We start from the raw sequence: 57,671 nt of genomic DNA on the forward strand, positions 1-57,671 counted from the left end.
GTAGGGGCAAATCACATTTGCCCCAAATAATCATAGTAACATCAGGGCGAATGTAATTCGCCCATACAATTCCCCATAATAATGTAAAATTTTTGCAATAAATGACCGCTTGTAAAACATAAATAAGGTAAAAATAATGAGCTTAAAAAACGAAAAAATTGCGGTGTTATTTGGTGGCGTTTCAGCAGAACGTGAAGTTTCGCTCAATTCAGGTAAATCGGTCTTTGAAGCCTTACAAAGTTTAGGCTATAACGTTGAAGCGATTGATATAAAAGAATTTCCGATTGAAAAATTAAAAGAAAAAGGTATTCAGCGTGTGTTTAATATTCTTCACGGTGGTATTGGTGAAAATGGCGTGCTTCAAGGGGCGTTAGAGCAACTCGGTATTCCCTATACAGGCTGTGGCGTAATGGCTTCGGCGATTACTTTAGATAAATTCCGCACCAAATTATTGTGGAATGCAGTGGGCTTACCAACGGCGGCAATGGAAGTCGTTCGCCGTGGACAAGCGGTCAATTCTGATGAAATTATTGCAAAATTAGGTTTACCATTATTTGTGAAACCTGCAAGCGAAGGCTCAAGTGTCGGCGTGAGCAAAGTGAAAACTGCAGAACAGTTATTACCTGCAATCGAAGAAGCATTAAAATATGATTCAATTGTGTTGGTGGAAGAAAATTTAGCAGGGGCGGAATACTCTGTACCAGTACTTGATGGTGAAGTGTTACCCGCGGTACAAATTATTCCAGACGGCGAGTTTTATGACTACCACGCAAAATATATTTCGGACAATACCCAGTATGTTGTGCCAGCGTTAAATGCAGATCGCCAAGCAGAAGTCGCTAAATTAGTGAAGCAGGCTTATGATGTAGTGGGCTGTCGTGGTTGGAGCCGAATTGATGTAATGGAAGATGGTGAAGGAAACTTCCGTTTAGTTGAAGTGAATACCTGCCCAGGTATGACAAGCCATAGTATTTTCCCAAAATCAGCGGCGACTGTAGGTTATAGTTTTGAGCGTTTAGTTGAACGTGTATTGGAGTTAAGTGCGTAATGGTTGCGGTCATTCGCAAAAAGAAATCATCGAATTTTGGACCTTTCAAAGCTATTCAAGGTAAAATTTCTTTTTTACCAAAGACATGGTTTGGATACATAAAGCCTCTAATTGTGTTATTATGCTTTTTGGTCGCTTTTTTAGTCTATTCGAATTGGCATCGTTTACTTGAAGGTTTAGATAAAACACCGATTCGATCTTATGCACTTACGCATAAAACACAATTTACGACAAATTCGGATATTCGTGAAACTTTATCTAAAAATCCCACTCTAAAAGGATATTTCTCTCAAGATATTCAAGAAGTTAAAAATAAGCTACTTGAAATGCCTTGGGTGCGAGATGTTGTTGTTCGAAAATTTTATCCCGATCGTTTGGGGATTACAATTTTAGAGCATCGCCCGGTTGCAATTTGGAATAACATTAAATACCTTTCGGAACAAGGTGTGGTTTTTAGTTTACCCACTGATCGATTTGATCGAACAGGACTTCCTTTAATGTATGGACCAGATACAGAAAGTAAAGTTGTGTTAGAAGCCTGGGGCAAAATACAAGCAGAATTAAAAGCACGCCAATTAGAACTTAAATCTGTGGCGATAGATAATCGTGGTTCTTGGTCGATAACATTATCAAATAATGTAGAATTAAAATTGGGGCGAGGAGAATGGACATCTAAGATCGATCGTTTTGTGTTGATTTTCCCAGAAATAGATATTCCGGAAGGACAACGTTTAGCTTATGTTGATTTACGCTATGAGCATGGTGCGGCGGTAGGATTCCTTCCATTACAAAAATAAGAATAGCAAACCAGAAATATGACAAAAGTAGCAGAATCAAGAATTATTGTTGGCTTAGATATTGGTACATCCAAGGTTGTTGCGGTTGTCGGTGAAGTACTCCCCGATGGTGTAATTAATGTGATGGGCGCAGGCGTTTGTCCTGCAAAAGGGGTTGATCGGGGGGGCGTTATTGATTTGGATGCTGCAGTACGCTCAATTCAGAGTGCCATTGAACAAGCTGAATCTATTTCAGAATGTCAAATTATTGGTGTGACTTTGGCTTTATCTGGGCAACATATCACGGCATTAAATGAAATGGGGGCAGTACCTCTTGTCAATACCGTGACAGAACAAGATATTGATTCTGCAATGCATTATGCACGTTCAGTACGATTACCAGATGGATTGGATATTCTTCATGTTATTCCCCAAGAGTATAAGGTTGATCGGTTACCAGCGACTAAAAATCCATTAGGCTTATCAGGCAATCGTTTGGTTGCACAAGCTCATTTGATTGCCGCACATCAAGACTGGTTAAGAAACCTTGTTAATGCAGTAGAACGTGCTAAATTAACAGTCGATCAAATTGTTTTTTCTGGATTAGCATCAAGTTATTCTGTTTTAACTGAAGATGAGAAAGAGCTCGGTGTTTGTTTAATTGATATCGGTGGCGGTACGATGGACGTACTGGTATATACCGATGGCGCGTTACGTTTTAGTAAGGTTATTCCATTTGCTGGAAATAATATTACGGACTATCTTGCTCATGTCTTTGCAACATCTCGTTCAGAAGCGGAAAATATTAAAGTAAATTATGGCAGTGCGATAGAACAGCCAACATATAATGCCGATAAAAAAATTGAGGTTTCTGGGCTTGCGGGCAGTGCACCAAGAATTTATACCAAAACACAAGTTGCGTCAGTCACATCTCAATGTTACGCTGATTTGTTAAAAGTAATCGAGAATGAACTGGTTCAATTACGTCATGATCTTTTCCAAAAAGGTATAAAACAAGAATTAATTGCAGGTTTTGTATTAACGGGTGGTGGTTCACAAATCGAAGATATTGTAGAATGTGCAAAAAATATCTTTGGTTCGCACGTTAGAGTGGGATATCCACTCAATATTACAGGTCTTACTGACTATGTAAATAAACCACAATATGCAACCGTTCTCGGTCTATTGCAATACAGCCATTATAATACCGAAGAGAAAGGTAGAATTATTAATAATCCTAAAGTGGATAACCTGATGGAAGTATTAAAAAAAGGATTCCGTAAAGCTGTAAATTGGACCAAATCAAGTTTTTAAATAAATTTTATGATATTGACGATACGTCAAATCTTTAGGGAGATAAAAAGAATGTTCGAACCTATTTTCGAATCTACGCCGGATGCGGTAATTAAAGTTATCGGTGTTGGTGGCGGTGGCGGTAATGCCTTAAACCACATGGTCAAAAGTAGTCAAGAAGATGATGTAGGCAGTGTAGAGTTTTTTTCGGTCAATACAGATGCACAAGTATTACGCACAAGCTCAGTTCGTCAAACGATTCAAATCGGTGCTAATATAACTAAGGGCTTAGGTGCTGGAGCAGATCCAAATATTGGTTATCAGGCGGCAGAAGAGGATCGAGAAGCGTTGAGTAATATGATTGCAGGTGCAGATATGGTCTTTATTGCTGCCGGTATGGGTGGTGGTACAGGTACAGGTGCTGCTCCGGTTATTGCTGAAATTGCTAAAAGCCAAGGCGCTTTAACAGTAGGTATTGTTACCAAACCTTTTAACTTTGAAGGTAAAAAACGCGCACACTTTGCTGAACAAGGCATCAAAGAACTTTCCAAAAATGTAGATTCTCTCATTATCATTCAAAATGAGAAATTACTGAAAGTTTTACCAAAAAACGTTAAATTTAGTGAAGCTTTTGGTATTGCTGATAGTGTACTTCGTAATGCTGTATTAGGTATCACGGATATGATCACGAAAGAAGGTCTTGTAAACGTGGACTTTGCTGATGTGAAAAAAGTGATGGCAGAAATGGGACGTGCAATGATGGGAACCGGAATTGCAGAAGGCGAAGGTCGTGCAGAACGTGCTGCGGCAGAAGCTGTTGCAAGCCCATTATTAGAAGATGTGGATTTATCGGGTGCTAAAGGTATCCTAGTAAATATTTCTTCAGGCTATGACCTTGAACTTGCAGAAGTAGACGCTATTATGAAATATGTCACAGAAGCTGCAGATTCGGATGCAACCGTTATTTTTGGTTCAGCATTCTACCCAGAAATGGAAGGTCAAATTCGTGTGACTTTAGTTGCAACAGGTTTAGGGCAAGCAGAAGAGCTTTCAATGCCTCGTGCGACAATGTTAAATCATACTCAGCCTAACTTGCAACAACCACAAAATGTAAATCAAGGAACGCAAACAGGTTACCAAACATCACAAAATGTTGGTGGTTACCAAGGTCAGTCTCAAGTGCAGCAGCCTGTACAACAACCTAATGTATTTGGGCAGCCACAGCAATCAGCACCGTCAAGACCGCAAGCGATTGATAGTGCAAATGTATGGTCGCCTAACTCTATTCCAGGCTTTATGCGTAAAGGTTCGTAATGCCTAGCGCTTGAAATAGGAATCAGGAAATGATTAAACAAAGAACCCTCAAACAAGCTACAAAGGTTACAGGTATTGGCTTACATAGTGGCAAAAAAGTAACTTTAACGTTACGTCCGGCCCCTGCGAATACCGGTATTATTTATGCACGTACAGATTTAGAACCAGCAGTTTATTTCCCGGCAAGTGCTGAATCTATCCGTGATACACAACTTTGTACTTGTATGATCAATGATGACGGCGTGCGTATTTCAACCGTAGAACACCTTAATGCGGCAATGGCTGCTTTAGGGTTGGATAATTTGATTGTTGAAGTCGATGCCCCAGAAATCCCAATTATGGATGGCAGTGCAAGTCCATTTATTTATCTGTTATTGGATGCAGGTATTGAAGAACAAAATGCACCGAAGAAATTTATTCGTATTAAAGAAACGGTACGAGTAGAAGAAGGCGATAAATGGGCTGAAATGCGTCCTTATGCTCATGGTTTAAAATTAGATTTTACCATCGATTTTAACCACCCGATGATTAGTAAAGCGGTACGTAATTTTAAAATGGAGCTTTCGGCAGAAAACTTCATTCACCAAATTAGCCGTGCAAGAACCTTTACTTTCATGAAAGATGTAGAATATCTCCAATCTATCGGCCTAGCATTAGGCGGTAGTTTGGATAATGCTATCGTATTAGATGAATATCGTATCCTGAATGAAGATGGATTACGTTATAAAGATGAGCTCGTGAAACACAAAATGTTAGATGCGATTGGCGATCTCTTTATGTGTGGCTACAATATCTTAGGCGATTTTAGTGCTTATAAATCAGGACACGGCGTAAATAACAAATTATTACGTGCGATTTTAGCCAATGAGAATGCGTGGGAATTTGTAACCTTTGAAGATAAAGAAGAAGTCCCACAAGGTTATCGTATCCAAGAACTTGTGCTTATCTAGGCGATATTGCGAAATGAATCTGCATCCCAAAGGTTAAGAATAGGGTTAGCCAAGTAGGATGCAGATTTATTTTATCTTTCACATTGCAAGCGGTTATTTTTTCCGAATCGTTTGCAAATGTTGAATAAACCGCTACAATGCGAAATCTCTTTAAGATTAAGGATCATTAAATGAAAATTACAAAAAATGTTGTACCAAGCATTGCTTACCAAGTTCGTACGCAAGATGGTGTATTAGTTGATGAAGCACCGGTAAATCAACCATTAGAATATTTACACGGCCATAACAACTTAGTTGAAGGTTTAGAAAAAGCCTTAGAAGGTAAAGCGGTTGGCGATACTTTTGAAGTGCGTGTAAGCCCAGAAGAAGGCTACGGCGAATATAACGAAAATATGGTTCAACGTGTACCAAAAGATGTATTTATGGGCGTAGATGAGCTAGAAGTGGGAATGCGTTTTATCGCAGACACAGATTTAGGTCCATTACCGGTTGTGATCACTGAAGTTGATGGCGATGAAGTAGTTGTTGATGGTAACCATATGTTAGCCGGTCAAGAATTATTATTCTCTGTTGAAGTGGTAGCAACTCGTGAAGCAACTTTAGAAGAGATTGCTCACGGTCATATTCATCAAGAAGGTCACGGCTGTGGTTGTGGCGGTCATGAAGAAGAAGGACATGGTTGCTGCGGCGGTGGTCATCACCATCATCACGATCATGAGCACGATCATCACCACGGCCACGGTGGCTGTGGTTGCGGTGGTCACGGTCATCATCACTAATTCAAGCCAAATCTTCCCTGCCTATGTAGGGAAGATTTTGTCATTTAAGGCAAGAGAAAGCGGTTAAATTTGACGATCTTTTTGCTATTCTCTTACATCTCATTTTCTTAACGATAATTTCAATAAATAACTTATTATGACACAGCAACATCTATCCGATACCGATTATCTCCGAACCATTCTCAGTTCTAATATCTACGATCTTGCTCAAGTAACCCCATTGCAAAAAATGGAAAAATTATCCGAGCGTTTAAATAATAAAATTTTTATTAAACGCGAAGATCGCCAACCCGTACATAGTTTCAAACTACGCGGCGCATTTGCGATGATTGCGAATTTATCTAAAGCACAAAAAGAAGCCGGTGTGATTGCTGCTTCAGCAGGGAACCACGCACAAGGCGTAGCGCTTTCGGCAAAACATTTGGGACTAAGAGCGTTGATTGTTATGCCACAAAATACACCAACCATTAAAGTGGATGCCGTAAGAGGTTTTGGCGGAGAAGTGTTGCTTTTCGGGGCAAACTTTGATGAAGCGAAAGCGAAAGCCTTAGAATTATCGCAAGAGTTGAATATGACCTTTATCCATCCTTTTGATGCACCTGCGGTTATCGCCGGTCAAGGTACTATTGGTATGGAGCTGGTTCAACAGCGTTCAGATTTAGATCGTATTTTTGTGCCGGTGGGTGGTGGCGGCCTAATTGCGGGGATCGCCGTGTTGGTTAAACAACTCTTACCAAATATCAAAGTGATTGGCGTAGAATCGAAGGACTCTGCTTGTTTATATCACGCTCTGAAAGCCGGAAAACCGATTGATTTAGATCGTGTTGGTCTATTTGCTGATGGTATTGCCGTTAAGCGTATTGGCGATGAAACCTTCCGTATTTGCCAACAATATGTGGATGAAGTCGTTTTAGTCGATAATGATGAAATCTGTGCAGCGTTAAAAGATATTTTTGAAAATGTGCGAGCAGTGGCAGAGCCTTCAGGTGCAACCTCATTAGCCGGACTCAAAAAATATGTTAAAGCGAATAACATTGAAGATGAAAATTTAGCCTGTATTTTATCGGGGGCAAACCTCAACTTCCATACTTTACGTTTTGTTTCCGAACGTTGTGAAATTGGCGAAAAACACGAAGCATTATTAGCGGTGACTATTCCCGAGCGTAAAGGTAGCTTCTTAACATTCTGCCAAATTTTAGGTAATCGAGCGGTAACCGAATTTAACTATCGTCACGCCGATGATACCAACGCTTGTATTTTTGTTGGTGTGCGTATTTCAGGTAGCGCAGAAAAAGCGGAAATTATTAAAGAATTACAGCAAAACGGTTATAATGTTTCAGATCTTTCGGATGATGATATTGCAAAAACCCACGTGCGTTATATGGTGGGGGGGAGACCAACTTCTCTTAAAAATGAGCAACTTTATAGCTTTGAGTTTCCGGAACAAAAAGGTGCATTGTTAAAATTCTTACAAGCCTTAACAGATTGGGATATTTCATTATTCCATTACCGAGCGCACGGGGCAGATTACGGCGATATTTTAGCTGCATTTGCGATCGAAGCAGGGTCGGAAGTGGAATTAAACAAACATTTAGAGCAGCTTGGCTATCGTTTCCAAAATGTGAATGATAGCCCGGCATATCAATACTTTTTAAAATAATCGAATAAATGAAGGAATAAAAAATGGCACGTAAATACTTTGGTACAGATGGCGTACGTGGCGAAGTCGGTAAATTTCCAATTACTCCGGAATTTGCTTTAAAACTGGGTTGGGCTGCCGGTAAAGTGTTAGCAACACAAGGCACAAAAAAAGTGTTAATCGGTAAAGATACCCGTATTTCCGGTTATATGTTGGAGTCTGCATTAGAAGCTGGTTTAACCGCCGCAGGTTTATCAGCGGTCTTTGTCGGTCCAATGCCAACGCCGGCAATTGCTTACTTAACACGTACTTTCCGTGCAGAGGCTGGCATTGTCATTTCAGCTTCACATAACCCGTATTACGATAATGGTATTAAGTTCTTCTCAGCCGTTGGCGAAAAATTACCGGATGAAGTGGAAGAAGCGATTGAAGCAATGCTAGATGAACCAATGGATTGCGTGGACTCGGCGAATTTAGGTAAAGCCAGCCGTATCAATGATGCAGCGGGTCGTTATATTGAGTTCTGTAAAGCCGGCTTCCCTTCACACCTTAGCTTAGACGGCTATAAAATTGTGGTGGACTGTGCAAATGGCGCAACCTACCACATCGCACCTAATGTTATGCGTGAATTAGGGGCGGAAGTCATTGAAATTGGTACACACCCAAATGGTCTGAATATCAATGAAAAATGTGGTGCAACGGACATTAAAGCCCTGCAAAAAGTGGTTGTAGAAGCAGGTGCTGATATTGGCTTAGCTTACGATGGCGATGGCGACCGTATTATGATGGTAGATCATTTAGGCAATAAAGTAGATGGCGACCAAATTCTCTTTATTCTTGCTCGTGAAGCATTACGTGCCGGCAAATTGCAAGGTGGCGTTGTAGGGACTTTAATGAGCAATATGAGCTTGGAAATCGCATTAAAAGAGTTAGCGATCCCATTCTCTCGTGCTAACGTGGGTGACCGCTATGTGCTCGAACAGTTAAAAGAAAAAGGCTGGAAGCTCGGTGGTGAAAACTCAGGGCATATTATTGTGCTAGATAAAAACACCACAGGCGATGGCATTATTGCTTCATTAGAAGTTTTAGCGGCTATGGTATCGCACAAAATGACCCTAAATGAATTAGCTAAAGCGGTGCCGTTATTCCCTCAAGTGTTGATTAATGTTCGCTTCTCAGGTGGCAATAATCCGTTAGAAAGCGAAGAGGTAAAAGCGGTAGCGAAGTCTGTTGAAGAACGATTAGCAGGTAAAGGGCGAATTTTGTTACGTAAATCAGGCACAGAGCCACTTATTCGAGTGATGGTGGAATGTGAAGATGGCACGTTAGCTCAAAGCTGTGCAGAAGAAATTGCTGAAGCAGTAAAACGTAATTAATGACAAGCGGTCTTGTTTGCAAAATAATTTGCAAATTCGACCGCTTATTTTCATCGTGTATTTACACAAATACGAAAGATATGAAAACGAAAGGATAGAATATGAACCAACAAGAAATGAAAAAAATTGCGGCAAAGGCAGCATTAAAATTCGTCACACCGGATACGATTGTGGGCGTTGGTAGCGGTTCAACGGTAAACTGCTTTATTGATGAATTAGCCTCAATGAAAGATCAAATTAAAGGCGCTGTGGCGGCATCAAAAGCCTCTGAAGAACGTTTAAAAGCGTTAGGTATTGAAGTCTTTAGTGCTAATGAAGTCAGTGAACTTGATGTTTATATTGATGGTGCAGATGAAATTACACCACAAGGTTATATGATCAAGGGCGGCGGTGCGGCTTTAACTCGTGAAAAAATCGTGAGTTCATTAGCGAAGAAATTTGTTTGTATCGTGGATAGCTCAAAGCAAGTGGATGTATTAGGCTCAATCTTCCCATTACCCGTTGAGGTTATTCCAATGGCTCGCTCTTATGTGGCTCGTCAATTAGTCGCTTTAGGTGGTTCACCGGAATATCGTGAAGGCGTGGTAACCGATAATGGCAATGTGATTTTAGATGTACATAATTTCAAAATTTTAGAACCACTAAAAATGGAGCATACCATTAACAACATTGCGGGTGTGGTTACCAATGGGATATTTGCCCAACGTTTTGCCAATGTGACGATTGTCGGCACGCCTGAAGGGGCAAAAATCCTTGAATAATTGACAAACACAATTTGCAAAAAAATAACGAAATCGAACCGCTTATAATGATTTGGTCTAAAAGATTCGTGAAATTTTGAGCAAATTGTGTTTAAATCCTCTCATCAAACACAACAAGGAATCATTATTATGGCTAAAGTTTCTCTCGATAAATCAAAAATTAAGTTCTTGCTCTTAGAAGGCGTGCATCAAAATGCATTAGATGTTCTAAAAGCTGCAGGTTACACCAACATTGAATATCATAAAAAAGCCTTAGATGGCGAGGAATTGATTGAAGCAATCAAAGATGCGCATTTTATCGGGCTTCGTTCTCGTACGCATTTAACCAAAGAAGTGTTAGCGCACGCCAATAAACTGATTGCGATTGGGTGTTTCTGTATCGGTACAAACCAAGTTGATTTGCAAGAAGCAAAACGCCGTGGTATTCCGGTATTTAACGCGCCGTTCTCAAATACACGTTCAGTGGCTGAATTAGTGTTGGCGGAGATTATTCTGTTAATGCGCCAAGTACCTAAAGCGAATGCGGAAGTACACCGTGGCGTGTGGAATAAATCGGCTGCAGGCTCAAATGAAGTTCGTGGTAAAAAATTAGGCATTATCGGTTATGGCCATATCGGTTCACAATTAAGCGTGATTGCGGAAGCGGTAGGTATGCAAGTGTATTTCTACGATATTGAAAATAAACTCCCGTTAGGTAATGCGCAACAAATTGCTACGCTAGATGAGTTATTGAGTACTTGCGATGCGATTTCATTACACGTGCCTGAAAATGCTTCAACCAAAAACCTAATGAGTGCAGCACGCATTGCCCAATTAAAAGAAGACTCGGTATTAATTAACGCAGCTCGTGGTACGGTGGTGGATATTGACGCTTTAGCCGCACGTTTAGAAGCCGGTACATTACGTGGTGCAGCAATTGACGTATTCCCTGAAGAGCCGGCATCGATCAACGATCCGTTTGAATCGCCATTACGTCAATTTGATAACGTGATTTTAACGCCGCATATCGGTGGCTCAACTTCCGAAGCGCAAGCGAATATCGGTACTGAAGTAGCTAATAAATTTGTGAAGTATTCAGATAATGGTTCAACATTATCTGCGGTAAACTTCCCTGAAGTATCGTTACCAACCCACGATAATACAAAACGTTTACTCCATATTCATGCAAACAAACCGGGTATTTTAAATAAAATTAACCAAGTCTTTGTCGATGCGAATGTGAATATTGCCGGTCAGTATCTGCAAACCGACCCGGAAATTGGCTATGTTGTGATTGATGTACAATCCGAAGATACTTCAGAAGCATTACAACGTTTAAAAGAGATCGAAGGTACGATCAAAACACGTGTGCTTTACTAACCATTGATTTAAGTAGAAAAGGGCGAATCTTATGATTTGCCCTTACTTTTTAGAAGATTTCGTTATAAAATAAAGTTTTATTACAACGGAAGGATTTAAAAATGACATTCCCAGCTTGCCCTCAATGTAAAGGCGAAAATACTTACCACGATTCTATTCAATTTGTATGCCCTGATTGCGCTTATGAATGGACCGGTGAAGAAACCGTTGAAGCCGATGACGATCAACTTATTGTTAAAGATAGCAACGGTAACTTATTAGCAGATGGCGATGATGTACTACTGATTAAAGATCTGAAACTAAAAGGTTCATCAGAAGTTTTAAAGAAAGGCACAAAATTTAAAGGCATCCGCCTTGTAAATGGCGACCACAATGTTGACTGTGGCAAAATTATGCTGAAGTCAGAATTTTTGAAAAAAGCGTAATAGCAAATCTCTAATAAAAAACGACCGCTTTCGGTCGTTTTTACTATTTATGCAAAATACTTTGCATATTTGCCAAAAGATTATCTAACATCGCATAACGTTTTCGATACATCGATCTTTTCTTACTCGGGATCTCTTCTAACGGTTTTGTTTCAAACGTGAGAGGGAGTGTCCAGTATTTCCCTTCTTTACCTGAGCTTTCTTGGAAGATCGCATCATAATCAACAACATAACGTTTACTTTGTACCCATCGGGATTTATTTTGGTATTTTTGTGGAATACCTAATAACGTTTTATAACCTAACGTTAGAGTAAGCGCTTTCATTGCTTCAACCATCAAATAGGCCGGGCGTAATCCGTGGCATTGCTTCGTTAATGTTTTGACGATCTCTTTTGAACCCTCAAAATTCGGCCCTTGAATCACCGCAATTAACAGCGCCTCTTCTAATTTCCCAAAAGTGAGGAGATAAACCAATTGATTGGTTGGTTTATAGCGTAATTCTAATGCCCAGTAACCTTCCATGGCTTGATGTTCATTAATGTTGAGATAAAGCTCAAAATCTTCAATCACTTCGCCAAAGCAGATCGGTTTTTCCCAAAGGGGAGGTAGCCCTTTTTCCGCCATAAAGTGAGGTAAAAAGGTTAGATTTTCATAAATCATTGCCAAGCGCTTTTGGCTATTAAAACGTTTATCGAGAAAACGATGAACAAGTGGGTAGCTATAACTCGCTCTTTGTAATAAGAGTTCTTTTAATAAGGGCGTTTGATTCACTTTTTGCTCGAAGGCTTTAATCAGCGAGCGATGTAATAAAGCGCGTAGATGATAACGAAAGCGTTTTAGACGGTAAGATTTTTTACCTTGATCCGGATAAAGTAACCAAGGTGAAGGCCAACGATAGGTATTTTTGTCCATAGTCTCCTAATTCCAATATAACATTTTAGTTATTTATCTAATAAATTTTCAATTTCTTGAGGGATTTGTTTCGGTTCTGGGATGAAAATTTGTTTATGGCGTTGTAGCTCGCCTTTTTCTAGTGCAATACTGCTTTTAGGCACTTTAAAGAGTTTGCTTAAAAACTTCAGTAAATGTGCATTTGCTGCGCCATCGACAGGGGGCGCGGTAATGGCTATTTTGAGTTCTTCATCGTGCAAGCCGACTATTTGATCTCGGCTTGCTTTGGGTTGAAGAAAGATACGCAAACGAATACCGTTTGGTGCTTGGGTAATTTCGACCGCTTTTGTCATCTTATGCTATCGCCCAAAGTACACCAAAAATGTTATAGAACAGGCTGTTTAACAAAATCAGTGCGAAGCCTAAAACCATCACTGAAAAATCTAACATGCCAGTGCGAGGTAATAGGCGGCGGATTATGCCAAGTACCGGCTCGGTAATTTGTGCAACGGTATAGTCTAACGGGTGGTTACCTTGTGTTACCCAACTCATTAACGCACGAATGAGGGTGGTAAAGAATAAAATTTGCCCGAAAGTTTTAATTACGCCTAAGATGCCTGAGAGCACGGCAAGCGGGATAGCCGCTTGATAAACAATCCATTTTTCTAAGGTAAAGAGTAATACGGACACTAAAATGGCCGCAAAATTAATCCCTTTTACTGTTGGAATGAATTTACTCACAGGGTTCAAAATTGGCGATGTCATTCGCAATAAGGATTGTGAAATGGGTAATCGAATATCAACACGGCAAAACTCAAACCAAGTGCGGAGGATTAAGATAAAGGTTAAAAAACCAATAATGATTGACAGAACAGAAGCAAAAAATTCCATCTTGTTTCCTTTTTCATTGATAAGATAAGCGGTCAATTTCTGTGGATTTTTTGCAAAAATTGACCGCTTGAAAAGTGTTTAATTAGCCTTGAACAGGATAATCCCACCAAATATCAAATAACTCACTCACTTCAACATTTTGTAAGTTATTGTTTTCTAACCAACCTTTTACTAATTGGCGGTGTGATTCATCACATTTACCTAATTTTTCTAAGCATACTAAGCCTTCCCAAGCAAGGTAGCCACTACCTTCATAAGCTAAGCCGTTTGGACGGATAACTTCTTCAATAAAGCGATCAACCAAAACATCAATTTGATCGATACCGGTACCATCAGCAAATTGGAATTTAACTAAAAAGCCTAATTCTTGGAATTCTGCTAAGTGCATTTTTTTACGCTGACGCGCATTACGTTTAATCGCCATTTTATTCTCCTTATTGAATAAAATTAGTTAAAAGATTTTTTTGTAAAATAGAGATCCCAAACACCGTGTCCAAGTTTATGTCCACGCTCTTCAAATTTAGTTAAAGGGCGGAAACTTGGACGAGGGATAAAATCATTGGTTTCGGAAGTATTGTGTAGCTCTCGTTCAAACCGGCGTAATACCTCTAGCATATGCTCTGCGTAGTTTTCCCAATCGGTCGCAAAATGGATAAAACCATTCGGCGACAGTTTGGTTAATACACGAGTAATAAATTCAGGCTGAACAATACGGCGTTTATGGTGTTTCGCTTTTTGCCACGGATCGGGGAAATAAAGCTGTAATCCTCCCAATGAACCATCAGCAATACTATCTCGCAAAATCTCTGTCGCATCGTGACAGATCACTCGCAAATTTTTCACGCCTTTTTCCAAGGCATAAGCGATACAAGCTCCCACACCGGGGGTATGAACTTCAATCCCAATATAGTTACGATCAGGATTTTGCTCAGCCATTTCTACTAAAGAACGCCCCATACCAAAGCCAATTTCCAGCACCACAGGATTGTTGTTGCCAAAAATCGCTTCAAAATCAAAAGGCGTATTTTGATAATCTAAACCGAGATTTTCCCAGTTATTATTCATCATATCACGCTGATAATCGCTTAAACGCCCCGTGCGGAGAACGAAACTACGCACTTTACGAAGATAACGACCATCAGGTGTAAATTCTGCTTGTTCAACAGTTTTACGTTTTTTATCGGCAAAAGTAATTTTTTCAGACATGGATATTCACCGATTAAAATCTAACAAGGGCAGAACCCCAAGTCCAACCACCACCAAAGGCTTCAAGAAGCAAGAGTTGCCCACGTTTGATACGTCCATCACGCACTGCTTCATCTAATGCAACAGGAATGGTGGCAGCACTGGTATTACCATAACGATCTACGGTAACGACCACTTGATCCATCGACATATCTAATTTTTCAGCGGTTGCGCTGATAATACGTAAGTTCGCCTGATGTGGTACAAGCCAATCTAATTCGGATTTATCTAATTGATTTGCAGATAATGTTTCTTCAACTACATCAGAAAGTTGTTTTACCGCTAATTTAAAGGTTGCATTACCTTGCATGGAGATAAAGCCTGAGCGATCATTTCCTCGTTCAACATTAGGTAAAACCAGAGATTCTTTTGTATCTGCGGATGCGTGTAAATGGGTTGAAATAATGCCTTGTTCTTCGCTGGCTTCTAAAATTACCGCTCCGGCGCCATCGCCAAAAAGAACAACTGTACCACGATCGGTTTCATCTAATTTACGAGAATTGAGATCAGAACCCACCACTAATGCTTTTTTAACTTTTCCAGTACGCACAAATTGATCGGCAACACTTAAAGCGTAAACGAAGCCGGTACAAGCAGCTGCCACATCAAAAGAGATCGCATCGTCAATACCTAACATGCCTTGAATTTGGCAGGCTGCACTTGGGTAGGCGTGAGAGTTGCTGGTTGTGCCAACCACAATTAAATCAATCTCTTGCGGATCGAGATTAGCTTGTTCTAAACATTTTTTCGCTGCTTCAAAACCCATTGTGGCAACCGTTTCGTCCGCTGCTGCAATACGGCGTTCTTTCATTCCTGAGCGGGTAACAATCCACTCATCAGAAGTCTCTACCATTTTTTCTAAATCAGCATTTGTACGAACTTGAGCAGGCATATAGCTGCCGGTTGCTAAAATCTTGCTATACATATTCTTATCTCAATTTTCTAAAATTAGATCATATTATACCGATAAACCCTTATTCCACCAAATATTCCCGATAAAAAGACAAGCGGTCATTTGTTAAAAATTATTTGTAAATGACCGCTTGCTCACATTCGTTTATAAATATGAGGGCTGTGCTAGATATTTAAAAATCCTCTTCATCCTGAAAATTATCCCAAAGTGGATATGAGGTTTCGTAAGCACTTGATAGTTGAATAAAATGATCAGCTACGGGCATCACCCACTCTGGGATCTGTGCTTTATCACGTTCAAGTTTTTTCTCAAAACGGGATTTCGCAAAGAAAATACCCGTTGGTGAGCGGAGATCCTTGAAGAACTGTTGGAATGTCTCGTTATCCGGTTCTAATAAACAAGCTTTTTCTGACCAAAAGAGCGACACATAGCGGTTTTTTTCTACCCCAAAACCTTCTTTGAAGGCAACAGCATACAGATTGGCAAGCCACGCAAAATCTTCTTGGCTAAATTCACAATCAACCATCAACTCTGGTGCGAGTTCTCTGAAAATATAATCCTCTTTGCCTGCATCTGTTTCTAAATAGAGTAAATGGATATAAGGTATATAAGCTTCAGTTTGTTTAAGCTCCACAGCTTGTTTTAGAGCAGATAATGCCCGTTCAGCTTCTGCTTTCGGACGTTTTTCCATTGGCCATAAACGTTCATATTCACGAACGCCAAAGGTGACTAAAGCTCGAGTTAAACCTTGTTCCACTGCTTTGGCTAAAAAGGCTTCACCTTCTTCTTCGGTAAGGAGGTTGCTATAAGGCTCGAAAAACTCCGGAAGATATAGGTTTTGTTGAATTTGATATAATCTGTATTGGCTAAACGCGTGTCCAAGTTCTGCTAATTTTTTATATAATGCGATTGAGTATTGTGCATAGCCGTCCATCGCAAAATAGCGAAGAGCATTATCAATATCAAAATTTTCATTACGATCTTCAGCAATCAGTGCTTGCCAATCCACGTCAATCTGACCTTTCTCAAAGCCCCAAATGCCGAGTTCTGTTGCACCCACTTCAAGAGTTTTCACAAACGGTGAACGAGAAGCAAAGAGTTGAATAACTCGTTTGCGTAGTTGTGTATGATCTTCGCCCAACACATTACGAACGCCGGTAAACCACCAACAAATATTGCCCACAAAATGCGTTGTATCATCCCAATATAAATCTTTTTCGTACTGGGCAAGCAGTTCTTCGGCTGTCATCACCAACGTTTGAGCATATTCTTGAGTACGAGCATGGCGTTCTATATCCGTATTTAGCACATATTCGTTACAGAAACGTATATAATGCAAGAAAAGGCTCACTTTTACCCGGCTAATATAAGGTAAAGGCAGTAATTGTTTGAAAAGGTCTTCTTGCTGTTGCTGTGTTTCACTACCGAATTCTGCGAAATATTCAATTGAATCCCAAGCTTTCGTGAACAGCAGTGCATTATATTTTTCTTTCGGTAAAGCTTGGCAGACAGGGCTTGCGAGAAAAGCATCAATGTCATGATATTCATCCCCATACCAACGTGGGTAAAGATAATAGAGATACACCTCATAAGGACGAAAATAAGAGGGACTGATTGCTGTGATTCGGTTAAACCAGTAATTTAGCGGAAAGCCAAGCTCTTCTTCCGTTGGAGCTGGTAAGCTTGTTGGAAATTGACGCATAGGCACGATTTCGTTCTCGCCATAGCTTTCAAAAAAAGCACGAGCTTCGTCTATCGGGTAAATATAATCCGCAAACATCTCATCATCTGCCCAGTAGGCTGAGAGCCAATCCGGTAAACCTAGATAACCGGTTACGTTCAGTAAATTGAAATAGCTCCACACTTTTTGTGGATCTTGCTCAATCGCCGTTAATTCCCAATAAAATGCCATATCTCTTGCCCAATGAGCACGTTGCCACGCTTTATGACTGACGTGATTTGCAGTACTTGCACCACGTTCAGCTTCAACAATCTTTACCCATAATTCACCGAGTAAAAAGGCACTGAAAAAAGAAGGTGCTATCTGGTGCCATGCTTTTAATTTGGCATGGAGAGCTTGTTTACTAGCAAATTTCGACAATAAAAAATCCATATCGCACAGTGAGGAAATATTGACTTGTGGATAAAGTAGTAGCTCTTGTTCGCTTTCTTTCGATTTTAGCCAAACAGGATAATGTTGCTCGCAAAATTGATTGAGTGTTTCAAATTGGTTGTCATTTAACCATTCAATAAATTGTGTTTCTTGGGCTTTAACTTGGCGTAATTCTTCTAAACGTTCGTGAAGCATTGCTTTCCTTACAAATAGTTTATTTGATTGTTTTGAGTTGTAATTTTTGTGAAATCAGATGACCAATGTTGTGTTCAATCTGTTGAATAGCGTAGTCTATTGCATAGAAAAACGCTCGCTCACTCGCTCCACCGTGGCTTTTTACCACCACAGACGATAAACCGAGCAATGTCGCACCATTATGACGATCGGGGTTAATCTGTTGTAGCTTTTTATAGTAACGATAAAAGATTAAACGTAGTAAATAACGTTTTGTATTACGACAAAGATGTGAATCTTCCGTTGGCTTTTTAAAGAGAGAAAGAATATTTTTTGCTGCGCCTTCAAGTGTTTTAAGTGCAACATTACCGCTAAAACCATCGCAGACAATCACATCAGCAAGGTGATTCATTAGCTTATCCCCTTCTAAAAAACCAATGTAATTCAGATGATTACGTTGTTTTAATTGCTGGTGTACATCTCGAATTTGTTGCGTTCCTTTATGGTCTTCTGTACCAATATTGAGCAACGCTAAACGTGGATAAACCAAATCCAACATCACTTCTGCAAACACATTACCCATTTCTGCGAACTGAAGCAATAACTCACTATCTGCTTCAACGTTTGCACCAAGATCTAACATCACACTTGAGTTGCCGTCAATTGTCGGAATCAAGGATGTTAATGCAGGACGATCAATGTTTGGCAAAGGTTCAATCAGCTGTTTTGCCAGCCCCATCAGTACACCTGTATTTCCTCCACTCACACAGCCTTGAGCCTTACCACTCGCCACTGCTTCAATTGCTAAACGCATTGAACTGCCTTTACTTTGGCGAATCGCTTGCATAAAAGGCAAGTCTGCTTCGATCGCTTTTGCTGTATGAACTAATTCGATACGTTGTTGAATATCGGGGGAAAGTTTATTGAGATAGGAGGAAATTTCAGCTTGGTCGCCGAACAGGATACAGTTGAGCATTGGGTGTTGAGCCAACGCAAGTGATAATGCGGGGATAGTAACACGGGGACCAAAGTCCCCGCCCATTACATCTAACGCAAGAGTCAGATGACTCAAGTGATACTCCAATAAGGAATTACTTGTTGATTACTTTACGACCACGGTAGTAACCGTCAGCAGTTACGTGGTGACGTAAGTGAGTTTCACCGGTAGTTTTATCTACTGATACTGCAGCAGTTGTTAAAGCATCGTGTGAACGACGCATATCACGACGTGAACGAGATTTTTTGTTTTGTTGAACAGCCATTGGCTATACTCCTAAGTTAGTTCTTTTTTAAATTAGCTAATACAGCGAACGGGTTCGGTTTTTTCGCCAGTTCTTCGGGCAATTCGCCAAAAACCTGTTCCTGCGTGGACACTTCACAGTGTTCAGCGTTATGCATCGGGACTAGAGGCAATTCAATGATAAATTCATCTTCAATCATATCTAGTAAATTTACTTCGCCAAATTCGTTAGTTTCGATTGGCTCATAAATTTCGGGCAAATCGTCCGCCTGATTCATATTTGACACTGGACTGAAACAAAATGTGCAGTCGAGCGTTTGCGTAAATGGGTTACCGCATCGTTGGCATTCAAGCTCCACATCAACAGTTGCTGTGCCTTTAATCACAGTCAGTTTTTGTGGGTCGATGTATAACGAGAGAGTAACTTGTGCATCGCTTAGCACGTTACTAACAGATTCACCCAAACGACTAAGGAGACTAGCAGAAATGTAGCCTTCGTAATCCATTCGACGCTGCGCGTCTTTATATGGGTCAATAGTTAGGGGTAGTTTTACCTTTTGCATAGGGTCGATATATTACAGATAGAATGTCAAATAGTCAAAAGGAAAATCGGCTTTTTTGCAAAAATCCATGCGGAAATGACCGCTTACTTCTGTGCCTTTTTGATATAAACTAAATTATTCAAAAAATTTTTCTTTAAAGATAGCTAAAAAATCGTAAAATGGTTAAATTCTACCATTAGCTGAAAATTATTCTTAATTAGACAAAATTTATCGAGCGTGAAATGTTATTTGCTATTCTAACAATAATTGCCTATTCCGGTGCTTTATTATGGGTTGTGCCTACGTTGGTCAATCTCGAAAATCAAGTAAACAGCGATAAAAAACCGAATATAAAAGCGGTATTTAGTATCGGGCTCTTGGCGGTTGTTTTACATCTGTTAAGTGTATCAAGCGAGATGCTATTAGCTGATGGGCAAAACTTTACCCTTGCTAATGTTAATGCTTTGATGAGCTTGCTGTTAAGTGCAGTTGCAACATTAGCCCTTCCAAAATGGCGAACATTATGGTTCCCGTTAATGGTGGTTTATACTTATGGTATTTGTAGTGTTGCAGTTACCCTGATTTCAACGGGGCATTTCACGAAAAATTTGTCTGAAAATGCCGGGCTGATTTTTCATTTAGGTATCGCGCTTTTTTCTTATGCGCTTTTCTTCCTAGCCTTGATTTATGCGTTTCAGTTGAAATGGTTAGATCATAAATTGAAGAGTAAGAAAATGCTCTTTTGTGCAATGTTGCCACCTTTGATGACGGTAGAACGCCACTTTTTCACATTAACACTTGCAGCTCAAGCACTTTTAACCGTGACCTTAGTCAGCGGAATGATTTATCTCCATAACTTTTTTGCGCCAGAGCAAGTGCATAAGGCGATGTTCTCTTTTGCCGCTTGGATAGTGTATAACATTCAATTGCTTGGGCAATGGAAGTTGCGTTGGCGAGGAAATCGAGTGCTGATTTATTCAATCTTAGGCATGCTTTTATTAAGTGTTGGTTATTTTGGTAGCCATCTTATTTAGGAAAAGTACTTGTAGTACTTAGATTACTAACAAACCTTTTTATTTAAAAAATTTGAAATATTTTGGTTATCAAAATATTTTAATTGTTTAGGGCGAAAAATATTTCGCCCCTACAACAATGTTATTTATTTGGGTTTGTCTGCAATCTGAGTACTTTCGGTACTTTATAATACGTTATTTTTGATTAAGGATTTTAATTTTGGACAGTATCCCCCTGAGTAGTTTATTTATTACTTTAGCAATTCTTCTACTTTTATCTGCATTCTTCTCTGGTTCTGAAACAGGACTGATGTCTTTAAACCGCTATAAAATGAAGCACCTTGCCGAACAAGGACACAAAGGCGCTCAACTTGCGGAAAAACTGCTTGAAAAAACCGATGTATTACTAAGCTTTATTCTCATTTGTAATAACTTAGTAAATATTGCTGCTTCAGCGATTGCCACTATGATTGGTATGCGTATTGCCGGCGATGCGGGTGTGGCTGCAGCAACGGGTATCTTAACTTTTGTGATGTTAGTTTTCTCTGAAATTCTGCCAAAAACCATAGCGGCAATTTACCCGGAACGTATCGGTTTTTTTGTCAGTTATATTCTCACACCGCTAAAAAAATTATTCTTACCGCTCGTCTTTTTGATGAATTTAATCATCAATGCGTTAATGAAATTACTGCATATTCGTAAAGATGAAAACACCGGATTAAGCGCAGAAGAATTAAGAGGTGTGGTATTAGAGGCGGGGAAATTTATCCCAACCGAGCACCAAGATATGCTGATTTCTATCCTTGATATGGAAAAAGTTACTGTGGACGACATTATGGTGCCTCGTAATGATATTGGCGGAATTGATATTGATGACGACTGGAAAGCCATTATGCGCCAACTTACTAGCGCACCTCATGCCCGTGTTGTGATTTATAAAGGCAATATGGATAAAAACATTCTCGGTATGCTACGCGTTCGTGAGGCTTTCCGTTTAATGTTAGAGAAAAATGAGTTCACAAAAGAGATGCTTGTTCGTGCGGTGGATAACGTTTATTTCATTCCTGAAGGCACACCACTTACCACTCAGTTGATGAACTTTAAAACGAATAAAGAACGTATCGGCTTAGTGGTAGATGAATACGGCGATATTAAGGGCTTGGTCACACTCGAAGATATTTTAGAAGAAATTGTCGGCGAATTTACCACTTCAACTGCACCAACCTTAGAGGAAGAAGTGAAGCCTCAATCAGATGGTTCAGTCATTATCGAAGGCTCAGCAAATCTACGTGATTTAAATAAACTCTTCGGCTGGCAGTTACCGTTAGAAGATGCTCGTACCTTCAATGGTTTAATTCTAGAACACCTTGAAAAAATTCCCGATGAGGACACGCAATTCGAACTGTATAACCTAAAAGTTACCATTCTTGAAGTGGCAGATAATATGGTTAAACAGGCAAAAGTTGAGCCGATTATTTTAGAGCAATAGCATACTTAACTTACAAGCGGTGGAATTTGCAATGTGATTTACAAATTCCACCGCTTGTTTTTTGCTCAATTAAAAAAGAAATAATCCTACTATTTTTCTAAAATGAAACTGAGTAATAAATCTAAAAAATTGAATTTATTAGTTTTAAAATCTAACGCAAACGTTATCGTGCGAAATTTTTAACTATAAAAAACCCAAAATGCACGTTATTTCTTATATTTTCTTCCTTTACTTTTTTTCCGCTTAGGCATATTCTTCAATAGTTTGCGATTTTTCGCACTTTTTTGACTTAAAGCAAATAGATTTATTTTTTAGAGGAACTTTCTCGTGTCTAATCAAACAACTCAACCAAAACGTGAGACCTTTGCTGGTCGTAAAGCGTTTATTATGGCGGCTATCGGTTCGGCTGTCGGATTAGGAAACATTTGGCGTTTCCCTTATACCACTTATGAAAATGGTGGTGGTGCATTTATGATCCCTTATATCGTGGCGCTTTTAACCGCAGGGATCCCACTTCTCTTTTTAGACTTTGCGATTGGTCATCGTCATCGTGGTGGTGCGCCGCTTTCTTATCGCCGTTTTAACAAACATTTTGAAACCTTTGGTTGGTGGCAAGTGTTAGTAAACGTCATTATCGGGCTTTACTATGCCGTAGTACTTGGCTGGGCAGCAGTTTATACCTATTTCTCATTCACAAAAGCATGGGGCGAGAAGCCTGTTGATTTCTTTGTAGGCGAATTCTTAAAAATGGGCGATATTGCAAATGGCGTGAGCTTTGAATTTGTCGGCATGGTGGTTGGCCCATTACTTGCAATGTGGATTATTGCACTTGCGGTATTGGCATTTGGTGTTCAAAAAGGGATTGCAAAAACCTCAGGCATTTTAATGCCGGTGCTTATTGTGATGTTTGTAGCATTAGTGGGTTACGCTTTAACTCTACCGGGTGCGGCAAAAGGTTTAGATGCGCTCTTCACGCCAAACTGGGAAAAACTTTCTGATCCAAGTGTGTGGATTGCTGCATACGGTCAAATCTTCTTCTCCCTTTCAATCTGTTTCGGGATTATGATTACTTATGCTTCATATTTGAAGAAAGATTCGGACTTAACAGGTACGGGGTTAGTTGTTGGTTTTGCGAACTCAAGTTTTGAAGTATTAGCAGGTATCGGTGTATTTGCAGCACTAGGCTTTATGGCAACTGCGGCAGGGCAAGAGGTTCACGAAGTCGCTAAAGGTGGTATCGGCTTAGCATTCTTCGCTTTCCCAACCATTATCAATGAAGCACCTTTAGGCTCCGTATTAGGTGTATTATTCTTTGGTTCATTAACTTTTGCAGCATTAACATCGTTTATTTCAGTGATCGAAGTAATCATTTCAGCAGTACAAGATAAATTACGAGCTGGACGTGTACAAACAACTTTAATCGTAGGTGTGCCAATGATGATCGTTTCAACCGTTTTATTTGGAACGACAACCGGTTTACAAATGCTAGATGTGATGGATAAATTTGTAAACTACTTTGGTATTGTTGCGGTGGCATTTGTTTCATTAATTGCGATTGTGGCAAATGAGAAACTCGGTTTATTAGGTGGACATATCAATGCGACCTCATCATTTAAAGTGGGTTTTGTATGGCGTTTATGCATCGTGATTACCACCGGTATTCTTGCATTTATGTTGTTCAGTGAAGGGGCAAAAGTGTTTACTGAAGGTTATGAAGGCTATCCTCGTTGGTTTGTAAATACCTTTGGTTGGGGCATGGCAATCAGCTTATTGGTAGCAGCATTCTTGCTTTCTCGCCTAAAATGGAAAGATTTAAATCTTGCCGAACATAAAGTTGATAAAAATTTTGAGTAGGAGGAATTATGAGTACTTCAGCAATTATTATGATGCTCGTGGCGTTAGTGATTATTTGGGGTGGCTTAATCGCAGCGATTAAACACTTACCAAAAGAATAAACGAGTTTGTAAATTGTAAAATTATCTTAAAAGATGACCGCTTGTAGGTATAATACAAGCGGTCATTTTTATAGGAATTTTTACGAATGTTGCTTTTAACGCTCTATATTATTGGGATTACTGCAGAAGCGATTACAGGGGCATTGGCTGCCGGTCGGGAAAAAATGGATATGTTCGGTGTGATTATTATTGCCTCAGTAACGGCTATTGGTGGTGGTTCGGTACGAGATATGTTATTAGGACACTACCCGTTAGGCTGGGTAGCACATCCGGAGTACTTGCTCATCGTGGCAGGCGCAGCCGTTTTCACGATGTTTATCGCGCCTTTTTTAGGTTATTTCCGCACGATTTTTTTAGTATTAGATGCCCTTGGGCTGATTGTGTTTTCGATTATTGGCGCACAAGTTGCCTTGGATATGGGGTATGGTTTAGTGATCGCTTGTGTAGCGGCGGTAGTAACGGGCGCTTTTGGGGGCGTGTTACGAGATTTGTTGTGTAATCGTATTCCGCTGATTTTCCGAAAAGAGCTCTATGCCAGTATTGCGTTTCTCTCTACTTGTATCTATATCGGCTTGCAAGAAATAGGGTTGAACCAAAATGTCGTGGTTATCGCCACATTAATTTTAGGCTTTGGGCTTCGGTTATTAGCGATGCGCTTTAAGCTAGGCTTGCCTGTTTTTGAATTTGATGAAGCACAGTATTTAGGCAAGGGCGATTTGGTGGATAGATTATCAAAACGGAAGAAGTGAAAAAGAGCGGGCACATCGACCCGCTTAATACTAAACTTAATGCGTAAACCCAGCATTCACATCTGCATCAGGATTGCGTTTATCAAAGCGTTCCTCTTTGATTTTACCTTGGTAAATTTCCGGATTGCCTTCTCCTTCAACAATTAATTGACCTTTAGCGCCTTTTTCTGCGCGAAATAGACTGTGATCTAAAAATGTATATTTCCCCGGTACTTGCATTTCCATTTCAACGATTGTAGTACCGCCAGCAGGAATAAGTGTAGTCTGTACATTATGATTTTGTAGTGTACCACCTTCAACATAAACGGTATCAAAAGTGCGACCGATAAGATGGAACGAAGATATTTTATTGGGGCCGGCATTCCCGACAAAGAAGCGGACATTTTCCCCCACTCTGGCTTTTAGCGCATTTTGTTCGGTTAAAGCGCCGACTTTGCCGTTAAACACCACATAATCAGGCAGTTCATAATCGGCTTTCATCATATCAAAGACTTTAAGGTTAGGATTAGCACCATCTTTTACATAAAATTCATTCTGCATAATGTAGAATTCTTTATCGACTTTCGGTAAACCTTCTTTGGGCTCGACTAACATTAAACCAAACATGCCTTTACCGAGATGTACGCCAACCGGAGCGGCACCGCAGTGATAGACATACAGTCCGGGTGTCATCACTCGGAAAGCAAATGTGGTGCTTTTCCCAGGTGCGGTCAAACTGGCTTCGGCTCCCCCATCCGGTGCGGCAGCAGAGTGGAAATCAATAGCGTGTTCCATCTTGCCATTGATAGGGTTTGAGAGTTGTACTTCCACCATATCGCCCTCACGTACCCGAATAAAAGGTGCAGGCGTTGAGCCATTAAACGTCCAATATTTAAATTGAACGCCTTTATCAATAGGCATGATTTTCTCAAGGCTTTCAAGTTTGACAACGACTTTTGCCGGTGTGGTGCGCTCAAGTGGTTTTGGCACATTGGGAGCCGTCGTTAATTCTGCTTCAATAGTAGGCAGCTGAGCGGCAGGGACTAATTCTGCAACGGGGATCGCAAAAGCAGATGATGAGAGAAACCCTAGGAGGAAAAACGTTTTTTTCATAGTAAAGACCTTTGTATAATCGATAAACGTTTTAGATTATAATGCTTTAAATGAACAAGCGGTATTTTTTCAAAAAAAGTTTGCAAATTTTAAGTTGAATTTGCAAACCTAAACCGTTTTAGCTAAGATCCGTTTCAGTATTTTTTTGTTATTAAAGAGAATGATTTTATGAGTAAAATTTGGGTAACAGGCGATGCCGTTGTTGATTTAATTCCAGATGGAGAAAATCACTATTTAAAATGCGCAGGTGGTGCACCGGCAAACGTGGCGGTGGGGGTTTCTCGCTTAGGTTGTGAGGCAGGATTTATTGGTCGAGTGGGTAATGATCCGCTGGGTAAATTTATGCAACAAACGCTTCAAGCGGAAAAGGTTTCCACCGATAATATGATTTTAGATCCACAACAACGTACCTCAACGGTGATTGTCGGCTTAGATGATGGCGAACGTAGCTTTACGTTTATGGTTAATCCAAGTGCCGATCAGTTCTTAGAAGTTGGCGATTTACCGACTTTCCATCAAGGCGATTTTTTACATTGTTGTTCTATTGCGTTAATCAACAACCCTTCTCGCTCAACGACTATTGAGGCAATTCGCCGGATTAAAGAAGTTGGCGGTTTCTTTTCTTTCGATCCTAATTTACGTGAGTCACTTTGGGCAAGCTTAGATGAGATGAAAGAAGTTGTAAACAGCGTAATCGCAATGGCAGATATTCTGAAATTCTCTGAAGAAGAATTAACGCTTTTAACGAATACGACCAATTTAGAAGAAGCAACGAAGGTAATTACTGCACAATATCCGGAAAAATTGATCATCATTACCTTAGGGAAAGATGGGGCAATTTATCACTTAAACGGTAAGAGCCAAGTGGTAAAAGGCAAAGCGTTAAAACCGGTAGATACCACAGGTGCAGGCGATGCTTTTGTAAGTGGATTATTAGCCGGTTTATCGCAAGTGTCAGACTGGAAAGAAGAAGCCACATTAGTTGAAGTGATCCGCAAAGCAAACGCTTCAGGTGCTTTAGCTACAACGGCAAAAGGTGCAATGGCTGCGCTTCCAAACAAGGCGCAATTAGAAGCATTTTTAGCGAATTAAGGATATATGTACCTTAATATCCCAGCACGGCAGAGCCGTACTGGGTTACGTATAAAATTCTCTAATTTTGTAGGGGCGAAATATTTTTCGCCCCGAACAATCAAGGGGATTTAGAATATTGTAGGGTGGGTTTTAACCCACCAATAAAATCAATATGTTACGGCTATATGGTGGGTCAAGACCCACCCTACAACAATGTTATTTAGGGTTTGTCATCCGTCTAAGGTGCGTTAATACGTACCTTATTTATAAACGAAGTTTTTTGAGAATTTATTATGCACATTTTTAACAACGGCAAATACAAAAGCCTTCACGCACAATCCCCTGATGAATTAAACCAAATTCGTCAAACGGTACTTTCTGATCACGATTTCTATCCCACTTACCACTTAGCGCCAAAAACAGGGTTGTTTAACGATCCAAACGGTTTGATTTTTGATGGCGAGAAATATCACGTTTTTGCTCAATGGTTTCCTTATGATGCGATGCACGGTATGAAGCATTGGGAGCATTTTATTACCACTGATTTTCAAACTTTCACAAAAGGCGATTTGCTTATTCCTGATGAAATGTTTGAGTCGCACGGTTGCTACTCCGGCGGTGCGATTTTATGGGAAGACAAAATTGTTGCATTTTATACCGGCAATACACGCCGCCCGTCAGATAATGAACGTGTGCCACATCAAAACATTGCGATTTTTGATAAATCGGGCAAATTGTTAGAAAAACGCTGTATTATCGATCAAGCACCGAAAGGTTACACCGAACACGTGCGTGACCCAAAACCTTACATTACTACAGAGGGTAAAATCCGTTTTGTATTAGGGGCGCAACGTGAAAATTTAACGGGCACCTGTTTAATTTATGAAATGGATAATTTAAATGACACGCCTCGTTTAGTGTCAGAATTGGCGGTTAAAGATTTTGATAACAGTCATGTGTTTATGTGGGAATGCCCTGATCTTTTCCAATTAGGTGGTAAAGATGTTTTTGTGTGGTCGCCACAAGGGAAATTACGTGAGCAGTACCAATTCCAAAATAACTATCACGCGACTTATGCATTGGGTAAACTTGAAGGTAATCAACTCAATGCGGAGCATATTGAAGAGTTAGATTACGGCTTTGATTTTTATGCACCGCAAACGGTACAAAACAGCGATCGTATTTTATTTGGTTGGATTGGTTTGCCGGATTTAACTTATCCAACAGACAAATACAAATGGCATTCTACGCTAACAATGCCACGTCAATTAGTGTTAGAAAACGGTAAAATTACGCAACGCCCTATCGTGAAATTAGGCGAGAAACAAGCGGTAAAATTGTCGGGCGAAATTGCAAATTTAGATACAAGTTATTTGCAAATCAATGTTGAAAATCAACCGCTTGAATTAACATTCTTCCGCAATAAAGAAGGGCAGCATCTTGCTTTACGCTATGAAAATGGTGTGTTAAGCCTAGATCGTTCTCAAACTACGCAAACGGATCTAATGGAAAAATTTGATGCGGTGCGTCACGTGAAAGTGGATCGCCTTGATGACATTGAGATATACTTTGACCGCTCAATTGTGGAAATTTTTATTAACGGTGGCGAGAAAGTGATGACCTCACGTTTCTTTATTGCACAACGTGAAAATCAAGTAACCAGTTCTCGAGCAGTGGACGCTCAAATCGCACAGGTTCAAGCCATTCAATTTTAAGGAAAAATAAAGGGTAAGGTTGTGAAATTAACGCAACAAAAAAGATTGACGCTAAATGATATTGCCAAATTGGCAGGGGTTTCGAAAACCACTGCCAGCATTATCTTAAACAATAAGGAAGAGGATTTTCGTATCAAAGCGGAAACGAGCCGTAAAGTCCGTGAGGTTGCTGAGCAATATGGCTATCGAGCTAATGTGTATGCTAAAGCCTTACAAGCACAGCGAACGAATGTGATTGGCTTAGTTATTCCGGATTTGACTAACTACGGTTTTGCCCAAACAGCTAAAACCTTAGAAAAACTCTGCCGAGAAAATGGGCTACATTTGTTAATCGCGTGTTCAGATGACAATCCTACCCAAGAAAAAAATGCGATTGAGAGCTTGTTAAATCGCCAAGTCGATTTATTGATTACGGCGCCAACGCATCAAGATCCAGATTATTATCAGGCGATCTTAAAACATACGCCGGTCTTGCAATTAGACCGATACATTCCCGATTTAGCTATTCCGTCCATTACCAGTCGGGATACTGAGAGCATTGCGGAATTGGTTGAAAACATTGTACGAGCTTATGAATTAAAATCTTTTTACTACCTCGGTGGGCAATTGTCGCTATCGCCTAGCCAAAATCGTTTGAAGGGATTTCAAATCGGGCTAGAACAAGCGCATTTAAAAGCAGAAAGCGGTTGGATTTTGCATAAAGATTACCAACCTGAATCCGGTTATCAAATGTTGGCAGACGTAGTTGAAAAATTAGGGTATTTGCCTGATGCGATTTTTACCGCCTCTTACACCCTTTTAGAAGGCGTTTTGCGTTATTTGACCGAACATAAATTGATGGGTAAGCTGGTGACGAAAGAGTTACATTTGGCCACCTTTGACGATCATCATTTGTTAGATGCGTTGCCTTTCCACATTCATTCTATTAAGCAGGATCACGATATGATTGCTCAACAAACATTCAGGCTTATCAATGAGATCTTGCAATATCAAACAGCGCAAAGCGTGAAAATTGAGTGTGAAATTATTTGGCGTAGATAGGTTGAAATGAAAAGAGGAGTTGTTACTCCTCTTTTTTGTTTATCAATACTCGCTAATCAATCGCATATTCAATGGTAACAACTAAGCGAGCTTTTTTACAAGCAGAAGAAATGTAATAAAGAGTATATGTTTTTAAGAGCTATTTTTTAAACCCTTTCCCATTATTCCAAGAGAGCATATATTCCAGCGGTAAACGCACACTTGGGACGGGATCGGTAGCTGATTTGCCCACGGCAAGTAACATTACCGGTGCATAGCGTTCAGCATCGACTTCTAATAATTCAAGGACAGCTTGGCGATTGAAAATACCAATAGCGTGGCTATCGTAGCCTTTATCTTTGATGGCAAGCATTAATTGCATAGCAGCTAAACTGGTATCAATCAGCACTTGGTCACGAATTTCTGCCGGCAAAGCTGCTTGATGTACGCTAAGTAAAAAATTAAAGGCATTTTGGCGGAACCCGGCGCCCAAACAGCCTTTTTCCACGGAAAAATCTAGAATATCGCCGAGTAGTTTTTCGTAAGCTAAATCCGCTAATACTAAAACTAAAACCGGTGCCGTTTCACAAGGCGGAACATTGTGAGCCACAGAGCCAAGCAGTCTGCTTTTTTGTGCTTCATCATCGACTACCACAAATCGCCACGGCTGAAGGTTAGCTTTTGAAGGCGCTTTTAGTGCAAGGGTAAAAATCTCTTCCAGTTCTTTACGGGGAATTTTGACGGTAGGGTCAAAACGTTTAATCGTTTTACGTTGTTCGATAACATCTTTGAGTTGCATAATGTTTTCCTATCTTTGATGGATGATAAGCGGTCGAATTTTGTTTTTTATTTGCAAATGAGAAAGACAATTTAACCGCTTGTCAGTTTAAAAAAGCATACGTAATAATCCAGTTGCGGCAATTGAAATAACTACCGTGGGAAAAAGTGAGAATTTCATCATAGCGAAAAAGGTAATAATCACAGCGAGTGTATCCGCAAGGTTGCCGGATAAAATGACCGGTGCGATGACAGAAATCAGCACACAGCCTGGGACGGCTTCCATTACTTTTTCTGTGGTTGGGCTTAGTTTACGGTTTCTTAAGATAAGAAAGCCGACAATACGGGTTAAGTAGGTACTAAATGCCATGAGAATAATGGCAAAAAAGACATTCCATTCCATTATCTTCTACTCCAAAAATAAGCTGATAATACGCCCGAAATAGCACCGGCTGCGACATACCAAGCGCCATCAACAGTATGATAAACACCACCGGCGACAATTAAACTCACAAACCAAGGGCGGGCGGCATCAAAGGTTTTCCACATTCCTTTAAGCATAACCATAAAAACAGCGGTAAATGCCATATCAAAGCCGTATTGTTCAATATCGCCTAAAATCGGGCCTAAATAAGCCCCCAAGGTGGTAAAAATGAGCCACATCAAATAGAGGCTAATAGATACGCTCATATAGTATTTCACATTGATTTGCTGCTGCTTGTGCTTTTGAGTATCCGCTAATGACATCGCCCAGACTTCATCACACATAAAAAAGAGTAAGCCGAGTGATTTAAGACGGCTAATATGTTTCATATAGAGAGAAAGGGTTGCCCCCATAATCAAGTGACGGCAATTGACTAGCACAGACATCATCACAATTAAGCTAATATTTACCGGATCTGTCCATAAGCTGATTGCTGTAAATTCTGAACCTCCGGCAAAATTCAGCCCGGTCATCATACCTAATTCATAATATTGCATTCCTTTTTGTGCCGCTTGTGCGCCAAGCACGAGGGCAAAGGGAACAAAGCCCAGCATCACGGGCAGGGCATCTTTTATTCCTCGTTTGAAATCATTATGCATATATTTCCTTTAATCTAGCCAAGAAGTTTCGGTTAATTTTTTGCCAAAATGGCTTTCGATTAAACGTTCAGTTATTGGATTTTGCGGATTAAGTAAAATCTCTTTCGTAGCGCCATATTCAATCGTTTCACCTTGATCCATCACTAATAATTTATCGCTGATATGTTTAATTAAGCCAAGATGTTGCCCAATATAGATAAAAGATAAACCTAAGCGCTGTTGCAGTTCCAGCATTAAATTGATCATCTGCGTTTTTACTGAGAAATCAAGGGAGCTTGAGGTATCGTCAATAATCAAAATCTCTGGTTCAAGAATTAAAGCACGCGCTAGTGCGACACGTTGTTTTTGGCTACTCGAAGCCGATTGAATGGGCGTTAATACGTGTTCTTTATATAGCCCCACCCATTTGAGGGTTCGAAAAATCCGTTGATTACGTTCTTCTTCCGAGAGTGTCGTGAGAGACTTTAATGGCGCATCAAGAATCTGCCCGATATTATAATTGGGATCGAAGGCATCATTAGGATCTTGGAAAACCATGCGAATATGTTTTGCTCGATATTGGTAGTCGCCAAATGACAGTGGTTTATTACGATATAAAATTTGACCCGAAGTAGGTTCAGTTAGCCCGATGATCATTTTTGCTAATGTGGATTTGCCCGAACCATTTGCGCCCAAGATCGCGAGGGTTTCTCGCTTATTGAGTGAGAAAGAGATGTTGCGGACGGCGTAAAAATCTTGTTTACGAAATAAACCAATTTGATCAGTAAAACGTTTATTTAATTGCTGAATTTCAAGGAGCGCCATTTAATCCCTTCTTCTTTTAAGAACATTTACGTCGTGTAGTAGGGGCGGGGTTTATCCCCGCCCGTAAACAATTATTAATATTCGGGCGGGGATAAACCCCGCCCCTACGAAATTTAATACTTGTCTTACTGTTACATAATATCGAAAAAATGGAAAGACCGCTTTTGCAAGCGGTCTGATTTTGCGAAAAGTTTACAAATTATAATACGTTTACGCAGTTTAAGTCTTCGAAAGATTGCTCTAAACGTTTAGACATTGATTCTTCCATTTTACGTAACCAAACACGTGGATCGTAGTATTTTTTGTTTGGAGAATCCGGACCTTCAGGGTTACCTAATTGACCTTGTAAGTATGCTTCGTTCGCTTTGTAGAAGTTTAAGATACCGTCCCAAGATGCCCATTGTGTATCTGTGTCGATGTTCATTTTGATTGCACCGTAGCTGATTGCTTCGCGGATTTCTTCACGAGAAGAACCTGAACCACCGTGGAATACGAAATCGATTGATTTTGCAGGAAGGTTACGTTCTTTAGAAACGAACTCTTGTGATGCACCTAAGATAGATGGTTTTAATTTTACGTTACCTGGTTTGTAAACACCGTGTACGTTACCGAATGCTGCAGCAACAGTGAAACGTGGGCTTACTGGGTTTAATTGGTCGTAAACATATAAAACGTCTTCTGGTTGAGTATATAATTTAGACTCTTCAACATCTGAGTTATCTACGCCATCTTCTTCACCACCGGTAATACCGATTTCGATTTCAAGCGTCATACCCATTTTGTCCATACGAGCTAAGTATTCACGGCAGATAGCCATGTTTTCTTCCATTGGCTCTTCTGATAAGTCGATCATGTGAGAAGAGAATAATGGTTTACCTGTTTCTGCGAAGTGTTTTTCGCCCGCTTCTAATAAGCCATCGATCCAAGGTAATAATTTTTTCGCCGCGTGGTCAGTGTGAAGAATTACTGGCACACCGTATTCTTCCGCTAATGCGTGAACGTGTTTTGCACCTGCGATAGCACCAAGAACGTCTGCACGAGCACCGCTTGTTGGCTTAATACCTTTACCTGCGTAGAATTGTGCACCACCGTTTGAGAATTGTACGATAACAGGTGCTTTTACACGTGCTGCGGTTTCTAATACTGCGTTTACAGAGTCAGAACCTACACAGTTTACTGCAGGGATTGCAAAGTTGTTTGCTTTTGCGTAAGCGAAAACTTTTTGAACGTCATCGCCTGTTACTACACCTGGTTTTACAATGTCTAATAATGCCATTTTAGTGTTTCCTTTAAATGTAATGTTTAAGAATTTTTCTTTAGCAGCCCCAGAGGGACTGAACTATGCGTAACCTAGGGCGTAAGCCCTAGGCTATTAGAAATTAACCGTTTGCACGTTTCTCTAAAATTTCAACTGCAGGTAATACTTTGCCTTCTACGAACTCTAAGAATGCACCGCCACCTGTTGAGATGTAAGAGATTTTATCTGCGATACCAAACATATCGATTGCGGCTAATGTGTCACCGCCGCCTGCGATAGAGAATGCACCGTTAGCTGTTGCATCAACGATAGCTTGAGCAACCACTTCTGTACCTTTACGGAAGTTAGGGAATTCAAATACGCCTACAGGACCATTCCAAAGGATAGTTTTTGCGCTGCGGATAATTGCTGCTAATTCTTCTGCTGATTTATCGCCGATATCGAGGATTGACTCATCTGCTGATACTTCGTTTACCGCTTTTTGTGTTGCCGCAGCTGTTTCAGAGAACTCTAAACCTACACGTACATCAACCGGCACAGGAATGTTTGTTGCTTTTGATAAACGTTGTGCTTCTGGGATTAAATCTGCTTCGTATAAAGATTTACCTACATTGTTGCCTTCTGCTGCAATGAAAGTATTTGCGATACCGCCACCTACGATTAATTGGTCAGCGATTTTTGAAAGGCTATCTAATACAGTTAATTTAGTTGAAACTTTTGAACCTCCCACGATTGCTAACATTGGGCGTTGTGGTTCTTTTAATGCTTTACCTAAAGCATCTAATTCTGCTGCAAGTAATGGGCCGGCACAAGCAACCGGTGCGAATTCTGCTACGCCGTAGGTTGAACCTTCAGCACGGTGAGCTGTACCAAATGCGTCCATCACGAATACATCACAAAGTGCTGCATATTTTTTCGCTAACTCAGGATCGTTTTTCTTTTCGCCTTTGTTGATACGTACGTTTTCAAGAACCACGATTTCGCCGTCTTTTACATCAACGCCATCTAAGTAATCACGTACTAAACGTACTGGCACGCCTAAATCTGAAGCATTTAAGTAATCAACCACAGGTTGTAAAGAGTTTGCTTCTTCGAATACACCTTCAGTCGGACGACCTAAGTGAGAAGTAACCATTACTTTAGCACCTTTTTGAAGTGCTAATTTTAATGTTGGGATCGTTGCACGGATACGTGCATCAGAAGTTACTTTGCCATCTTTTACCGGTACATTTAAGTCAGCACGGATAAATAGACGTTTGCCCGCTAAGTCAAGGTCAGCCATTTTAATTACAGACATAATAAGCCCTCTTTTTTGTCAAAGTTAAAAATATAAACGGGTAAAGTATATCACTTTATAGTTAGATTTTGCGAATGTAGATCAAATTATTATTTAATTTTTTTATTAAATAAAATAATTCGCTTAAATTGTAAAACATTTTCTAAATCAGACCGCTTGAATGATTTAAAAGTTTATTTTTTGTTGCATTTTTAACAATCATTTTACAAATTGATATAAAAAAGCCGATTTTTATCTATTGCATTATCTAAAAAAGCATAGTATAACGCAAACGATTGCGATAAAAATTGCATAAAACAAGTTCAAAATTTCAACACAACAGGAAGATATTATGTCAAGCACTACTAAAAATCCAAAGAGAGGCTTGGTCATTCTCGCTCTCGATCTATTGCTCTTTTTTGCCTTGCTGAAAGGGTTGCCATTTTCACCAGAAGAAAATAAAGGGTTAGCTTTATTAGTGTTTGTGGGGATTTTATGGCTAACGGAAGCCTTCAATATCACAGTAACATCATTGATGGTGCCGGTATTTGCGATCGGCTTAAATGTATTGAACACGAAAGCGGCTTTCGCTCCTTTCTCTGAACCTATCATCTTTATGTTCTTCGGTGGCTTTGTGATTGCCGCTGTACTTAATCTGCAAAAATTAGATTTATGGATTGCCAGCCACGTGATCCGGTTGGCAAAAGGGAATTTAAAACTGACGATTATTTATCTTTTTGCCGTTACTGCATTACTTTCTCTTTTTATTAACAACACCGCGATCGCTGCGATGATGCTACCGCTAACCCTTGGTATTCTGCATAAAGTGGATTTAAAAGAGAACCGCCGTTTATATGTATTTGTGTTACTCGGTGTGGCTTTTAGCTCAAGTATTGGCGGTATTGGTACTTTAGTTGGCTCTGCCCCTAATGCAATTTTAGCTTCACAAATTAAGGTTTCTTTTTCTGAATGGCTGCCTTATGGAATGCCGGTAACCATTTTGTTAATGATTGCAATGATTTTTTCGTTGCTTGTTGTCTTACGCCCCAAATTTGATGTTCCTTTTGAGGCAACAGTGGAACAAATTCCGTTAAATGGCAAACGTATTACAACATTAGTTATCTTTGTGATTACTGCGATTTGTTTAACTGCTGGCTCGGTTATTGAGCCAATTGTGCGTTCAACATTAGGACTAAGCTCATCAATTAAGAGTTTTGATGCTGTTATCGCAATGGTTGCGGTTGTCGCTCTGTGTATTTCAAACACGGCAACTTGGGCTGAAATTCAGGAACGTGTTGAATGGGGCGTGTTGATGTTATTCGGTGGTGGCTTGGTGCTTGGGATTGTGTTAAAAGATACCGGCGCAAGTAAACTTCTTGCGGATTTAATTGTAAGCAATATCGGTAACCAACATTGGTTGGTGATGACCTGCGTCTTAGCTGCATTTATTGTGTTCTTAACCGAATTTACCTCAAATACCGCAAGTGCCGCTTTAATGATGCCGATCTTTATTTCGGTAGCAAATTCGCTTGGTTTACCGCCAATTTCACTGGCAGCAATTATTGCTTGTGGTGCAAGCTGTGCCTTTATGTTGCCAATTGCGACACCGCCAAATGCGATTGTGTTTGCAACCGGTTATATCAAACAGTCTGAAATGGTAAAAGTGGGTTTAATTCTAAACCTAGCAACCGTGGCTATTTTAGGTTGCCTCTCTTATTTCTTTTGGGTTACGTGGTGGTAGAAAATTTCGGTATTGCGTAGCATTTCAAGAATGATTTAACTTCTCCTTCAACCTTCGCTCCCTCTATAAACGAGGGAGCATTATTCAACAAGCGGTCAATTTTCAGCTGTTTCTTGCTAATTATTTTCTCTCATAAAAAAAATAAGCTTGAAAAATAATCATTTAATCAGAAGAAAGTGAGAGATAGATCACATTTTCAAATAAATCTGATTGCCGAAAAATCCTCTTTCTTTAAAATCCAATCCGAACAATTTTTTTACTTTATAAAAAATTAACCGATTTTTAAATTCTCATATAAGGAGCAACCTATGAGCATTGCTATTATCATAGCAACCCACGGTGTCGCTGCAAAAGAGCTTCTCGGAACTACCGAGATGTTAATCGGGGAACAAGAAAATGTGGCATACATTGACTTTGTCCCGGGTGAAAATGCAGAAACCATTATGGGTAAATATCAAGCCTTAGTTGAAGGGCCTCTTTCTCAGTGTGAGCAAGTCCTTTTCTTAGTTGATATGTGGGGCGGCAGTCCGTTTAATGCGGCAAACCGTTTCCAAGAGGGCAAAGCTAATATGGACGTGGTGGCAGGTGTCAACATTCCAATGTTAGTAAATACTTGTATGGCGCGTGATGATGTTGAAACGCTAGAAGAGTTAGTTGAAGTTGCGCTTGAAGCCGGTTCAACAGGTATTCGTTCGTTAAATCATCAACCAAAAGAGGCGGCTACACCGGCACCTTCGGCTCAAACAGCGGCGCCGGCTCAGCCTCAAGTGGCACAAAAAAATCAAGAAGGTAACTTAGTGATTGGTTTAGCCCGTATTGATGACCGCTTAATTCACGGTCAAGTGGCGACTCGCTGGACGAAAGAGAGCCGTGTTAGCCGTATTGTGGTAGTGAACGATGATGTAGCAAAAGATAGTGTGCGTTCGACTATGCTGAAAAGTGTAGCACCTCCGGGAGTAACGGCTCACGTTGTACCTGTGGATAAAATGATCCGTGTTTACAACAATCCTGAATATGCGAACGAACGTATGATGTTACTTTTCACTAACCCGACAGATGTGGTTCGTTTAATGGAAGCCGGCGTTGAGTTCAAATCGATCAATATCGGTGGTATGGCATATAAAGACGGTAAGAAAATGATTACCAGCGCCGTTGCTGTTGATGATAAAGATATCGAAGCATTTAAAGTATTAGATGCGAAGGGTATTGAGCTTGATGTGCGTAAAGTATCGAATGATAGCCGTCAATATATGATGGATTTACTCAAGAAAAATAACTTAATCTAAGGAAATTATTATGGAAATTTCTACATTACAAATAATCTTAGTATTCCTTGTTGCCTGTATTTCAGGTATGGGATCAATCCTTGATGAGTGGCAAACTCACCGTCCGTTAATCGCTTGTACCTTAATCGGTATCGTATTAGGCGATATGAAAACGGGGATCATTGTTGGTGGTTCATTAGAATTATTAGCGTTAGGTTGGATGAACATTGGTGCAGCATTAGCACCAGATGCAGCATTGGCGTCAGTGGTTTCAACCATCTTGGTTATCGTAGGCGGACAAGATATTCCGACAGCGATTGCACTCGCTATTCCTCTTGCAGCGGCAGGTCAAGTTTTAACTTATGTTGTACGTGCGATTACAGTTGGTTTCCAACACGCAGCGGATAAAGCCGTTGAAACTGGCGACTTAAATAAACTGGATTGGATCCACCGTTCAGCGTTATTACTTCAAGCAATGCGTATTGCAATCCCAGCGTTAATCGTTGCGATGACAGCAGGTACGGATAGTGTTCAATCTATGTTAGCAGCCATTCCACCAGTTGTAACAACAGGTCTTAAGATTGCCGGTGGCTTTATTGCGGTTGTAGGTTATGCGATGGTGATCAATATGATGCGTGCAGGTCACTTAATGCCATTCTTCTATGCGGGTTTCGTAATTGCAGCATTTACTGATTTCAACCTTGTTGCATTAGGGGTTTTAGGTACTATCACAGCGATTATTTATATCCAACTTCACCCGAAATACAACCAAAGTAAACAAGTGGTGCAAGTGCAAGCAACAAACAACGACCTTGACAACAGATTAGACTAAGGAAGTAAGACTATGACAACTGAAATCAAAAAAGTAACACAGAGCGATTTAAATGCGGTGGTACGCCGTTCTAATCTCTTCCAAGGTTCTTGGAACTTCGAGCGTATGCAAGCGTTAGGTTTTGCCTACTCAATGGTGCCGGTCATCAAACGTTTATATCCCGATCCAAACTCACAAGAGCGTAAAGATGCGATCAAACGTCACCTTGAGTTCTTCAATACTCAACCATTCGTAGCGGCTCCTGTATTAGGGGTAACTATCGCAATGGAAGAAGAGCGTGCGAATGGTAAACCTATCGATGATGCGGCAATCAACGGGATCAAAGTGGGTTTGATGGGGCCTCTTGCCGGTGTGGGCGACCCGATTTATTGGGGAACAGCACGTCCAGTATTCGCAGCCTTAGGTGCAGGCGTTGCCTTAACAGGTAGCTTATTAGGTCCACTACTTTTCTTCGTCTTATTTAACCTTGTGCGTTTAGCAACCCGTTACTATGGCGTTGTTTACGGCTATAAAAAAGGCTTAAATGTGGTTCAAGATATGAGTGGCGGTTTATTGCAAAAATTAACTGAAGGTGCATCAATTCTTGGCTTGTTTATTATGGGGGCCTTGGTTCAAAAATGGACAAGCATTAATGTACCACTTGTGGTTTCTACCATTCAAAAACAAGACGGCACAACGGAGATCACTACTGTTCAATCTATCTTAGATAGCTTAATGCCGGGTTTATTACCGTTACTCTTAACCTTTGCTTGTATGTGGTTATTACGTAACCGTGTGAATGCGCTTTGGATTATCATCGGCTTCTTCGTTATCGGTATTTTCGGTGCGTGGACAGGTATTCTTGCATAATTTGCAAAAAATCCGATAAATCAGACCGCTTGTGCTAGAATACAAGCGGTCTTTTTTTAAGAACATTTTACAAATGACAAATATACTTCTGATTTTAGCTATTGGTTTGAGCTTGCTCTATATTCTCTATGATCAGCTCATTATGGACAGACGAAACGGCGAAACCCGACTAAGTGTGCCGTTAATTCGACAAGCAAGTTTAGACACCGGGATTTTAATTGCCCTAATTGTGTTAATTATCGTGCAGGGCGTGCAAACAGGCATTGAACCTCTTACTGTATTCTTATTATGCGGTTGTATTGTCTTAGCAGTCTATTCGGCGTTCATTCGTTACCCTCGCTTACTATTAAAAGAACAGGGCTTTTTCTTTGGCAATTTCTATTTTTTATATGAACAGATTGCGCAAATTAATTTAGCCGAGCAAAATGTGTTAGTGGTAGATCTGAAAAATAATCGCCGTCTTTTTATTCGTATTAAAAAGCAAGAAGATCTGGAGAAAGTGATTACATTCTTCGGTGGTTATAAATAAAAAAGGTTGCGCAGAGGGGGGGGATCTAAATTATTTTTGTGTAATTACTGCATCCCCATTTTTTAGGATCAGTATATTCATTTCTTACTAGCCATTTTCACAAAATTTCTGCATCTCACTAAAAATTCATTTTTCTTCTAGAAAAATAAACATGAAATCGCTATAATCGCACGCTTTTTGGGCGAGGGGTAATTCCTCTCGTTGTCTTTTTTACCTTATTTATCTTATGGGGATAAAAAATTGAATAAAATGTTGGCGAAATTCACAGCAATTGCTGTTGCATTCTCAGCAATGGCAGTTCATGCCGCTGAAAAACTTTATGTGTATAACTGGACAGAATATGTTCCTTCTTCTTTATTAGAGCGTTTTACCAAAGAAACGGGCATCGAAGTGATTTATTCCACCTTCGAAAGTAATGAAGAGATGTACTCTAAGTTAAAATTATCAAATTCAAAAGGCTACGATATTGTTTTTCCGTCAAGCTACTATGTGGGCAAGATGGCAAAAGAAGGTATGTTAGCGGAATTAGATAAATCTAAACTGACAAATTTAAAAAATGTGTCGTTGGAATTGATGGCAAAACCGTTCGACCCTGAAAATAAATACTCGTTACCTTATGTTTACGGTTTAACGGGTATTGGGGTAAATGCTTCAGAAATCGATCCAAGCTCACTTTCAAGTTGGGGCGATTTATGGCGTGAGGAATACAAAGGCAAATTATTGTTGATGAACGACTCTCGTGAAGTTTTCCATATTGCGCTTTTATTAGATGGTAAATCGCCAAATAGTGAAAATGAGCAAGAGATTAAATCTGCTTATGAGCGTTTGAAAAAACTTATTCCAAACGTGTTAGTGTTTAACTCGGATTCGCCTGAAATGCCTTATTTACAAGGCGAAGTATCGGTAGGTATGCAGTGGTCGGGTTCGGCTTATCGTGCGAAAAATGAAAATAAAGATTTACAATTTATTTTCCCGAAAGAGGGTGCGGTGTTATGGATGGATAACTACGTGATCCCGAAAGGTGCGGTAAATAAAGAAGCGGCACATAAATTTATTGATTTCTTGCTTCGTCCTGAAAGTGCGAAGGAAGTGATCGAAACGATGGGCTTTTCAATGCCAAATGAAGGTGTGAAAGCGTTGCTACCGGCAGAAACGGTAAATGATCCTTTGATTTTCCCACCTAAAGCGGAAATTGAAAAAGGCGTTCTGCAAGCAGATGTGGGTTCTGCGGTAGAAATTTATGAAAAATACTGGAACCTGTTAAAAACAGGCGGTAAGTAAAATTCGATATGATGTAGAAGTTGCTACATCATACCGGTGTTTTTAAATCGACATTTATACGAGGTCTTCAATGTCAAATCATAATTCTTTAACAGCAAACCCTGCTCCACTTGGCTTATGTGGTTTTGCATTAACAACTTGGTTACTTAGCTTAATCAACAATGGTACTTTCGGTGGCGAAAATGTTGGCTTAGTGCTTGCAATGGGCTTTGCTTTCGGTGGTACAGCACAAATGATCGCAGGTATGTTTGAATTCTCAAAAGGTAACACTTTTGGTTTCACAGCATTTACAAGCTACGGTGCTTTCTGGTGGTCATTCGCATTATTAAAAGTCTTCTTCGGTGCAACTGTTTCGCCTGAATTCGTTGGTTGGTATTTAGTAGTTTGGGGTACGTTTACGTTAATGATGTTTATCGGTACATTAGCAAAAGCACGTGCATTACAAGCGATTTTCCTTGCTTTAACCATTACGTTCTACTTATTAGCAGCCGGCGATTTTACAGGTAACCACACTTTAACACACATTGGTGGTAACTTCGGTTTATTAACAGCATTATTAGCATTCTACTTAGCGGCTGCGGATATCATCAACGATAGCTTTGGTCGTGAAGTATTACCGGTGGGTAATCCAAAATAATTTAATACATTATTAGTAGATAAAAAACAGGACGGCTAATCAAATTCATTTGATTAGCCGTTTTTTTATCAAAAAATCCTTTTTTCGGGCATGATCGCAAAACGAAAACGCAATTTCTGTTACCTTTTTCCCAAAAGAGGAAAAAAATATGAATATATTACGTTTTCGCTGTTTTCATTGCGATCGACCGCTAATGATCGCTTCACACGGCTTTTGTAGCCAATGTATTAAAGAGATCACAATATCGCCCTATTGCGGACATTGTGGCGCGACACTCGCTGAGAATAGTTTATCTTGCGGAGAGTGCTTAAGAAATGAGCCCAAGTGGCAACGCATTGTGCAAATTGCCTTGTATAAACCACCGCTTGCAGATTGGATCCAGCGCTTTAAATTTCAGCAACACTACTGGTTAGATCAAGCGCTTGCCCGTTTGTTGTTGCTGGCGGTCAAACAAGCACAGCGTGAACATCAACTGGAATTACCTGAAGTTATCATCCCTGTACCACTTTTTTGGCAGCGACATTGGCAACGAGGCTATAATCAATCAGAATTGATTGCAAAATGCCTTTCCACTTGGTTGAAAATCCCACTCGATACTCAAAGTTTAAGCCGAATTCGCCATACCGCACCGCAACGAGAATTGAGCGCAAAAGAAAGAAGGCGAAATCTAAAAGGTGCATTTCGTTACCAACCTCAACGACAAGCGGGTAAATTTTATCAACGCATTGCAATTATTGATGATGTGGTAACCACCGGCTCAACCTTAAATACTATTTGCCTTGAATTAAAGAAAGCCGGTGTTAAAGAAGTACAGGTTTGGACTTTAGCGCGCGCTTAGTTGTTGAAAATAATGCGTGATCGCCTCACAAGCGATACGCACTTTTTCAGACTGAATTCGCTGTAAAGTGACCAGATAGAGCGGGCTTGAAGGCAAATGCCATTCAGGAAAAAGCTTCACTAATTCCTTAGAATGCAGTTCATTATCTAAATCCACTAAAGGCTGTAATGAAATGCCAAACCCTTTCATCGTTAAGCACCGACTTGCCAACAAGCTATTTGTTTTAACCCGATAATTCGGTAACACCTTAATTTTTTTATCTTGTTGATATAATTCTATTTCGCTCGGTGCTAACGGCGAGAAGTGAATCCAATCTAATGTTGATAACCCTTCTGGTGAATCTGGGAGTTTTTGCTTACTCAAATAATCCTTTTGCCCGAGAATCGCAAATTGAACATCATAAATATGACGGGCAATCATCGTGTCGTGTAATGCACCTGTCCCCACTCTTAAGGCAATATCAACTTGTTCTTCGAGGAGATCGACATTCTTATCAGAAAAAGAAATATTGAGAGAAAAACCCAAATGGTTCTCGATAATTTCTTTTAAAACATCAAGCAATTTGGAATCCATAAAGCCGGAAGGACAAGAAATATTTAGCCAGCCAATAGGATCAGAACGTAGTACTTCCACACACTTTACCGCATTTTCTGCATTTTTTTGCATTTGCCTTACATGTTGATAAAACACCTCTCCGGCTTCAGTTAAAGAGAGTTTACGTGTTGTACGATTTAATAATTTGATTTTGAGTTGCTGCTCAAGTTTTTGTAAAGATTGCGTAACAGCAGAAGGCGTCATCTGTAATTTTTCAGCGGCTGCCTGCATAGAGCCTTGTTCTACAACCATCACAAAAATCGACATTGATTTAAAATCGTACATATCAAATAACCTTTATTATTAAGTTAAGCTAAAGAGTTTATTTAGGAATAGCAGGGTTATCAAATGAGAATTTTTCATTATAATGCACGCCGTAACATTTATTTTACTTTTTTATCGAGGAATTTAACAAAATGAACCAAGCAATTGAAAAATTAAGCCCGGTTATTCTTTTATTAGCCCGTGTTGTTATCGGCTATATGTTCTTACTTCACGGCACAGCGAAATTCTTTGAATTTCCAATGTCAATGACTGGTGGAAACGGTAGCGTGCCACTTTTCTCTATTTACGGCGTTGGCGGTATTATTGAAATCGTAGGCGGTTTATTCACTATTTTAGGTTTATTCACTCGTCCAACCGCGTTCTTATTAGCAGGTCAAATGGCATACGCTTACTTCTTTATGCATATGACAGCAGAAACCATTTTCGATCCTTTAACAAATAAAGGTGAATTAGCGGTAATGTACTGTATGGCATTCTTAATCTTATTAGTAACAGGTGCAGGAAAATTATCGTTAGATGCAAAATTAAACAATAAATAATCCTTAATAACATAACCCCCAAGGTAAAACGGTACTGACTTCGGTAAGTACCGTTTTTGTTTTGCAAAAAATTTTAAACGCTAATTTTCTGCTAATTTTACCGCTTGTAAACCGGCTAGCGGTTCAAAAAGGATTAAACAATGCGAATTTTATTGGTTGAAGATGATAGAATGATCGCTGATGTCGTATCAGCGAACTTAAAAGATAATCGTGTACCCCAATGATAATGGGGTTCTCTAATGCATGGGCAAAAAATGAACCGTTCGATTTAGACTGTTTGCGTAAAAATGCAGAACAACCTTACTCGCACGATAACTTCTTTCATACCGTATTTAGCCTAATGGATATGGATATGACAAGTTTGAAAGAGTACCGCACGGAGCTTGATATTTTGGCACAGTGTAAGAAGAAATAGTCTTTTCTTGATAGATACAGGGGCAAACTATTCCATTTGCCCCTAAAACTTTTCCTTACTACAACGCCTCAATCGCCTTATACTGCGCTTGCAATTTCTCAAGTCCGTCTTGGTACTCTTGCATTTTTTCACGCTCTTTAGCGATCACTTGTTCAGGGGCTTTTGCCACAAAGGCTTCGTTGCTGAGTTTACCTTCGATACGTTTAACTTCGCCTTGAAGTTTTTCGATCTCTTTGGTTAAACGAGCAAGTTCGGCATCTTTGTTGATAAAGCCTGCCATTGGTACTAACACTTCCGCATTACCCACCAATTTTGCCACAGAAAGCGGCGCTTCTTCGCCTTGAGCAAGCACTTGTACGCTGTCTAACTTCGCCATTGCTTTTAACAAGCGGTCATTTTCCGCTAACATTTTGCAATGTTCGTCAGACAGGTTACGCACTAAGAAATCCAAGCCTTTACTTGGGGCGATGTTACATTCGGCACGAATGTTACGCACCGCCACAATCACCTCTTTCAACCAGTTGATTTGCATTTCCGCCGCTTCGTCAATTTGGCTTTCTTCTACTTTCGGGAAAGGTTGTAACATAATAGTGTCGCCTTCTACCCCTGCAAAGCCTTTCACTTTCTGCCAGATTTCTTCCGTGATGAACGGAATAATCGGGTGCGCTAAACGTAATAGTTTTTCCAACACACGCACGAGGGTTTGGCTTGCACCACGTTTTTGTGCGTCAGTACCGTTAGCAAACACAGGTTTGGTGAGTTCTAAGTACCAGTCGCAGAATTGGTTCCAAGTGAACTCGTAAATGGTATTTGCCGCCAAGTCGAAACGGTATTGGCTTAAGGCATCACGGAACTCGCCTACGGTGCGGTTGAAGTTAGATTCGATCCAACGATCCGCCAAGCTGTATTCCACTTCGCCTGCCGATAAGTCTAATTTATCGTTGGTCAATACGAAACGGCTCGCATTCCATAATTTGTTACAGAAATTGCGGTAGCCTTCTAAACGTTTCATATCCCAGTTGATGTCACGTCCGTTGCTCGCTAATGCCGCTAAGGTAAAACGCAATGCGTCAGTACCGTGCGGAGCGATACCGTTCTCGAATTCTTTACGGGTCGCTTTGGCAATTTTTTCTGCCAACTGCGGTTGCATCATATTGCCCGTACGTTTTTCAAGCAGATCTTCAAGGCTGATACCGTCAATCATATCAATCGGGTCTAATACGTTCCCTTTTGATTTTGACATTTTTTGCCCTTGTTCATCACGGATCAAACCTGTTACATACACGGTTTTGAACGGCACTTGCGGTTTGCCGTTTTCATCTTTGATGAAGTGCATCGTAAACATAATCATACGAGCCACCCAGAAGAAGATGATGTCAAAGCCTGTGATTAACACATCGGTCGGGTGGTACATTTTGAGTTCTTTCGTTTGCTCCGGCCAGCCCAAGGTTGAGAATGTCCATAAGCCTGATGAGAACCAAGTATCCAACACGTCTTCATCTTGTTTTAAGGCTAAATCTGCCGGTAAGTTGTATTTTGTACGTACTTCCGCTTCATCACGTGCCACATAAACGTTACCTTCCGCATCGTACCACGCTGGGATACGGTGTCCCCACCATAATTGGCGAGAAATACACCAGTCTTGAATATCACGCATCCAAGAGAAATAAAGGTTTTCATACTGTTTCGGCACGAATTGAATTTCACCGTCTTCCACTGCTTTAGTTGCGACTTCGGCAAGCGGTTTCACGCTCACATACCATTGGTCTGTCAGCATCGGTTCAATCGGCACACCACCACGGTCGCCGTAAGGCACTTTTAAGTCGTGCGGTTTGATTTCGTCTAACAAGCCAAGGGCTTCAAAGTCCGCCACGATTTTCTTACGAGCGGCAAAACGCTCTAAACCTTGATAATCCGCCGGAATAAGTGCGGTGTAATTTTCCAAAGGTTTACCGTCCGAGCCGATAATTTCCGCTTCAGCACGAATGTCCGCATTTAAGGTCATCACGTTCACCATTGGCAACTGATGGCGTTTGCCTACTTCGTAGTCGTTGAAGTCGTGGGCAGGAGTAATTTTCACCACGCCTGTACCGAACTCACGATCTACATAATCGTCCGCAATAATCGGAATTTCACGGTTCGCAAGCGGTAGGATCACGGTTTTGCCAATCAAAGACTGGTAACGCTCATCTTCAGGGTGAACCGCCACCGCAGTATCGCCTAACATCGTTTCAGGACGAGTAGTCGCCACCACCAAATAATCTTTACCGTCCGCCGTTTTCGCACCGTTGGCTAATGGATAGCGGAAATGCCACAGCGAGCCTTTGCTCTCTTTGTTTTCCACTTCAAGATCGGAAATCGCCGTGTGTAATTTCGGATCCCAGTTTACCAAGCGTTTACCACGATAAATCAAGCCTTCTTCGTGTAAACGTACGAACACTTCTTTTACCGCATTGGACAAACCTTCGTCCATCGTAAAACGCTCACGATCCCAATCGATTGAGTTACCTAAGCGGCGCATTTGCTGGCTGATTGTACCGCCTGAATAAGCTTTCCAATCCCAGATTTTATTGATGAAAGCCTCACGCCCATAATCGTGACGGGTTTTACCTTCTTCCGCTGCAATTTTACGTTCCACCACCATTTGGGTCGCAATCCCCGCGTGGTCAGTCCCTGCTTGCCATAGGGTGTTATTACCTTCCATACGGTTAAAACGGATTAAAGTATCCATTAAGGTTTGTTGGAAAGCGTGCCCCATATGCAAACTCCCCGTCACATTTGGCGGTGGAATTGCGATACAGTAACTTGGAACATTCGGGTTTTCATTCGGCTTAAAATAGCCTTGTTCTTCCCAGTGTTTATAAAGTGCTTGTTCGACTGCCGATGAGTCGAAACGATCTGCCATTTCGAATTTTTGGGTCATTGGTTTTTCTCTATTTGATAAGTTTATTAAACTTTTTTAGCTGAATTCTTTATTTTTTCAATATCATTTAGTATAAAATTGTATTCCTTTCCTTGATTACTGTAGATGTAACTAGGAGGAATATTATCTTTACCTTGAGAGTTTCTATACGTGCCAGATACAGCAATATTGTCAGTTATAACTGTATGTGTTCTTAACATAACGTCCGTTACATATATTTCAATGTCAGCACTATTTTCTTTCTTACGTTTTAAATCTTTAATAACATCTTTTATTTTGGTTGCATATACTCCTACATCTTTACCATTTTGACGACAAAGGACATTTTCACATTCTGCTTCAGGATCAAAAAGAATAATAATTGTTTTTTTACTTTTATCACTATACCTTTCTGATAATTCAGTTGAATTATTAGATAAAAAGTTTTTTCCATCATTCATTGCTATGATAAGTTTACTAGAATTAACTATATCAATATTTAAACTCTTCATGTTATTGGTATTAACGATTCCAATTAACCCCGTTTGTATAATTTGATCTCTAAATGGAATTAATTCATTCTTTATAGTTTCTATATGTCTTTCAAATTCAGAGTTCATACTATTAATTAAATCTACTAGTTCTTTATTAAAACTAACAAGAATAAATAGAGAGGAAAAAAGAGAAGCCGATATTCCATAAATTAAATTTGATAAGATTTCATACTTCCCCCAAATTTTTTCAAAAAAATAATATATAAATGGTAGTAATATAGCTATAATTCCAATTGCTTTATACTTACCGATTAGTAGTTTCATCATATCTTTCATAATAAATATTTACTTCTCCAATGGAACCCTGCTAGTGCTGTTCAAAGACGAGCGCCAGCATTTTAATTTACAAAATTTTGCAGAAATTCAACCGCTCTTTTTCCACGCACAGCAAGCCGTACGTGGTTACGAGCAGCCTTTGGCTGAGTGAGCCACTCTGTGGCTCTTTTTCTGAACCCAGCTCCAACGATGCTGAATTATAACTAATCTAACGGCTTTGCCGTGCTAGGAATTTACAGTGCTGTTTTGACTTCTTCACACCACTTCGGTAATTCATCAACCCATTGCGTTAATTCATTTTCACTAAGATGAAAAATTAAATTTGGGACTTCACCTGAATTATCGTAGATAAATACTTCATCGCAAAGCGGTAAGATTTTCGTTAAATTTTGCAAACTGATATCATAACGGCTACGGATAGTTGTTTCATCAATAAAATGACCACCCGCTCTCACTCGGGCCTTTACTCGTCTCACATTTATATCGGGATCATTTACGCCGATATAATTTAATCGAACAGTAAAGCCTTTTTCTTTGACTTGCTTTATTCGATTTAAAATGGATTTACCTGAAAGAGTTGATTCCATTGAAAATGAAATCTGATTTTTTGTCGCAAATTTAAATAATTCAATCGCTTTTCTACCTGCTTCAACATCAGCTAAGCGTGGATTTTCAGGATTAAGTTCCATCGCAATATGGTCAGAATCAATCACGATTTGTACTGTATCTTTATTAAAACCACGCAAAGTTGTTTTACCTGCACCGTTTGTACCGCAGTAAAAAATCGCTAAATTATTTTGTTGCATATTTAATAACTTTTTCAGTGTTATCAGGATAATGCTCAACGATATTGCCATTTGGTCGCATAAATGTCAGCACTTCACGCTTTTTCTTATCATCCATCCACGCTTTAAACTGAATTTGCAGTTGACGTTGTTGTTCTCTAATTTGTTCGATTTTGGTCATTGTATTTCTCCAAAATTCTCAAATACCGATCTAACTCTTGAATTTCATAATCCGCAATTAATTCCGTTAAAGCCACCGCACTTTGCTGATTTTTATGAAAATCATCAAAACATTGATAGTATTTTGCTCGGTTCGTAAATTTAATATCAATCGGCAAATAACCTTGTTTGAGTAATTCAAAATTAATCAGCAATCGCCCAGTTCGCCCGTTACCATCAATAAAAGGGTGAATACTCTCAAACGCCAAATGTAACCAGCTAATGGCTTCAATCGGGTGAAGTGCGGTCAATTTCTGCTGATATTTTTCAATTAATCTTTGCATTTCTTCCGCAATTAAATAAGGTGCGGTTGGCTCATTTTCAGCCCCTAAAATACGTACAGGAATTTTGCGATAAACGCCACGATTTTCCGCACTCCCCATTAATACCAAAGAATGAATATCTTTAATCGCGCGTTCAGTTAATGGCTCATTATTTGCCACTAATTCATAAATATAGTTAAAGGCATCTTTAAAACCGATAATATCCAAATGTTCACGAATTGGCTTTTCCGCAATGGTAATACCTTCTTTTAAAATCAGCACTGTTTCTCGCAATGTGATTGTATTACCTTCAATCGCATTAGAATTATAACTGCTCTCAATAATAAACTCTTCTCGCAAGCGTTGTACTTCAGCCGTTGATAATGGTCGATATTGAGCCAGTTGATTTTTTAAGTGTTCGATTTGGTTTAGTTTATTATTCATTGTTTAATATCATATCCAAATGCGGTATCCCATCTTCCAAATAAACTTCGGAAATCGGTTTAAACCCAAGCGATTGGTAAAAATCTTGCAAATAGGCTTGGGCTTGCACATAGACCTTTTCACTTTGCCATTGTTGCCAGCAAACAGTAAGTGCTTGTATCATCAATTTTTTCGCTAAACCTGTTCCACGTGCTTCCTTTGTAACTAATACCCTGCCGATATGCACGCCGTCTTGTTCGGGAATAATCCGACAGTAAGCGGTCAGTTTTTGCGAATTTTTTGCAAAAAGGTGTAAGGCTTTCAGATCTTTTTCATCGACCTCTTGATAAGCACAATTTTGTTCTACGACAAAAACAGCTACTCGAGCTTGGTAAATTTCAAAAAGTTCTTGGGCAGAAAGTTCGGAAAATGCTTTTAGTTGCCACATACGCCTTATTTCAATCTTAAGATTACTAAATCTTCAAAATGCGTTTCCATATCCGCCACTTAAGGAAGTTTGCCCCAAACTTGATTGTAAATTTCAAGAATACGAGGTAAATCATCGGCTTGAGCAAAGCGAAACATAGAAAGTTCTTATCTGGAAAATAGCCTTTATTAAACTCGCTATTTTAACAGAAAATCTCATTAAAATCTGTTTTCTGGGGCATTTTAGAAAAATAAAAGGAGAACATTGCGTTCTCCCCTTTTACTTACTTATTCGACCCTTCAGGATGCAGCCCGATCCCTTGATGACGCTCTTTGAGTTTTTCAATCACATCTTGCCACGCTAGATTTTCGTTGTGGAGCAACACTGTTAAGTGATAAACCAAATCTGCCGCTTCGCTAACTAATTCATCGGGATCTTTTGCCATCGCAGCCAGTGCGGTTTCAACCCCTTCTTCACCGACTTTCTGTGCGATTTTCTTCGTGCCTTTCGCATAAAGTTTTGCCGTATAAGAACTTTCAGGATCAGCGTTTTTACGCTCGGCAAGGGTGCGTTCTAATTTACTAAACCACGTCCAATCGCCTTCAGATTGAGCTTCAAATTGATGAAAACAACTTTCCGCCCCCGTATGACAGGTTTCGCCAATCGGATCGGCTAAAATCAGCAAGGTATCGTTATCACAATCCAAGCTCATATCCACCACATTTAAGAAATGCCCCGATGTTTCCCCTTTCGTCCATAAACGTTGTTTGGTGCGGGAGAAAAATGTTACTTTTTTCTCGACTAATGTTTTGTCTAATGCCTCTTGGTTCATATAGCCGAGCATCAACACTTCACAGGTTTGGGCGTTTTGGGCGATCACGGGAAGTAAACCGTCCACTTTTTGCCAGTTGATTTTTTCAATTCTCATACCTAATTTTATTCTTCTCTTCTGCTCTTAATTATTTCTTTTTCTAACCTAGCTCTTTGATATTCTTTTTGTAATATTTCGTCTTTCTCACCTTTTACTTCCGATATAATTAGTGCAACCTTTAATGATGACATATGTATAAAAAAAATTGAGAAAAATATTAGAATACCTAGAAGTAGGCCTGCAGAGTCCCAAATATAAGAAACTACAATATATGCACCATATCCCCACCCTGCACTAAAAAAAAGTGATATAATAATTAGTATACAAGGTTCTTTTTCGAAAGAAGCCAGGCATAATGCTACTAGAATTAGAATAACTGAAAAAGTACTTATACCTATCCAAAAGGAACTAGAATTCCATCCAACAATAGCCGATAAAATAAGACATTCCAAAAAAAGAAATACATCATTTCCTTCATCATTTGATGAAGAATCACCAAAAAATTGAATAAATTTTCTAGATAAACGCATTTAAATCTCCGATTTCTACACTAGAAACACTCTATAATACCTTTAATTATGAATTGATTTTATTATAATTAAAAGTTACTAAAACCTCTACTGTTTATGTATGTTAAGGATAAAATACCTGCTAGATATTATTTACGTATTTCAACACCCTCTTTCCCAAGATACTCTTTCAACTCCCCAATATTAATAATCTGCTTATGAAACACACTTGCCGCCAGCGCACCGTCCACATTCGCTTCCACAAATGCATCTCTAAAATGCACCATTTCGCCGGCACCGCCTGAGGCGATTAGCGGCACGTGGCAGACTTCACGCACTTTTTTCAGTTGGACTAAATCATAACCGTTGCGAACGCCGTCTTGGTTCATCATATTCAGCACGATTTCTCCTGCGCCACGTTTTTGCACTTCTGCCACCCAATCGAGCAACTGCCAGTTAGTTTGGCGGGTGCGTTTTTCATCGCCGGTGTATTGATTGACCCAATACTTGCCCGTTTCTTTTTCGAACCAGCTATCAATCCCCACCACAATCGCTTGCACACCAAAGCGATCCGCAAGGCGGGAAATTAGATCAGGATCCGCCAGTGCGGGCGAATTTATGGAAATTTTATCGGCGCCGAAGGCAAAAATTTGCTCGGCGTCGTCAATGGTTTTAATGCCGCCTGCTACGCAAAACGGAATATCGATTACTTCCGCCACGCGCTGCACCCAGCTTTTATCAACGGTTCTGCCGTCTGATGAAGCAGTAATATCGTAGAACACCAGTTCGTCCGCCCCTTCTTCCGCATAGCGTTTGGCAAGCGGTACGATATCGCCGATAATTTCGTGATTGCGGAACTGTACGCCTTTGACTACTTGTCCGTCACGCACATCTAAACAAGGGATTATCCGTTTTGCCAACATGAAATTGCCTCCGCTACATTAAATTTACCTTCCAACAACGCGCGCCCCACGATCACGCCAGCCACGCCTGTGCCTTTTAATGCTTTAATATCGTCCAATGAGCCGATACCGCCGGACGATTGGAAATTCACATCAGGGTATTTCGCACAAATTTCTTTGTATAAATCCACATTTGACCCCGCCAACGTGCCGTCACGAGAAATATCCGTACATAAAACGTGCTGCAAGCCAACCGATTGGAAATCTTCAATCAGTTCTTCCAGCGAAACACCGCTGTTTTCCTGCCAACCGCTAATCGCAATGATTTTTTGACCACTTGCATCAATGTTTACGTCCAACGCTAACACAAATTTTTCCGCACCGTATTTGTTAAACCAGCCTTTCACCATCTCACGCTCTTTGACCGCTGTCGAGCCAATCACCACACGGTTCGCTCCTACCGCCAATAAATCCGCCACATCTTGCTCCGAGCGAATACCGCCGCCCACTTGGATTTTACATTTGGTCGCCGCAATAATCTCACCGATAAGTGCGGTCTGTCTTTTGGCAGGATCTTTCGCCCCCGTCAAATCCACCAAATGCAATTGCTCCGCCCCTTGTGCAAGGTAGCCGGCAAATTGCTCAATCGGGTTGTCGCTATAAGTCGTCTGTTTGGCATAATCGCCTTGGTGCAACCGCACCACCTGTCCATCAATCAAATCAAGGGCAGGGATAATAATAGATTTTTTCATTGTGTTTGTTCCTGTTAAATTTTTTTGTAAAAAAATTATTTCTTATTTAACTTCGCTACATTACTAATTAGGTTGGCAAAATCAATGGCTTTTTGCTGTGTAATAACCGGCTTACCCGTTTCCTTTTCCAAGCTTTCCCTCGCTACTTTTGCCACACTACCACCGCGTTTTGCTACTGCACGATTTTCTTCTAAACCTTGTGGGTGACTAATTTGGGTAATATCTTTAGTAGCCGCCTCCGCTAGCATATTCAGTACTAATTCCGTGGTGGACATATTATCTCGCAGATTTTCTTTGTGTAACCCTTTGAAATCTTTGTACTCTCTTGTCGTCATACCACTCCAAGCTTGCGTAATTTCATTGGTTAAAATCGCAAATTCCCGTCCTTGTGCCACGCCGTGATCTTGCCAAGCATCGGTTAATTCTTTCCGCACTTGAATCGCTTGTAAACGTTGGTTGATCCATTCCCTCGAATAACCTTTTTTCACATAGGTTTCTAATGCACGATCAATGGTTAATTCTGGATCGATAATCTCATCAATTCGTTCTTTCCCGATTTCCGCCAACCACATTTTCAATGGCTCCGCTTTAGGGCTAGGCACAGATTGGATAATGCGAAAAATGCCTTGCATATCCGTAGCATCCGTTTCTCGCATTTTTCCGTCAGGGGCTTTTAATTTCAACTGTACGATTTTTTCGTACAGTTCAATACCACCTTCATCATCACGAATTTTACGTTTTAAATCACTCCAGTAGCGACGAGGATTACTACTGCCTGTTAAGGCTTGCACAATATCCACGACACTAAAAAACCATTCTTCTTTCTCTTTATCCCAAATGGAACGAATTTGGCTATTCTCAAAAAATTTAATTTCGTTCATACAATATCCTCTTGCAATGAACTGTGATTTTATACACATCAACACTGGTTGCAATGCTGTATATCAAATTTTTCGAGCGACATCACAAAATTCGCCCCAACTGATTTCTCAACGTCCGCTTAAACGCCTCTGCCAACACTTCGCAAGCCAAAGCTTTTTCTAACTCTGCACGCATTGCCTCTGTTGGTTTTTGTGCGGCAAGTTGGTTTAGGTGCATAATGTTTAAATCTGGATACGGGCGTTGCAAGCGGTGGATTTTGTCGCCTTTTTTGCAAACGCCGGTTTGAACCACACGCACATACCAACCTGTTAAACCTTGCTCTCGCACGATTTTTTGCGTCTCCGCACACTCAGAATTAAGCGACAACCGCTCGCAAGGTTTGCGTGGTTGCGACACTTCTAAAATCACATCGCCGATTTGATAACGGTCGCCCACACAAACGTTGGTTTCATCCAATTCGGAAACGATAAAATTCTCGCCGTAAATCGCCGTGTTTTTCCAATCGAAATCTTTACCGATAAGTGCGGTCAATTTTTCAAAGGTTTTTTCCGCCATAAAAAACAACGCTTTATCTACACCGCCGTGGTGGGCTTTCAAACCTACATCATTGCCTTCTGCCCCTAATTCGTGAACGGTGATTTTGTCTACTGGTTGCTTGCGAATGGCGCTTTCTAAAGTCGTACCATCCGTAAAAGTGACGTTTTCTACCAAACCGACTTTTAAGGCTAACACTTCCGCCATTAGATATTCTCCACAAAATTTTTCAACAACTGCGCTCCGTTTTTGCCCGAACGTTCAGGGTGAAATTGCACGCCATAAAAATTTTTGCTCGCAATCGCCGCCGAGAAATCCACGCCATAGTTGCTGGTCGCAATGGTGTTTTCATTCGGTAGCACCGCATAACTATGCACAAAATAGAAATGGCTGTCTTGCTCAATACCGGCAAACAACGGATGATCCGCCGCATAACGCACACGGTTCCACCCCATATGCGGCAGCGGCAAGCCTGTATTCGGAATTAACTCCGTTTTACCGTTCATCAGGCGCAAGGTTTCCACATTACCCTCGGTGGAAAATTCCGTCATCAGCTGCATCCCCAAACAGATGCCAAGCATCGGTTGAGTAGCGTTTTGAATGGTTTCAATCAGCTGACGATCCTTCAGATTTTTCATCGCCGCAATCGCCGTACCCACGCCTGGTAACAGCAATTTATCTGCCGATTTGATTTTTGCCAAATCACGGCTAATTTCCGCTTGAATATTCAGGCGGTCGAATGCAAATTTTACAGAAGACAGGTTTGCACAGCCTGTGTCGATGATTACTAGGTTGGTCATTTTTATCCTATTTTAATAATTCTATAATAGCGAGAATAATTCCTATAATTACAAAAGCCAAATTCCATTTTTCTTGTCGGGCTTTAGCTTGTTTTTCTAAGTCTCTTTTTTTATTTTCTGAATCTAAATTTAATATATAATGAACAATGGATAACTGTTCTAGAAGTTCCTTAAAAGAAACATTAACATCTAGAGCTTTATCAATACAACGCCAAGCTTCTGTTAAACTAGTGTTTTGGCTTAGAACAGGCTGATAAAAGAAAAATATAGAATTAAACTTTGCCGCCTCAATATATAAATCATTTAAATCAGAGATATTACAATCATCACAACTTACTTTTTCTGCCAATCTATTTGTTATAAACTCGATCGCACCTAAATAAGCATAAGCTAAAGATTGTAAAATTATATGTCGTTTAAAATGTTCTTGTTGCCCTTCTAATTTAGAAAAAAATGCGATTCCTTTTGCATCAATATAGCTATAGTGAGATGAATACTCTAAAAATTTTTCAAGCTTTATTGATTTATTATCTCTTATAGACAAGGACAGGCACTCTGAATGGTCTGAATTAAAACTATTGCACTTATCAATTATTACACTTAGTGTAGATAAACAAGTTTCTCTACGTTCCAAATTTTCACTTATTAAAAATGATTGCTCATAGATTTTACCAACAAAAAACTTAAGCCACCAATCGCCATTATCATCTATTTTAAACAGGCTATTTTTTAATAAAACACCTTTTAAGAATCTTATTCTCCCACTAATTTCTAAATTATTCAAACCATCAATAGAATGACTATTTTCAGTTTTATAAATTTTGAAAACTCTATGAGACATAATATTCCCCCCTAAAAAACTTAATAAATCCCAACCGCACTTTAATCCCGTCTTTGCGCAAAATAACTCGCCCTTTGCTCTTCCACTTTCTGCTCAAAGCTCTCAATTTCTTTCTGCATTTCGTCCAATAACATTTTTTCCGTTGGCAGATAAAGCTGATATTGGCTAGCGAAAATTTGTTTTTGGTTTTCAGGCAGGCTGAATTTGACGACCGCATCATTTTTATCGGCGCAGAGCAAAATACCGATAGTCGGGTTTTCGTGGGGCAGTTTTTCCACACGGTCAAAATAGTTCACATACATTTGCAATTGCCCCAAATCTTGATGCGTGAGTTTGTGGGTTTTAATTTCAATTACCACAAAGCATTGCAACAAGCGGTTGTAAAACACCAAATCGGCAAAAAACTCATCACCATCCAAATGCAGGCGTTTTTGACGAGCCACAAAGGAAAAGCCGTTGCCCAATTCCAACAGAAAATCTTGCAAATGGGTAATAATCGCTTGCTCCAAATCCTTTTCGTAATAAGCACTTTCACGGCGCAAGCCCAAAAACTCCAACACCATTGGATCTTTAATAATTTGTCTCGGATCGGTCGGTACCGTCTCATTTCTCGCCACCGCAAGTACACTGGCTTTATCGTTGCTTAACAATAAACGCTCGTACAAATTGCTGTAAATCTGCCGTTCCAACTGACGCGAACTCCAGTTATTTTTCACGCTTTCTGCAATATAAAACTCACGTTTGTCCGCATCATCAAGGCGTAATAACATACGATATTGCGTCCAGTTCAATTGCGATCGCACTGCGTTCGCAATTGGAAAGGTACGATAAAATTGGCGAAATAGCTCCAATTGGCGGCGCCCAAAAGCACTGCCAAATTCAGGCACAAGT

At 40.1% G+C, this 57,671-nt stretch carries 62 protein-coding genes (1 of these 62 running past the window's edge); 29 read left to right on the top strand and 33 right to left on the bottom strand.

The window, feature by feature from the left end; genetic code table 11:
* Window positions 1-136 precede the first annotated feature (136 nt).
* From AM305_RS08520 to AM305_RS08570, 11 genes are all read left to right on the top strand, one after another.
* Window positions 137-1,048 (top strand): D-alanine--D-alanine ligase, encoded by a 912-nt coding sequence (locus AM305_RS08520; RefSeq protein ID WP_005825010.1) that lies wholly within the window; start codon window positions 137-139, stop codon window positions 1,046-1,048.
* Window positions 1,048-1,845 (top strand): cell division protein FtsQ/DivIB, encoded by a 798-nt coding sequence (locus tag AM305_RS08525; RefSeq protein WP_005825011.1) that lies wholly within the window; start codon window positions 1,048-1,050, stop codon window positions 1,843-1,845. The genes AM305_RS08520 and AM305_RS08525 overlap by 1 nt, the downstream gene beginning before the upstream one ends.
* Before the next feature lie 18 nt (window positions 1,846-1,863).
* On the top strand, window positions 1,864-3,138 hold the full coding sequence (gene ftsA, locus AM305_RS08530; protein WP_005825013.1) for a cell division protein FtsA: 1,275 nt from the start codon (window positions 1,864-1,866) through the stop codon (window positions 3,136-3,138).
* Between the two features lie 51 nt (window positions 3,139-3,189).
* Window positions 3,190-4,431: a cell division protein FtsZ gene (ftsZ, locus tag AM305_RS08535; protein WP_005825015.1), complete on the top strand. Its 1,242-nt coding sequence runs from the start codon at window positions 3,190-3,192 to the stop codon at window positions 4,429-4,431.
* A 29-nt stretch (window positions 4,432-4,460) separates the two neighbouring features.
* Complete coding sequence (gene lpxC / locus AM305_RS08540) at window positions 4,461-5,381, top strand: UDP-3-O-acyl-N-acetylglucosamine deacetylase (RefSeq protein WP_005825017.1); 921 nt, start codon at window positions 4,461-4,463, stop codon at window positions 5,379-5,381.
* A 170-nt stretch (window positions 5,382-5,551) separates the two neighbouring features.
* A complete protein-coding gene (gene slyD, locus AM305_RS08545; RefSeq protein ID WP_005825018.1) occupies window positions 5,552-6,160 on the top strand; it encodes a peptidylprolyl isomerase in 609 nt (202 codons plus the stop codon).
* A gap of 136 nt (window positions 6,161-6,296) precedes the next feature.
* Window positions 6,297-7,820, top strand: a complete 1,524-nt coding sequence (ilvA, locus tag AM305_RS08550) for a threonine ammonia-lyase, biosynthetic (RefSeq protein WP_005825020.1) — start codon at window positions 6,297-6,299, stop codon at window positions 7,818-7,820.
* Between the two features lie 23 nt (window positions 7,821-7,843).
* Window positions 7,844-9,175, top strand: coding sequence for a phosphoglucosamine mutase (gene glmM / locus AM305_RS08555; RefSeq protein WP_005825022.1), 1,332 nt, complete (start codon window positions 7,844-7,846; stop codon window positions 9,173-9,175).
* Window positions 9,176-9,276: 101 nt separating this feature from the next.
* On the top strand, window positions 9,277-9,936 hold the full coding sequence (gene rpiA / locus AM305_RS08560) for a ribose-5-phosphate isomerase RpiA (protein WP_005825024.1): 660 nt from the start codon (window positions 9,277-9,279) through the stop codon (window positions 9,934-9,936).
* Window positions 9,937-10,065: 129 nt separating this feature from the next.
* Window positions 10,066-11,295 carry a phosphoglycerate dehydrogenase gene (gene serA / locus AM305_RS08565; protein ID WP_005825025.1) on the top strand — a complete coding sequence of 410 codons (1,230 nt, stop codon included), beginning with the start codon at window positions 10,066-10,068 and terminating at the stop codon, window positions 11,293-11,295.
* A 101-nt stretch (window positions 11,296-11,396) separates the two neighbouring features.
* Window positions 11,397-11,720 (top strand): zinc ribbon domain-containing protein YjdM, encoded by a 324-nt coding sequence (locus AM305_RS08570; protein ID WP_005820574.1) that lies wholly within the window; start codon window positions 11,397-11,399, stop codon window positions 11,718-11,720.
* Window positions 11,721-11,763: 43 nt separating this feature from the next.
* Here the strand turns inward: AM305_RS08570 and AM305_RS08575 are convergent, their stop codons facing one another.
* The 10 genes from AM305_RS08575 to yceD form a co-directional block, all read right to left on the bottom strand.
* Complete coding sequence (locus tag AM305_RS08575) at window positions 11,764-12,633, bottom strand: VirK/YbjX family protein (RefSeq protein WP_005825027.1); 870 nt, start codon at window positions 12,631-12,633, stop codon at window positions 11,764-11,766.
* A gap of 29 nt (window positions 12,634-12,662) precedes the next feature.
* Window positions 12,663-12,965 (bottom strand): DUF167 family protein YggU, encoded by a 303-nt coding sequence (gene yggU / locus AM305_RS08580; RefSeq protein WP_005825029.1) that lies wholly within the window; start codon window positions 12,963-12,965, stop codon window positions 12,663-12,665.
* 1 nt (window position 12,966) lies between these two features.
* Window positions 12,967-13,503: a YggT family protein gene (locus AM305_RS08585; RefSeq protein ID WP_005825032.1), complete on the bottom strand. Its 537-nt coding sequence runs from the start codon at window positions 13,501-13,503 to the stop codon at window positions 12,967-12,969.
* Window positions 13,504-13,585: 82 nt separating this feature from the next.
* Complete coding sequence (locus AM305_RS08590; protein WP_005825034.1) at window positions 13,586-13,927, bottom strand: YggL family protein; 342 nt, start codon at window positions 13,925-13,927, stop codon at window positions 13,586-13,588.
* Window positions 13,928-13,950: 23 nt separating this feature from the next.
* Window positions 13,951-14,709: a tRNA (guanosine(46)-N7)-methyltransferase TrmB gene (gene trmB / locus AM305_RS08595; protein WP_005825036.1), complete on the bottom strand. Its 759-nt coding sequence runs from the start codon at window positions 14,707-14,709 to the stop codon at window positions 13,951-13,953.
* Between the two features lie 13 nt (window positions 14,710-14,722).
* A complete protein-coding gene (locus tag AM305_RS08600) occupies window positions 14,723-15,673 on the bottom strand; it encodes a beta-ketoacyl-ACP synthase III (protein ID WP_005825038.1) in 951 nt (316 codons plus the stop codon).
* A gap of 160 nt (window positions 15,674-15,833) precedes the next feature.
* The gene (locus AM305_RS08605; protein ID WP_005825040.1) at window positions 15,834-17,969 is read right to left on the bottom strand and encodes a DUF4034 domain-containing protein; all 2,136 of its coding nucleotides are present in this window, start codon (window positions 17,967-17,969) and stop codon (window positions 15,834-15,836) included.
* A 19-nt stretch (window positions 17,970-17,988) separates the two neighbouring features.
* Entirely contained in the window at window positions 17,989-19,020 is a 1,032-nt protein-coding gene (plsX, locus tag AM305_RS08610) for a phosphate acyltransferase PlsX (RefSeq protein WP_005825042.1), read from the bottom strand.
* A 19-nt stretch (window positions 19,021-19,039) separates the two neighbouring features.
* Window positions 19,040-19,210 (bottom strand): 50S ribosomal protein L32, encoded by a 171-nt coding sequence (gene rpmF / locus AM305_RS08615; RefSeq protein ID WP_005598552.1) that lies wholly within the window; start codon window positions 19,208-19,210, stop codon window positions 19,040-19,042.
* 16 nt (window positions 19,211-19,226) lie between these two features.
* Window positions 19,227-19,751, bottom strand: a complete 525-nt coding sequence (gene yceD / locus AM305_RS08620) for a 23S rRNA accumulation protein YceD (protein ID WP_005820589.1) — start codon at window positions 19,749-19,751, stop codon at window positions 19,227-19,229.
* A gap of 221 nt (window positions 19,752-19,972) precedes the next feature.
* Here yceD and AM305_RS08625 point away from each other — a divergent pair, with 221 nt between their 5' ends.
* The 5 genes from AM305_RS08625 to AM305_RS08645 all read left to right on the top strand — a co-directional run bounded on the left by AM305_RS08625 (window position 19,973) and on the right by AM305_RS08645 (window position 24,936).
* The gene (locus tag AM305_RS08625) at window positions 19,973-20,764 is read left to right on the top strand and encodes a cytochrome C assembly family protein (protein WP_005825046.1); all 792 of its coding nucleotides are present in this window, start codon (window positions 19,973-19,975) and stop codon (window positions 20,762-20,764) included.
* Between the two features lie 199 nt (window positions 20,765-20,963).
* Complete coding sequence (locus tag AM305_RS08630; RefSeq protein ID WP_005825048.1) at window positions 20,964-22,232, top strand: HlyC/CorC family transporter; 1,269 nt, start codon at window positions 20,964-20,966, stop codon at window positions 22,230-22,232.
* A gap of 327 nt (window positions 22,233-22,559) precedes the next feature.
* The gene (locus AM305_RS08635; RefSeq protein WP_005825050.1) at window positions 22,560-24,086 is read left to right on the top strand and encodes a sodium-dependent transporter; all 1,527 of its coding nucleotides are present in this window, start codon (window positions 22,560-22,562) and stop codon (window positions 24,084-24,086) included.
* A gap of 8 nt (window positions 24,087-24,094) precedes the next feature.
* The gene (locus AM305_RS12055; protein WP_005820600.1) at window positions 24,095-24,187 is read left to right on the top strand and encodes a methionine/alanine import family NSS transporter small subunit; all 93 of its coding nucleotides are present in this window, start codon (window positions 24,095-24,097) and stop codon (window positions 24,185-24,187) included.
* Between the two features lie 86 nt (window positions 24,188-24,273).
* Window positions 24,274-24,936 carry a trimeric intracellular cation channel family protein gene (locus AM305_RS08645; protein WP_005825052.1) on the top strand — a complete coding sequence of 221 codons (663 nt, stop codon included), beginning with the start codon at window positions 24,274-24,276 and terminating at the stop codon, window positions 24,934-24,936.
* A gap of 36 nt (window positions 24,937-24,972) precedes the next feature.
* Here the strand turns inward: AM305_RS08645 and nirK are convergent, their stop codons facing one another.
* A complete protein-coding gene (nirK, locus tag AM305_RS08650) occupies window positions 24,973-26,028 on the bottom strand; it encodes a copper-containing nitrite reductase (RefSeq protein ID WP_005825054.1) in 1,056 nt (351 codons plus the stop codon).
* A 168-nt stretch (window positions 26,029-26,196) separates the two neighbouring features.
* On the opposite strand from nirK, the gene AM305_RS08655 reads away from it, so the two are divergent.
* The 3 genes from AM305_RS08655 (at window position 26,197) to AM305_RS08665 (ending at window position 29,858) form a co-directional block, all read left to right on the top strand.
* Window positions 26,197-27,120 carry an aminoimidazole riboside kinase gene (locus AM305_RS08655; RefSeq protein WP_005825056.1) on the top strand — a complete coding sequence of 308 codons (924 nt, stop codon included), beginning with the start codon at window positions 26,197-26,199 and terminating at the stop codon, window positions 27,118-27,120.
* Window positions 27,121-27,395: 275 nt separating this feature from the next.
* Entirely contained in the window at window positions 27,396-28,817 is a 1,422-nt protein-coding gene (locus AM305_RS08660) for a glycoside hydrolase family 32 protein (RefSeq protein WP_005825058.1), read from the top strand.
* Between the two features lie 21 nt (window positions 28,818-28,838).
* Window positions 28,839-29,858: a LacI family DNA-binding transcriptional regulator gene (locus tag AM305_RS08665; RefSeq protein ID WP_005825060.1), complete on the top strand. Its 1,020-nt coding sequence runs from the start codon at window positions 28,839-28,841 to the stop codon at window positions 29,856-29,858.
* Between the two features lie 139 nt (window positions 29,859-29,997).
* Here AM305_RS08665 and AM305_RS08670 read toward each other — a convergent pair whose 3' ends face one another.
* The 6 genes from AM305_RS08670 to AM305_RS08695 form a co-directional block, all read right to left on the bottom strand.
* Complete coding sequence (locus AM305_RS08670) at window positions 29,998-30,636, bottom strand: nitroreductase family protein (protein WP_005825061.1); 639 nt, start codon at window positions 30,634-30,636, stop codon at window positions 29,998-30,000.
* A gap of 87 nt (window positions 30,637-30,723) precedes the next feature.
* Window positions 30,724-31,017, bottom strand: a complete 294-nt coding sequence (locus AM305_RS08675) for an AzlD family protein (protein ID WP_005818425.1) — start codon at window positions 31,015-31,017, stop codon at window positions 30,724-30,726.
* Window positions 31,017-31,697: an AzlC family ABC transporter permease gene (locus AM305_RS08680; RefSeq protein WP_005825062.1), complete on the bottom strand. Its 681-nt coding sequence runs from the start codon at window positions 31,695-31,697 to the stop codon at window positions 31,017-31,019. Before AM305_RS08680 ends, AM305_RS08675 begins: the two co-directional genes overlap by 1 nt.
* Before the next feature lie 9 nt (window positions 31,698-31,706).
* Window positions 31,707-32,501 carry a peptide ABC transporter ATP-binding protein gene (locus AM305_RS08685; RefSeq protein WP_005825064.1) on the bottom strand — a complete coding sequence of 265 codons (795 nt, stop codon included), beginning with the start codon at window positions 32,499-32,501 and terminating at the stop codon, window positions 31,707-31,709.
* Between the two features lie 199 nt (window positions 32,502-32,700).
* On the bottom strand, window positions 32,701-33,777 hold the full coding sequence (fbaA, locus tag AM305_RS08690) for a class II fructose-bisphosphate aldolase (RefSeq protein ID WP_005821250.1): 1,077 nt from the start codon (window positions 33,775-33,777) through the stop codon (window positions 32,701-32,703).
* A 103-nt stretch (window positions 33,778-33,880) separates the two neighbouring features.
* Window positions 33,881-35,056, bottom strand: a complete 1,176-nt coding sequence (locus AM305_RS08695; RefSeq protein ID WP_005825066.1) for a phosphoglycerate kinase — start codon at window positions 35,054-35,056, stop codon at window positions 33,881-33,883.
* A gap of 331 nt (window positions 35,057-35,387) precedes the next feature.
* Here AM305_RS08695 and AM305_RS08700 point away from each other — a divergent pair, with 331 nt between their 5' ends.
* The 8 genes from AM305_RS08700 (at window position 35,388) to AM305_RS08735 (ending at window position 43,007) form a co-directional block, all read left to right on the top strand.
* Window positions 35,388-36,776: an SLC13 family permease gene (locus tag AM305_RS08700; protein WP_005825068.1), complete on the top strand. Its 1,389-nt coding sequence runs from the start codon at window positions 35,388-35,390 to the stop codon at window positions 36,774-36,776.
* 308 nt (window positions 36,777-37,084) lie between these two features.
* On the top strand, window positions 37,085-38,062 hold the full coding sequence (gene manX, locus AM305_RS08705; RefSeq protein WP_005825070.1) for a PTS mannose transporter subunit IIAB: 978 nt from the start codon (window positions 37,085-37,087) through the stop codon (window positions 38,060-38,062).
* A gap of 10 nt (window positions 38,063-38,072) precedes the next feature.
* Complete coding sequence (locus tag AM305_RS08710; protein WP_005825071.1) at window positions 38,073-38,873, top strand: PTS mannose/fructose/sorbose transporter subunit IIC; 801 nt, start codon at window positions 38,073-38,075, stop codon at window positions 38,871-38,873.
* Window positions 38,874-38,885: 12 nt separating this feature from the next.
* A complete protein-coding gene (locus AM305_RS08715; protein ID WP_005825073.1) occupies window positions 38,886-39,722 on the top strand; it encodes a PTS mannose transporter subunit IID in 837 nt (278 codons plus the stop codon).
* A gap of 73 nt (window positions 39,723-39,795) precedes the next feature.
* Window positions 39,796-40,251, top strand: coding sequence for a DUF986 family protein (locus AM305_RS08720; RefSeq protein WP_005825075.1), 456 nt, complete (start codon window positions 39,796-39,798; stop codon window positions 40,249-40,251).
* A 249-nt stretch (window positions 40,252-40,500) separates the two neighbouring features.
* Window positions 40,501-41,532 (top strand): extracellular solute-binding protein, encoded by a 1,032-nt coding sequence (locus AM305_RS08725; RefSeq protein WP_050771539.1) that lies wholly within the window; start codon window positions 40,501-40,503, stop codon window positions 41,530-41,532.
* 70 nt (window positions 41,533-41,602) lie between these two features.
* Window positions 41,603-42,169 carry an acetate uptake transporter gene (locus AM305_RS08730; protein WP_005825079.1) on the top strand — a complete coding sequence of 189 codons (567 nt, stop codon included), beginning with the start codon at window positions 41,603-41,605 and terminating at the stop codon, window positions 42,167-42,169.
* 148 nt (window positions 42,170-42,317) lie between these two features.
* A complete protein-coding gene (locus AM305_RS08735; RefSeq protein ID WP_005825081.1) occupies window positions 42,318-43,007 on the top strand; it encodes a ComF family protein in 690 nt (229 codons plus the stop codon).
* Here the strand turns inward: AM305_RS08735 and AM305_RS08740 are convergent.
* The gene (locus tag AM305_RS08740; protein WP_005825082.1) at window positions 42,993-43,886 is read right to left on the bottom strand and encodes a LysR family transcriptional regulator; all 894 of its coding nucleotides are present in this window, start codon (window positions 43,884-43,886) and stop codon (window positions 42,993-42,995) included. The genes AM305_RS08735 and AM305_RS08740 overlap by 15 nt on opposite strands.
* 131 nt (window positions 43,887-44,017) lie before the next feature.
* Between AM305_RS08740 and AM305_RS08745 the strand changes: the two genes are divergently transcribed.
* Both AM305_RS08745 and AM305_RS08750 read left to right on the top strand, forming a co-directional pair.
* Complete coding sequence (locus AM305_RS08745; protein ID WP_005825084.1) at window positions 44,018-44,425, top strand: DoxX family protein; 408 nt, start codon at window positions 44,018-44,020, stop codon at window positions 44,423-44,425.
* Between the two features lie 226 nt (window positions 44,426-44,651).
* Window positions 44,652-44,840, top strand: a complete 189-nt coding sequence (locus AM305_RS08750) for a hypothetical protein (protein ID WP_193594290.1) — start codon at window positions 44,652-44,654, stop codon at window positions 44,838-44,840.
* A 58-nt stretch (window positions 44,841-44,898) separates the two neighbouring features.
* Here AM305_RS08750 and AM305_RS08755 read toward each other — a convergent pair whose 3' ends face one another.
* From AM305_RS08755 to AM305_RS08820, 15 genes are all read right to left on the bottom strand, one after another.
* A complete protein-coding gene (locus AM305_RS08755) occupies window positions 44,899-47,763 on the bottom strand; it encodes a valine--tRNA ligase (protein ID WP_005825087.1) in 2,865 nt (954 codons plus the stop codon).
* 26 nt (window positions 47,764-47,789) lie between these two features.
* The gene (locus AM305_RS08760) at window positions 47,790-48,572 is read right to left on the bottom strand and encodes a hypothetical protein (protein ID WP_005825089.1); all 783 of its coding nucleotides are present in this window, start codon (window positions 48,570-48,572) and stop codon (window positions 47,790-47,792) included.
* Between the two features lie 233 nt (window positions 48,573-48,805).
* Window positions 48,806-49,378 (bottom strand): ATPase, encoded by a 573-nt coding sequence (locus AM305_RS08765; RefSeq protein ID WP_005825093.1) that lies wholly within the window; start codon window positions 49,376-49,378, stop codon window positions 48,806-48,808.
* Window positions 49,365-49,538 carry a hypothetical protein gene (locus AM305_RS12560; protein WP_005825095.1) on the bottom strand — a complete coding sequence of 58 codons (174 nt, stop codon included), beginning with the start codon at window positions 49,536-49,538 and terminating at the stop codon, window positions 49,365-49,367. Before AM305_RS12560 ends, AM305_RS08765 begins: the two co-directional genes overlap by 14 nt.
* The gene (locus AM305_RS08770; protein ID WP_005825097.1) at window positions 49,516-50,283 is read right to left on the bottom strand and encodes a Fic family protein; all 768 of its coding nucleotides are present in this window, start codon (window positions 50,281-50,283) and stop codon (window positions 49,516-49,518) included. The genes AM305_RS12560 and AM305_RS08770 overlap by 23 nt, the downstream gene beginning before the upstream one ends.
* Window positions 50,276-50,710, bottom strand: a complete 435-nt coding sequence (locus AM305_RS08775) for a GNAT family N-acetyltransferase (RefSeq protein WP_005825099.1) — start codon at window positions 50,708-50,710, stop codon at window positions 50,276-50,278. Before AM305_RS08775 ends, AM305_RS08770 begins: the two co-directional genes overlap by 8 nt.
* A gap of 262 nt (window positions 50,711-50,972) precedes the next feature.
* Complete coding sequence (hisIE, locus tag AM305_RS08780) at window positions 50,973-51,617, bottom strand: bifunctional phosphoribosyl-AMP cyclohydrolase/phosphoribosyl-ATP diphosphatase HisIE (protein ID WP_005825101.1); 645 nt, start codon at window positions 51,615-51,617, stop codon at window positions 50,973-50,975.
* An 8-nt stretch (window positions 51,618-51,625) separates the two neighbouring features.
* On the bottom strand, window positions 51,626-52,090 hold the full coding sequence (locus AM305_RS08785; protein ID WP_005825103.1) for a hypothetical protein: 465 nt from the start codon (window positions 52,088-52,090) through the stop codon (window positions 51,626-51,628).
* A gap of 128 nt (window positions 52,091-52,218) precedes the next feature.
* Window positions 52,219-52,992, bottom strand: coding sequence for an imidazole glycerol phosphate synthase subunit HisF (hisF, locus tag AM305_RS08790; RefSeq protein ID WP_005825104.1), 774 nt, complete (start codon window positions 52,990-52,992; stop codon window positions 52,219-52,221).
* Window positions 52,974-53,723 carry a 1-(5-phosphoribosyl)-5-[(5-phosphoribosylamino)methylideneamino]imidazole-4-carboxamide isomerase gene (gene hisA, locus AM305_RS08795; protein WP_005825106.1) on the bottom strand — a complete coding sequence of 250 codons (750 nt, stop codon included), beginning with the start codon at window positions 53,721-53,723 and terminating at the stop codon, window positions 52,974-52,976. Before hisA ends, hisF begins: the two co-directional genes overlap by 19 nt.
* Before the next feature lie 35 nt (window positions 53,724-53,758).
* Window positions 53,759-54,604 (bottom strand): BRO-N domain-containing protein, encoded by an 846-nt coding sequence (locus tag AM305_RS08800; protein WP_005825108.1) that lies wholly within the window; start codon window positions 54,602-54,604, stop codon window positions 53,759-53,761.
* An 82-nt stretch (window positions 54,605-54,686) separates the two neighbouring features.
* The gene (locus tag AM305_RS08805; protein ID WP_005825110.1) at window positions 54,687-55,346 is read right to left on the bottom strand and encodes an MOSC domain-containing protein; all 660 of its coding nucleotides are present in this window, start codon (window positions 55,344-55,346) and stop codon (window positions 54,687-54,689) included.
* A complete protein-coding gene (gene hisH / locus AM305_RS08810; protein ID WP_005825112.1) occupies window positions 55,346-55,939 on the bottom strand; it encodes an imidazole glycerol phosphate synthase subunit HisH in 594 nt (197 codons plus the stop codon). The genes AM305_RS08805 and hisH overlap by 1 nt, the downstream gene beginning before the upstream one ends.
* Window positions 55,940-55,946: 7 nt before the next feature.
* A complete protein-coding gene (locus tag AM305_RS08815) occupies window positions 55,947-56,780 on the bottom strand; it encodes a hypothetical protein (protein ID WP_005825114.1) in 834 nt (277 codons plus the stop codon).
* 41 nt (window positions 56,781-56,821) lie between these two features.
* A protein-coding gene (locus AM305_RS08820; protein ID WP_005825116.1) for a PDDEXK nuclease domain-containing protein crosses the window boundary here: on the bottom strand, window positions 56,822-57,671 show its 3' portion. Its footprint extends 194 nt past the window's final position; the window shows 850 of its 1,044 coding nt (coding positions 195-1,044); its start codon lies off the right edge, out of view — the gene reads right to left on this strand; it ends in the stop codon at window positions 56,822-56,824.

Origin of the sequence: Actinobacillus minor NM305, from assembly GCF_000175195.1 — a bacterium.
Taxonomy (GTDB): Bacteria; Pseudomonadota; Gammaproteobacteria; order Enterobacterales; family Pasteurellaceae; genus Haemophilus_A; species Haemophilus_A minor.

Coding starts and splice junctions, on each gene's coding strand:
- AM305_RS08520 (WP_005825010.1), top strand. CDS start 137: ATGAGCTTAAAAAACGAAAAAATTGCGGTGTTATTTGGTGGCGTTTCA.
- AM305_RS08525 (WP_005825011.1), top strand. CDS start 1,048: ATGGTTGCGGTCATTCGCAAAAAGAAATCATCGAATTTTGGACCTTTC.
- ftsA (WP_005825013.1), top strand. CDS start 1,864: ATGACAAAAGTAGCAGAATCAAGAATTATTGTTGGCTTAGATATTGGT.
- ftsZ (WP_005825015.1), top strand. CDS start 3,190: ATGTTCGAACCTATTTTCGAATCTACGCCGGATGCGGTAATTAAAGTT.
- lpxC (WP_005825017.1), top strand. CDS start 4,461: ATGATTAAACAAAGAACCCTCAAACAAGCTACAAAGGTTACAGGTATT.
- slyD (WP_005825018.1), top strand. CDS start 5,552: ATGAAAATTACAAAAAATGTTGTACCAAGCATTGCTTACCAAGTTCGT.
- ilvA (WP_005825020.1), top strand. CDS start 6,297: ATGACACAGCAACATCTATCCGATACCGATTATCTCCGAACCATTCTC.
- glmM (WP_005825022.1), top strand. CDS start 7,844: ATGGCACGTAAATACTTTGGTACAGATGGCGTACGTGGCGAAGTCGGT.
- rpiA (WP_005825024.1), top strand. CDS start 9,277: ATGAACCAACAAGAAATGAAAAAAATTGCGGCAAAGGCAGCATTAAAA.
- serA (WP_005825025.1), top strand. CDS start 10,066: ATGGCTAAAGTTTCTCTCGATAAATCAAAAATTAAGTTCTTGCTCTTA.
- AM305_RS08570 (WP_005820574.1), top strand. CDS start 11,397: ATGACATTCCCAGCTTGCCCTCAATGTAAAGGCGAAAATACTTACCAC.
- AM305_RS08575 (WP_005825027.1), bottom strand. CDS start 12,633: ATGGACAAAAATACCTATCGTTGGCCTTCACCTTGGTTACTTTATCCG.
- yggU (WP_005825029.1), bottom strand. CDS start 12,965: ATGACAAAAGCGGTCGAAATTACCCAAGCACCAAACGGTATTCGTTTG.
- AM305_RS08585 (WP_005825032.1), bottom strand. CDS start 13,503: ATGGAATTTTTTGCTTCTGTTCTGTCAATCATTATTGGTTTTTTAACC.
- AM305_RS08590 (WP_005825034.1), bottom strand. CDS start 13,927: ATGGCGATTAAACGTAATGCGCGTCAGCGTAAAAAAATGCACTTAGCA.
- trmB (WP_005825036.1), bottom strand. CDS start 14,709: ATGTCTGAAAAAATTACTTTTGCCGATAAAAAACGTAAAACTGTTGAA.
- AM305_RS08600 (WP_005825038.1), bottom strand. CDS start 15,673: ATGTATAGCAAGATTTTAGCAACCGGCAGCTATATGCCTGCTCAAGTT.
- AM305_RS08605 (WP_005825040.1), bottom strand. CDS start 17,969: ATGCTTCACGAACGTTTAGAAGAATTACGCCAAGTTAAAGCCCAAGAA.
- rpmF (WP_005598552.1), bottom strand. CDS start 19,210: ATGGCTGTTCAACAAAACAAAAAATCTCGTTCACGTCGTGATATGCGT.
- yceD (WP_005820589.1), bottom strand. CDS start 19,751: ATGCAAAAGGTAAAACTACCCCTAACTATTGACCCATATAAAGACGCG.
- AM305_RS08625 (WP_005825046.1), top strand. CDS start 19,973: ATGTTATTTGCTATTCTAACAATAATTGCCTATTCCGGTGCTTTATTA.
- AM305_RS12055 (WP_005820600.1), top strand. CDS start 24,095: ATGAGTACTTCAGCAATTATTATGATGCTCGTGGCGTTAGTGATTATT.
- AM305_RS08645 (WP_005825052.1), top strand. CDS start 24,274: ATGTTGCTTTTAACGCTCTATATTATTGGGATTACTGCAGAAGCGATT.
- nirK (WP_005825054.1), bottom strand. CDS start 26,028: ATGAAAAAAACGTTTTTCCTCCTAGGGTTTCTCTCATCATCTGCTTTT.
- AM305_RS08655 (WP_005825056.1), top strand. CDS start 26,197: ATGAGTAAAATTTGGGTAACAGGCGATGCCGTTGTTGATTTAATTCCA.
- AM305_RS08660 (WP_005825058.1), top strand. CDS start 27,396: ATGCACATTTTTAACAACGGCAAATACAAAAGCCTTCACGCACAATCC.
- AM305_RS08670 (WP_005825061.1), bottom strand. CDS start 30,636: ATGCAACTCAAAGATGTTATCGAACAACGTAAAACGATTAAACGTTTT.
- AM305_RS08675 (WP_005818425.1), bottom strand. CDS start 31,017: ATGGAATGGAATGTCTTTTTTGCCATTATTCTCATGGCATTTAGTACC.
- AM305_RS08680 (WP_005825062.1), bottom strand. CDS start 31,697: ATGCATAATGATTTCAAACGAGGAATAAAAGATGCCCTGCCCGTGATG.
- AM305_RS08685 (WP_005825064.1), bottom strand. CDS start 32,501: ATGGCGCTCCTTGAAATTCAGCAATTAAATAAACGTTTTACTGATCAA.
- fbaA (WP_005821250.1), bottom strand. CDS start 33,777: ATGGCATTATTAGACATTGTAAAACCAGGTGTAGTAACAGGCGATGAC.
- AM305_RS08695 (WP_005825066.1), bottom strand. CDS start 35,056: ATGTCTGTAATTAAAATGGCTGACCTTGACTTAGCGGGCAAACGTCTA.
- AM305_RS08700 (WP_005825068.1), top strand. CDS start 35,388: ATGTCAAGCACTACTAAAAATCCAAAGAGAGGCTTGGTCATTCTCGCT.
- manX (WP_005825070.1), top strand. CDS start 37,085: ATGAGCATTGCTATTATCATAGCAACCCACGGTGTCGCTGCAAAAGAG.
- AM305_RS08710 (WP_005825071.1), top strand. CDS start 38,073: ATGGAAATTTCTACATTACAAATAATCTTAGTATTCCTTGTTGCCTGT.
- AM305_RS08715 (WP_005825073.1), top strand. CDS start 38,886: ATGACAACTGAAATCAAAAAAGTAACACAGAGCGATTTAAATGCGGTG.
- AM305_RS08720 (WP_005825075.1), top strand. CDS start 39,796: ATGACAAATATACTTCTGATTTTAGCTATTGGTTTGAGCTTGCTCTAT.
- AM305_RS08725 (WP_050771539.1), top strand. CDS start 40,501: ATGTTGGCGAAATTCACAGCAATTGCTGTTGCATTCTCAGCAATGGCA.
- AM305_RS08730 (WP_005825079.1), top strand. CDS start 41,603: ATGTCAAATCATAATTCTTTAACAGCAAACCCTGCTCCACTTGGCTTA.
- AM305_RS08735 (WP_005825081.1), top strand. CDS start 42,318: ATGAATATATTACGTTTTCGCTGTTTTCATTGCGATCGACCGCTAATG.
- AM305_RS08740 (WP_005825082.1), bottom strand. CDS start 43,886: ATGTACGATTTTAAATCAATGTCGATTTTTGTGATGGTTGTAGAACAA.
- AM305_RS08745 (WP_005825084.1), top strand. CDS start 44,018: ATGAACCAAGCAATTGAAAAATTAAGCCCGGTTATTCTTTTATTAGCC.
- AM305_RS08750 (WP_193594290.1), top strand. CDS start 44,652: ATGGGGTTCTCTAATGCATGGGCAAAAAATGAACCGTTCGATTTAGAC.
- AM305_RS08755 (WP_005825087.1), bottom strand. CDS start 47,763: ATGACCCAAAAATTCGAAATGGCAGATCGTTTCGACTCATCGGCAGTC.
- AM305_RS08760 (WP_005825089.1), bottom strand. CDS start 48,572: ATGAAAGATATGATGAAACTACTAATCGGTAAGTATAAAGCAATTGGA.
- AM305_RS08765 (WP_005825093.1), bottom strand. CDS start 49,378: ATGCAACAAAATAATTTAGCGATTTTTTACTGCGGTACAAACGGTGCA.
- AM305_RS12560 (WP_005825095.1), bottom strand. CDS start 49,538: ATGACCAAAATCGAACAAATTAGAGAACAACAACGTCAACTGCAAATT.
- AM305_RS08770 (WP_005825097.1), bottom strand. CDS start 50,283: ATGAATAATAAACTAAACCAAATCGAACACTTAAAAAATCAACTGGCT.
- AM305_RS08775 (WP_005825099.1), bottom strand. CDS start 50,710: ATGTGGCAACTAAAAGCATTTTCCGAACTTTCTGCCCAAGAACTTTTT.
- hisIE (WP_005825101.1), bottom strand. CDS start 51,617: ATGAGAATTGAAAAAATCAACTGGCAAAAAGTGGACGGTTTACTTCCC.
- AM305_RS08785 (WP_005825103.1), bottom strand. CDS start 52,090: ATGCGTTTATCTAGAAAATTTATTCAATTTTTTGGTGATTCTTCATCA.
- hisF (WP_005825104.1), bottom strand. CDS start 52,992: ATGTTGGCAAAACGGATAATCCCTTGTTTAGATGTGCGTGACGGACAA.
- hisA (WP_005825106.1), bottom strand. CDS start 53,723: ATGAAAAAATCTATTATTATCCCTGCCCTTGATTTGATTGATGGACAG.
- AM305_RS08800 (WP_005825108.1), bottom strand. CDS start 54,604: ATGAACGAAATTAAATTTTTTGAGAATAGCCAAATTCGTTCCATTTGG.
- AM305_RS08805 (WP_005825110.1), bottom strand. CDS start 55,346: ATGGCGGAAGTGTTAGCCTTAAAAGTCGGTTTGGTAGAAAACGTCACT.
- hisH (WP_005825112.1), bottom strand. CDS start 55,939: ATGACCAACCTAGTAATCATCGACACAGGCTGTGCAAACCTGTCTTCT.
- AM305_RS08815 (WP_005825114.1), bottom strand. CDS start 56,780: ATGTCTCATAGAGTTTTCAAAATTTATAAAACTGAAAATAGTCATTCT.